Here is a 57,083-nt window from a genome sequence, read left to right on the forward strand (position 1 = left end):
GTCACTTCCTCAAAATATGGTGCATCCGGGAGGATTCGAACCTCCGACCGCTCGGTTCGTAGCCGAGTACTCTATCCAGCTGAGCTACGGATGCAAAATGGCGGTGAGGCGGGGATTCGAACCCCGGATGCAGCTTTTGACCGCATACTCCCTTAGCAGGGGAGCGCCTTCAGCCTCTCGGCCACCTCACCACACGCCTCTTTCGAGTGCTTTGAAGAACTTGTTGAGAGCTCATCGTCGCTGCGTGGCGCACATATTACTTTCTGGGACTTATAAGTCAAACAATTTTTCCCGCCCCTGAATCATTTGCACACTTCGCAGTCAATTAGCCTGTAAAAAGGCCAAAAAGGATGTTTTCTCAGCAGAATTTCCGCCGCTTCGCTGGAGAAAGACAGAAACAAACCTGTCAGGAAAATATGCGTCTGATGCAAAAATATGCGGGGCTGAAATAAAAAGGAAACCTGGAGAGGAGAATATCTGGAGGAGGTGTTGCGTCTCGCCGTGCAACCGCGAGACGCATAATAGAATCAGTAGTTGGACTGCTGTGATTTTTCAGCCTGGATACGCTGGTAGATCTCTTCACGGTGAACAGATACTTCTTTCGGGGCATTAACGCCAATGCGCACCTGGTTACCCTTAACCCCTAAGACAGTCACAGTGACCTCATCCCCAATCATGAGGGTTTCACCAACTCGACGAGTCAGAATCAGCATTCTTTGCTCCTTGAAAGATTAAAAGAGTCGGGTCTCTCTGTATCCCGGCATTATCCATCATATAACGCCAAAAAGTAAGCGATGACAAACACGTAAAGTGTAAGCAGTCACGGCATCACATTCTGTTAAACGTAAGTTTAGCCGATATACACAACTTCAACCTGACTTTCTTGTTATCAATAGCGTAGTGACAACAAGGCCATAATCGGTAAGATTATAGCCTGTGCATTCGCTTTGTAGTTATGACAGTTTTGCGCTTACCCAGTCTTTAACACTGGCAAGAGCAGCAGGAAGCGCAGCCGCGTCGGTACCACCGGCTTGCGCCATGTCCGGACGTCCGCCCCCTTTGCCCCCAACCTGCTGGGCAACCATACCAACCAGATCCCCTGCTTTCACACGGTCAGTCACATCCTTCGAGACTCCCGCAATCAGAGAAACTTTCCCTTCAGCCACAGTAGCAAGAACAATAACAGAAGCACCTAACTGGTTCTTCAGATCATCCACCATGGTACGCAGCATCTTCGGCTCGACGCCTGCCAGTTCGCTGACCAGCAGTTTCACACCGTTAAGGTCAATCGCTTTGCCGAACAGGTTCGCGCTCTCCTGCGCTGCCGCCTGCTCTTTAAGCTGCTGCAACTCTTTTTCCAACTGACGCGTACGATCGACAACGGTACGTACTTTGTCACCGAGGTTCTGGCTATCGCCTTTCAGCAACTGCGCAATATCGTGCAGTTGGTCGCTCTGCGCATGCAGGCTGGCAATCGCACCTTCGCCGGTCACCGCTTCGATACGACGCACGCCAGCGGCCGTGCCGGATTCAGACACAATGCGGAACAGACCAATATCACCGGTGCGGGAAGCGTGCGTACCGCCGCACAGTTCAGTAGAGAAATCGCCCATGCTCAGGACACGCACGCGCTCATCGTATTTCTCGCCAAACAGCGCCATCGCGCCATTCGCTTTTGCGGCTTCCAGATCCATGATGTTGGTTTCGATCGGCAGGTTACGACGAATCTGCGCATTCACCAGATCTTCCACCGCGCGGATCTCAGACGGTTTCATCGCTTCGAAATGAGAGAAGTCAAAGCGCAGTGCTTTGTCATTCACCAGCGAGCCTTTCTGCGCGACATGAGTGCCAAGGACGCTACGCAACGCAGCATGCATCAGGTGTGTGGCGGAGTGGTTCAGGCGTATGCGCTTCCGACACGCTTCGTCGACTTCCGCTTTCACGCCGTCACCCACTTTCAGGGTCCCAGTCGCCAGCTTGCCGATGTGGCCAATCGCCTGACCATATTTCTGCGTATCCTGCACGGTAAACGCAAAATCGTTGCCTTTCAGTTCGCCTTTATCGCCAACCTGACCGCCGGACTCTGCATAGAATGGCGTTTCATCAAGCACGACAACCGCTTCCTGGCCTGCAGCAATTGCGTTTACCGGCTTGCCGTCGACAAACAGCGCAGTCACTTTGCCGTTCAGTTCAAGGTGATCGTAGCCTTTAAATTCCGAGGCGCTATCAACGCGGATCATCGCGTTGTAGTCCGCACCAAATCCGCTGGACTCACGGGCGCGGCGGCGCTGCTCTTCCATGGCGGCTTCAAAACCAGCTTCATCAATTTTCAGGTTACGTTCGCGGCAAACGTCCGCTGTCAAATCCATCGGAAAACCGTAGGTATCGTACAGACGGAAGACCGTTTCGCCGTCAAGCGTATCGCCTTGCAGTTTTGCCAGCTCTTCGTCCAGCAGCGCCAGACCACGCTCCAGAGTACGGGCAAACTGCTCTTCTTCGGTTTTCAGAACCTGTTCAACCTGCGCCTGCTGGCGCTGCAGATCTTCCCCAGCAGAGCCCATCACGGCAATCAGCGGCGCAACCAGTTTATAGAAGAAAGTGTCCTTCGCGCCCAGCATATTACCGTGGCGGATAGCACGACGGATGATACGACGCAGCACGTAGCCGCGGTTTTCGTTCGATGGAATCACGCCGTCAGCAACCAGGAACGCACAGGAGCGAATGTGGTCCGCAATAACGCGCAGGGATTTGTTGCTCAAATCCGTCGCGCCGGTCACTTTCGCTACGGCTTCGATCAGCTTAACGAACAGATCGATTTCATAGTTGGAGTTCACATGTTGCAGTACGGCGGCCACTCGTTCCAGGCCCATACCGGTATCCACTGATGGTTTCGGCAGCGGTTCAATGGTGCCATCGGCCTGGCGGTTAAACTGCATAAAGACGATGTTCCAGATTTCGATGTAACGGTCGCCGTCTTCTTCCGGACTGCCCGGAGGGCCACCCCAGATGTGATCGCCGTGATCATAGAAAATCTCGGTACACGGACCGCACGGACCGGTATCGCCCATCTGCCAGAAGTTGTCAGACGCGTAAGCTGCGCCTTTGTTATCACCGATGCGAATAATACGCTCACGCGGGATACCGACTTCTTTTTCCCAAATTTCGTAGGCTTCATCATCCGTTTCGTACACCGTCACCCACAGACGCTCTTTCGGCAGGTTGAACCAGTTTTCACCGGTCAGCAGTTCCCATGCGTACTGGATAGCATCATGCTTGAAGTAATCGCCGAAGCTGAAGTTGCCCAGCATTTCAAAAAAGGTGTGATGACGTGCAGTGTAACCGACGTTTTCCAGATCATTGTGTTTACCACCGGCACGGACACAACGCTGTGCCGTGGTGGCGCGGGAATAATTACGTTTGTCGAGCCCAAGGAACACATCCTTGAACTGGTTCATCCCTGCGTTGGTAAACAGCAAAGTCGGGTCGTTATTTGGCACAAGGGAGCTGCTGGCAACTACCTGATGTCCTTTGCTATGGAAAAAATCGAGAAACGCCTGACGGATCTCAGCGGTGCTCTTGCTCATAATTATCCTGAAATCAAGCTAACGAAATATGGTAACCAGCCGCCACCATGACATAGCAGACACGCCAGTTACTGGAAAAAGTGGGAATAAGATAAGTTTTCTTTAGTGCGAAGTAAAATCCCGTATGCGCTCAGTCGGCAAAATTTCGCCATATCTCCTGAATATCTTCCTGCAAAAAGCCACGATAGAGTAAAAAACGTTGCACTTTTACTTTTGCGACAAACTCAGTCGGCAGTGGTTCTCCATACTTACGCAGCGCCTGATCGCGGGCGCTGGCGACCCAGTCGATATCGCATTCACGCATCGCCTGCTCCATCGCTTCCCGCGCGATCCCTTTTTGATTCACCTCCTGGCGAATACGAACAGGTCCATAGCCTTTGCGAGCCCGGCTAGCGATAAACTGACGCACGAAACGGGCATCATCGAGAAAATGGTGCTCAAGACACCACTCAACAATCTGCTCCACCTCTTCTTCCGTACAGTCGAATTCCTCTGGACCCTTTTTTCCCATTACCGGTGCCGTCAGTTTACGGCGAAACTCTTTTTCGCTGTGATCGCGCATCGCCAGAATTCGCATCGCCCGATCGCGCAAACGGGGAAGAGCAGCGCGGCGGGGAGTTTCATCAGTCATGGCTTATTCCTGTGGTCGCAGAAAAGCAAAAGGGCTGCATCAGCAGCCCTCGATTGCGGTTCAGATTATCAGAAATCTTCGTTGGTTTCTTCAACGTCTTCGCCGTTGCCATCCACCGAGAATTGCGCAGCGGAATTCTGATTACTGAGCAGAATTTCGCGTACTTTTTTCTCGATCTCTTTCGCCGTCGCCGGGTTCTCTTTCAGCCAGGTTGTTGCATTCGCTTTACCCTGTCCTATTTTTTCACCGTTGTAGCTGTACCAGGCACCCGCTTTTTCGATCAGCTTCTCTTTCACACCGAGGTCAACCAGTTCGCCGTAGAAGTTGATACCTTCACCGTAAAGGATCTGGAATTCAGCCTGTTTGAACGGGGCAGCGATTTTGTTTTTCACCACTTTTACGCGGGTTTCGCTACCGATAACGTTGTCACCCTCTTTTACTGCACCGATGCGACGGATATCCAGACGCACAGAAGCGTAGAACTTCAGCGCGTTACCGCCGGTGGTGGTTTCCGGGTTGCCAAACATCACACCGATTTTCATACGGATCTGGTTGATAAAGATCAGTAGCGTGTTGGACTGTTTCAGGTTACCGGCCAGCTTACGCATCGCCTGGCTCATCATACGTGCCGCGAGGCCCATGTGAGAGTCGCCGATTTCACCTTCAATTTCCGCTTTCGGCGTCAATGCTGCAACGGAGTCAACAACCAGCACGTCAACTGCGCCGGAGCGCGCCAGCGCATCACAGATCTCAAGCGCCTGCTCACCGGTGTCTGGCTGGGAGCACAGCAGGTTATCGATATCCACGCCCAACTTACGGGCATAGATAGGATCCAGTGCGTGCTCCGCATCGATAAACGCACAGGTTTTACCTTCGCGCTGCGCTGCGGCAATCACCTGTAATGTCAGCGTGGTTTTACCGGATGATTCCGGCCCGTAAATTTCGACGATACGCCCCATCGGCAGACCGCCCGCGCCCAGCGCGATGTCCAGCGAGAGCGAACCGGTGGAGATAGTTTCCACATCCATGGAGCGGTCTTCACCCAGACGCATGATGGAGCCTTTACCGAATTGCTTTTCGATCTGACCCAGTGCCGCTGCAAGCGCCTTTTGTTTGTTTTCGTCGATAGCCATTATTACTCCTGTCATGCAGAGTGAAGCGCGTTACGCCCCGCGGTGAATTACTGTTCTGTTGTCGCAATTATACTGTATGGTCATACAGTATCAAGTCTTTTGTAGAAAATGTTGCCAGAGGGTTTGCAGCGCATACGCCGTCGCCTGCCTGCGCACCGATTCGCGATCACCAGCAAAACATTCGCGCCGCGTAATCCCTTCCCCGCTGACGCTGGCAATGCCAAACCAGACGGTGCCGACGGGTTTCTCCTCACTGCCGCCGTCCGGCCCGGCGATACCGCTGATCGAAATAGCATAATCGGCACGCGCGGCTTTCAGCGCACCAATCGCCATTTCCACCACCACCGGCTCGCTCACCGCGCCGTGCGCCTCCAGCGTGTCGGGGTGCACGCCAATCATTTGCGCTTTTGCTTCATTACTGTAGGTAACAAACCCACGTTCAAACCAGGCGGAACTGCCGGCAATGTCGGTGATGACCTTTGCAACCCAACCGCCAGTGCAGGATTCCGCAGTCGTTAGCGTTGCACCACGCGCTTTTAACACCTGCCCGATACGTGCGCTCAGTTGCATTAATTCAGTGTCCGTCATGATGGCTCCCGTACGCAAAAAATCGTGGCGGAAAAGATACCACTTTCCGGGCAAATGTGGGGATGGGTTAATGAATTTACGAGGAGGCTTCCGAAAAAAGCGCGGTAGAGAAAATGGCGGCACGGAGCACAGGCCCGGCCGCCGGTCAGTTCGCCGGATGGTGGCTGCCACCTATCCGGTTACAGAGGTTATTTCATGCTGTTAGCGATGGTGTCAACGTTATGGCGAAACGCTTTCTGATAGGTATCCGCCACGCCGCCTTTCGCGCTTAGCGCTTCCGGATAGAGTTCACCACCCGGCTGCGCGCCGGTCGCACTGGCGATCTGTTTTACCAGACGCGGATCGAGCTGGTTCTCCATAAACCAGACGTGAACGCCATCGGCCTTGATCTGCTTAATCAGCGAGGCCACCTGTGCAGCACTGGCTTCGCTCTCCGAGGAGATCCCTTGCGGCGCCATAAACTCGACGTTGTAGGCACGGCCGAAATAGCCGAAGGCATCGTGGCTGGTCAGCACTTTGCGTTTTGCCTGTGGAATAGCGCTGAAGCGCGCTTTCGCCCAGCTATCCATTTGTTTTAACTCGGCGATATAATGTTGGCCGGAAGCATTGAGCGCGGCTTCATCTGCCGGATCGGCTTTCACCAGCGCGGCCAGAATATTTTGTGCATACAGCACGCCGTTGGCGGCGCTGTTCCAGGCGTGGGGATCGGTCACGGTTTTACCATCCTCTTCCAGCGTATGTGTAGATATGCCGGTTGAAGCCACGACCAGTTTACCTTTAAAACCTGAGGCCTTCACCAACCTGTCGAGCCAGCCTTCCAGCCCTAAACCATTAACCACCACCACATCGGCTTTATTCAGCAACGCGCTGTCTTTCGCCGAGGGTTCAAAGGTGTGCGGATCGCCATCCGGCCCAACCAGCGACGTCACTTTTACATGCTCACCACCTACTTCTTGTGTAATGTCGCCCAGAATCGAAAAACTGGTAACCACATTTAACGTTTTTGCCATCGCGCCCTGCGCCATCAAACCCAGCGCAATCGCCAGCATCACCCCTGTACGTTTCATCAATTTCCCCTTGCTACGTTAAAAGCGCACGCAGGCTTTGAGCCAGCCCGCTGCGCGTGCCAAATAAAATGGAAAAAAAGAACATTGCGCTGGCGGTCAGAACGATAGCTGGGCCAGCAGGCAGGCCCGCCGTCCACGATAAACTTAAGCCTAACCAGGCGCAGAGCGCACCGGTCACCGCCGCCAGTAGCAGCAACGCAGGTAGCGTACGCACCCAACAGCGCGCCGCCACTGCCGGCAACATCATGACACCCACCGCCATCAACGTGCCGAGAACCTGAAACCCGGCCACCAGATTTAATACCAGCAACGCCAGAAACAGCCCATGCAGCAATCCCGGCAAGCGGGATGCATTCACCTGCAAAAATGCACTGTCGAACGCTTCGCTGACCAGCCCGCGATAACCCATCGCTAGCACGATCAGCGTCAGGCTGGCGACACCCGCGACAAACAGCGCCGCATGACTATCCACCGCCAGAATCGAACCAAACAGCAGATGCAACAGATCGACGTTCGAGCCACGTAACGACACCAGCGTGACACCCAGCGCCAGTGAGCCGAGATAAAAACCGGCAAAGCTGGCGTCCTCTTTCAGCGGCGTCCGGCGGCTGACCCAGCCAGCGACCAGCGCCACGGTGATGCCCGCAACGAAGCCACCAATACTCATCGCCAGCAGCGACATGCCGTTCAGTAAGTAACCGACTGCCACACCCGGCAGAATGGCGTGCGAAAGCGCATCGCCCATCAGGCTCATTCGACGCAGCAGCAAAAAGACGCCCAGTGCCGTGGTACTGACCGAAAGCGCCAGGCAAACCACCAACGCACGACGCATAAAACCAAATTCAATAAACGGCTGGAAAAAGAGATGCCAAATCATGCGCTGCACACCTCAGCCGTCCTCTGAGACTGGTCGGATGCGCCCCACTGCGCGGCTTTTTCACCAAGGCGCAGGGTTTGCGGGAAGTAACGCGCTACACGTTCACTATCATGCAGCACCGCCAGAATGGTCTGCCCTTCGTGGTGCATATCAACGATTTGTTCCATCAATATCTGCGAGGTAATTTCATCAATGCCGGTGAAGGGTTCATCCAGCATGACCAGAGGCGCGTTTTGTACCCAGATGCGGGCAAATAACATGCGCTGGAATTGCCCGCCGGAGAGCGTATCAATGGTTTCACACGCCATGGCCGTTAAGCCCACGCGTTCCAGCCCTTGCGCAACCCGCTTACGCGCATCACGATTTATGCCGCGAAACAGAGAAATACGCGGCCAACAGCCCATGCAAACCACATCCTGAACGGTGAGCGGGAACTGCGATTCCAACGCGTGACGTTGCGCCAGCCAGCCAATTGTCGGGCGTGACGGTTGCCAGCGTAGTACGCCGCTCACCGGAGGTAAAAATCCGGCCAGCGTTTTGAGTAATGTCGATTTGCCGCAGCCGTTAGCGCCGACAATAGCGGTCATACTTCCGCGCTCCAGCGTACCGCAGAGCGCAGGGGTAATGGCCAGCCGCTCATATCCCGCCACTAAATGGTCAAGTTCGATCATGGCAACGTGACCGCCCAATCAGTCAGGAGCCAGAGCACCAGCAATAACGCGACGGCCAGCAGCAACCGGGTCGCACCAGAAAGAGAAAACAGAGTTACGGGGATCATCGACACGCCTCAAAAATGTTATAACATAACAATAAACATTCATGGCGTTAATGTAAATGCAGAGGCGAAACGGGAGTGCATCGAAATGTTTCAGATTCTCCTCCTGCGGGCGCTGTCAGAGGCGTAACACAGGACGGATGGGGAAAAGTTTCAAAAAAATCCCCGACGACCACATCAGGGATTTGAGTATAAGAAACAGAAAAAGGAGAGGGAAAAAACGCGCTGTTCACATAAGCTACCGTTCATGTCACGTCACATTCAATCGATAATATTCGTTGCATAACAACCACTTAAATGTGACATCCTCCTCAACGGCCGGAAAACGCCTGCCGGGTTCGAGGAAATGGTTATCGCGCTTATCGTCATTCACCATCGAAATCTCCCAACCGAGCACAAGCGCTTTCTCGGCCCAGAAACGGTGATACAAGCGCGGCGGCAGACACACCCCCTGCCCCGGTTTTAACACCAGCGTCTCGCCGGGCTTAAACGTACGTTTCCGCCCGTCTACGCTCACTTCAACCGTGCGCCGCTCGTCGAACAGCGCCTCATCCTTCACCCAGCCGAGCTGCATACACAAATCGCCACGGCCCCGGTTCAGAATGTCTTTCATCTTATGGGTATGAAAATGCCACGGCGTCTGCTGCTCCTGCTGAATTTGCAGCATCTTTTCGGCGTACGGCTTCGGGTATGCGCTCGAATTCAGTGCGCCGTTACGCAACGTCAGCAGCGTCAGGCCAATCTTGCCGAAATCACCCCGGCCAAAATCGGTGATATCCCAGCCCAACTGCAGATCCAGCACTTCTCTCCACTCCCCCAGCGGCTGCTTTCGCCAGGCATCGGCGGTAAAAAACGCAAACTCCGGCAAGCACACCCGGAACGTCTCGGCGATGGCATGAGCTTTATCAACGGCATAGTTAATCTGTGAACGTTTCATTCTGTTCTCCCGGTTCGAATGGCAAGCCAGGCAGCGCCCCGCATGCCGCTGCTATCGCCGTGATGGGCTTTTACGATGGGGGTAGAGAAATCATCGGTAAAAACGAAGTGAGCCACTTCAGTCCCCAGGTTCGCGGTAAGCAACCCCGCATTCGACAGCCCGCCCCCCATCACAATCACACCAGGGTCGAGTAGGTTCACCACCGTCGCCAGCGTGCGGGCGAGCTGCTGGCGAAACCGTGCTACCTGCAGCACCGCATTGGGTTCACCCTGCTGTGCCAACGCCACAATCGCGTCGACAGACAGGTGTTGCCCGCTCAGCCACTGGTAGCGTTCGCTCATCCCCGTCCCGGAGACAAACGACTCCACGCAGTTGTCTTTACCGCAGTAACAGCGAGCTGGCGGGCCGTCGTGCCGTTCGCTGTAGCCCGGCAGAGTGATGTGCCCGCACTCGGCGGCATTCCCCCACGCGCCAACAAACGACTGACGGTGAATGGCTATTCCACCGCCGCAGCCGGTACCGAGCGTGATGCCAAACACCACCTCATGTTGCTCCCCTGCACCGTCGCAGGCTTCCGACAAGGCAAAACAGTTGCCGTCGTTTGCCATCACCACCGTCTGCCCCAGTAACTGCTGGAGATCCGTCTGCAACGCGCGACCATTAATCACCTGGATATTCGAGTTCTTAATCAGCCCGCTCAGCGGCGAGACGCTGCCCGGCAGGGCAATCCCCGTCATCATCGGTTGTTGTATGTCATGGCTAATCTGGTCGATAAAGGTGACCACCGATTCCACAAACTGCGGATAACTTGCTTTCTGCGTCGGGCAACGGTAACGGGCTATTTCCTGCCCCTGTGCGTCCATCACCACCGCCGCAATTTTCGTGCCGCCGATATCCAGCCCCAGGTAGTACATATCTCTTTCCTTATTGCGAAAGAGGCGGGCGAACCCGCCTCAATGGCCTTAGTAGAGTGACGCTTTCCCGGTTGATCCAAACAGCTTCATTTTGTAGCGGATCACCTCTCGCGCGGCGTTGATCGCATCCGGATAGATCACGTTCGGATCCCACCAGGTTTCGCGGGCGAGGATCTCACGCACTTTCTGGAAGTAGGCGTATTTCATGTCGCTGGAGATATTGATTTTGCCCACTCCCAGGGTCACCGATTCGGCGATTTCTGCATCCGGGTTCGCCGAACCGCCATGCAGCACCAGCGGAATGTCCAGACGTCCGGCAATATCGCGCAGAATGTTCATTTGCAGCTTCGGCTGCATCCCTTTCGGGTAGATACCGTGCGCCGTACCGATCGCCACCGCCAGAGTATCTGCCCCGGTGCGGGCAATAAAATCCTCTGCCTGTGCCGGGTCGGTATAGGTCACTTCCGACACGCCGCCTTCTACAGACGTGCCCGTCTGGCCGATGGTGCCCAGTTCCCCCTCCACCGAAACGCCCACCGCATGCGCCAGACGCACCACTTCTTTGGTCAGTGCCACGTTCTCCTCATAGGGCAACAGCGAGCCATCGATCATCACCGAGGTGAACCCGCACTGGATTGCCCGCAGCACATGCTCGACCGATGCCCCGTGATCCAAGTGCAGGGTGAACGGCACCGGACTGCGCATGGTGATATCGCGGACATAGCCGAAAAAGCTATCCCCGACAAAATCATGTTCGCTGGGGTGGATGGAAATAATCGCAGGCGTGTTGGTGGCTTCCGCTTCTTCCACCACCGCGCGAATGAAGCAACTGTCCGCCACGTTGAACGCACCAATGGCGAAACCGTGTTGGCGGGTGGGTTTCAGTAACTCTTTCATTGAAATTAACATGTTGATTCTCCAGTTTCAGGGTATAGCAAGCCCTGCCGGTGCGTCGTTGCAGAGGCATAGAAGGCGTTACAGAAAAATGAATCAGGCTTTGCCGATAGCGCCGCTGGCCTGCAGATATGGGATAATGGCGTCCTCGCTGGCCTGCTCCATGGCGATCAGCACGTCTACCAGTTCCAGGGAGCTGTCATGACACAGGGTATGCAGCAGCGCGGCTTTGCCGGCTTCGAACACCGCCGCACCGACGTTGATCTTGGCGACGCCAAAGGACGGACAACGCTGCATCTGGTCAAACGGGGTTCCGCTGCCGCCGTGCAATGCCAGGGGCACCGTCGATTTGCGGGCCACCTCTTCCAGGCGCTGAAAATCAATGGCGGGCGTAATGCCGGGAGCGTACATGCCGTGCGCGGTTCCGACTGACACAGCCAGAAGATCAATCCCGGTCTGCTGGATAAACGGCTCGACGTCGGCGGCCTGGGTCATCAGATCCGCATTGGTGGCGTGGTCGTAGCACGGCGCATCGGCAAGATGGCCTAACTCCCCTTCCACACACAGCCCGGCGCTGGCAGCCAGCTCAACCACCGCGCGGGTCTGACGGACGTTCTCCTCCAGCGGGAAGGCGGACGCATCAATCATCAGCCCGCTGAACCCGGCGCGAAACGCCTGGCGAATGCGCACCGGATCTTTCCCGTGGTCCAGCGCCAGCGTGACCGGCACCGTGGCCTCCTCGGCCAGCGCTTTCACCACCGCCACGGCAACCGGTGGCGGGAAATGCGCCAGATGTCCCTGATACAGGTTCAGGATAATCGGCGCGCGGTGTTTCTCGGCAACCCGCACCGCCGCGCGGGCGCTTTCGAGGTTCATGCAGTTGATGGCCAGCAGCGCATAGTGTTCACGCCAGGCTTTGGTCACCATACTTTTCATGTCGGCAAACATACGGTCTCCGTTTATTCCAGGGTGAAAGTGATCTCTTCGTCTTTCAATTTCTTATCGCTGAGCTCGTCAAACTCCTCGTCACGTTCGGTCACCGGTTTCTTCCACAGCGACAGCATCACGCCACAGATAACCGTGCCGATCCCCAGCGCCAGGCAAAACAGCAGCGGATGGGTAAATAGCGGGACCACGAACATGCCACCGTGCGGCACCGGGCTTTCCACGCCCCACACCATGATCAGGCCACCCGCAATCGACGAGGCCACCACACAGGAGCCGACCACGCGCAGCAGGTCACGCGCCGCAATCGGGATAACCCCTTCGGTAATCATGCAGATCCCCATCGGGAAGGCGGCTTTAAGGGCTTCGCGTTCGGCGCGGGTATATTTGTGGCGTGTCAGCAGGAAAGAGAGGGTGATGCCGAACGGCGGAATAATAGAGCCGACAAACTTCACCGCTTCCGGCCCGTACACACCGCTGACCAGCATGCCATCGGCAAATAGCGACATGGTTTTGTTCACCGGCCCGCCGAAGTCGAACGTCGCCATTGCACCGAGGATGGCCCCCATCAGGAAGCGGGAACCGCCCTGCATCGACTCCAGCATGTGGATCAGCGCTTCCTGCAGCCAGGCAATGGGCTTGCCAATCACGGTCATCATCAGCAGGCCGCCGATAATGGTGCTCAGCACCGGCAGAACCATGATGGGCATCAGACCCTGCATCGATTTCGGCAGGCGGATATAGTGTTTAAGCAACAGAACGGTGTAGCCCACCAGGAAGCCGCCCAGCATCCCGCCGATAAACCCGGTATGAATCTGCCCGCAGACAAAGCCAACAATCAGGCCTGGTGCGAATCCGGGACGGTCAGCAATGGAGTAGGCAATAGCGGCGCTGATCAAGGGGACAATCAACCCCATTCCCCAACCGCCAATCTGATTGAGCATCCAGGGGATGGTGCCCGTTTTTTCTCCAACGTTTGTGCCGCCGAGTACCTGGCCGAGGGCAATACAAATACCCGCTGCCACAATTAACGGAATCATCCACGAGATGCCCGTCAAAAGATGTCTTTTTATTTCCTGCGAAACAGGAACTTTATTTTCACTCATGTGACCTCCAGATAAGGATCACGCATTAGCTAATGATTTCTCGACCTTTTCAAGAAACTGAACGGGTGATTTAATGACAATTTCGGTTTTAACTCGCACGATGCGTTTATTAATGAAGCGCTCTTCTCCTTTTATTTTGACATCGACCGCAAGAATAACGACGTCGGCTGCGGAAATATCTTCCGCCAGTAACTCATTTTCAGTACCGATAGTGCCCTGAGTTTCAACTTTAATATTATGCCCAAGCGCTTTCGCACCTTTAATTAACTTCTCGCGGGCAATATACGTATGTGCAATACCCGCCGTACAGGCAGCGACACAAACAATATTCATAACATGCTCCACTTTTATTTAGCAAACATCGGATTCAGCATATTGACTAAACAAGTCAATAATCTTTTGTGGACTACTCTCTTCAAGTAATTGCTCGATGATATCTTCATCCGCCAGTGCCCCCGCCACCTGAGAAAGCAGGCGGATATGCGTCGTGTTTTGATCCTCAAGCCGTACAGCAAATAAAATAATGCAGCGCACGTTACTGCCATCCAGAGTTTCCCAGGGAATATCGTGGCGTGTACGTCCTATCGCCAGAGTGGTATTAATCACCGCAGAAGACTTACCATGGGGTATCGCGATATGATTTTCGAATCCGGTCGACCCTTCTGATTCTCGTTGCCAGACATCCTGAATAAACGTTTCCCGGCAACTAATAGCGCCATCTTTTTGTAAAAGGTCGGTTAATTCCTCAATCGCCTCCGTTTTATTCGTAGCTTTCATATCTAAAATAACGCGATTTGTATTCAGGATTTTTGTTATGTCCATTAAACATACCTCATGGATTCAGATATTAATGTTCGACGACCAGAGACGTCGCACGATGCAATTTTTCCGTAATAACTGTTTCCGTCACGCGCTTAATATCGGCATCATTAAAAAAGGCGGTGACATACACCACCGGTAGCGCAATGGCGGGAAGATTGATTGTCGAGACTACCAGTTCAATATCCTCCGTCAGCATTGACGGCAGGCTCCCTGCGGAGACCACGCCTACGATAGTCCAGTCCGGGAAGGCACGCAGAATGCGGCTTTTCAGCAGGTGCGACGTGCCGATGCCCGTCGAACAGACCAGCAGTACGCGCTTACGGGCAATCTGCCGCTCCATCGCCGCCTGGAAATGCACGGTCAAATAGCCGACTTCATCTTCCGATACCGCCTGCTCGCCCCAGCCGCTGAACACCCGGTTCACCGCACACTGGGTCAGTCGCCAGACGTCCTGTAACTCGCCTTTGATATCGTCCAGCAGTGGGTTACGAATGCGAATCTGATAATTAAGACGGTTAATCAACGGCTTAATGTGAATCAGCAGTCCGTCGTACAGCGCGATGTCCTGGCTAAAATCGCTGTCGACCATATCGGCGAAGGTTGCGATAAGCCGCCAGGTAATCAGCCGGGCTTCATCGCTGGAGTGCATATGGCCAATCACGCTGACGTCGTTATGCTCTTCAATCACCACGCCAGAAGAGATAATGTATTGATAAATAAACCAGACTTCGTCTTCCGGCAGCGGATGGGCAATGCGGGTTTCGATATGCTGAATCATGCGGCTGGCAACGGAAAAGATGTTTTCATCGAAGACGCTGGCATTATCATCCTTTTTCGGCAGCGCATTGCCGCGCGTAATGCGGTACATCATGATCAGGATATGAGTAAAAATATTGACGTAATACGGCTCGCCCAGCGACCAGCAGAGATCGTTTTCCATCTCCTGTAATAATGACTGAACGAATAAAACGTCTTCTTCGCCAAAATAATGAACCAGCGCGTTATAACTGCCCGGATCGAGGCGGGAATAGATCACACTTCCCGGTTCGTTATGGTTAATAACGCCATTGATCAGAGAAGCCATTGCCTGCCGCACGCTACTTTCGCTGCCTTCAATATGCGTCCCACTCTGGCTGCGTATTAACGCCAATCCCAACGGGGCAATCCAGGACTCAATGACTTTCAGATCATTCACAATAGAAGCACTACTGATAAAATAGCGTTCCGATAATTTGCTGATAGACGTTTCATGTGGCGTTTCGCTTAATAATTGCGACGCTATTTTCACGCGCCGGGAATTGTTCATCATGCCATCAGTCTCATCGCCTTCGGTGCCAAGCAACTGATCGAAGTGCAGGAGGTCTGTGATGTTGTCCGCACAGAGCATGACCCCGGCACCGGCACGTTTATTGATGCCAATATTCCATTCTGCCAACCAGGGTTCGAGGATGCGTAAATCCCGCTGAATGGTTTTTTCAGATACATTTAAGTATTCAGCAATTTTTAACAATGTAATAAATTCCCTTCGCGGAAGAAGGAATTTCAATAATCTGTTTTGTCGCGAGGTAATCATTTGCATTATTAACCCTTACACAGATTAAAAATAATGATGAAGCTCTAAAACAGATAAGCTCCGCTTGCAATCCGTGATGATAAATATAAAAGGGCATTGAAATAACAACAATACTAAATCGTGTCCTGCCTTCCGGACAGAGAATAAGACAAGAAGGGGAATCTCAGAGATATTTTCAGCGCAGATCACACTTTTCACGCTAATTAACGTGATAGCGCTCGCAAATATGGAGTGAAGGGATATACAAATAGATTAACGGATAGGGAAAAGCTTCAAAAAAAATCCCCGACGACCACATCAGGGATTTGGGTATAAGAGACAGCCCGCAGAAGGGGAAAGGCTCAGCGAACGCGCGCTAATGCTACAGCCTGGCCGAGCTGCCAGACCGCCATCGCGTAGTGAGTGCTGTGGTTATAGCGGGTGATGGTGTAGAAGTTCGGCAACCCGTACCAGTATTCATAACCCGTACCAATATCCAGGCGCAGCAGGCTGGCCTGTTGATGATCGCCCAGCGGCTGCTGCGGTGTTAAACCGGCTGCCGCCAGCTGTCCAACGCTGTAGTTGGTTTTAAAGCCATTCTCCAGCCCCGGTGCCTGTCCGTTGGCCGGTACAGCCACCAGATCGCCTTTCACCCAGCCGTGCTGTTTGAAGTAGTTCGCCACGCTGCCGATGGCATCGACCGGATCCCACAGGTTGATGTGGCCATCACCATTGAAATCAACGGCAAACTCCTTGTAGGAGGAAGGCATAAACTGGCCATAACCCATTGCACCGGCGAACGAACCTTTCAGATCAAGCGGATCATCGCTCTCATCGCGCGCCATCAGCAGGAAGGTTTCCAGTTCGCTGGCAAAGTACTGCGCGCGGCGCGGATAAGCAAAGGCCAGCGTCGCCAGACCATCCAGAATACGGGTTTTGCCCATCACACGACCCCAGCGCGTTTCCACGCCAATAATGCCGACGATAATTTCCGGTGGTACGCCATAGACCATCCACGCACGGTTGAGTGCATCTTCGTACTGGTTCCAGAACGCCACGCCGTTTTGCACGTTATCAGGGGTAATGAATTGTTTGCGGTAACGCAGCCAGGCGCCATTCGGCCCCGTCGGCCCGGTGTATATCGGCGCCTGTTTATCCATCAGGCGCAGCACGTAGTCCAGACGTTTCGCCTGCGACAGAATTTCGTGCAGTTGCTGGCGGTCAAAACCGTGCTTGCTCACCATCATATCGATGAATTGTTCAGCAGCCGGATTATTAGCGAAGTCGCCGCCAGTCATTAAAACTGAATGCTGCGGCTCCAGCAGAAAACCGCCGGAAGGCTTAGGTGATACGGTTTGAGGGGTTTCGGCAAGCTGGGGTTTACTGCTACAGGCACAGAGCACAACAAACGCAGGCAGCAACGCTGCGTAATAACGCTTCAACATGGGACGTCCATTTTAAACGAATTCAGCCAGGAGCAAGTATGGTAAAGCATCTGGCTACCGACAAGGAAGCAACATCAGGCCTGTACGCACGATCGCACCCCACTTTTTCTCTTCTCATTGCGTGTTCATTTAAAAGCATTCCCTCTTCGCAAAATCTTTCACAATGATCATTTTTTCTTTCATAACGAGATCTAAATAACACATTTCAATCTTTCATCATGATTATGATAGCGCACAGTTAAACAACAAAACGACAACCCTACAGGAGAGAACAATGGAAACCATCACGCATGGTGCCGAATGGTTCATCGGGCTGTTTCAGAAAGGCGGAGAAGTTTTTACCGGCATGGTGACCGGTATTCTGCCGCTGCTGATAAGCCTGCTGGTGATCATGAATGCGCTGATTAACTTTATTGGTCAGCAGCGAATTGAAAAGCTCGCGCAGCGCTGCGCGGGCAATCCGCTGACCCGTTACCTGCTGCTGCCGTGCGTCGGCACTTTTGTCTTCTGCAACCCGATGACATTAAGCCTTGGGCGCTTTATGCCGGAGCGCTACAAACCCAGTTATTACGCTGCGGCGTCTTACAGTTGCCACTCAATGAATGGCCTGTTTCCGCACATTAACCCCGGCGAACTGTTTGTCTATCTCGGCATCGCCAACGGCCTGACCACACTCGGATTACCGTTAGGCCCGCTGGCTGTGAGCTATCTATTGGTTGGCCTGGTCACCAACTTCTTCCGTGGCTGGATTACCGATCTCACGACAACCATTTTCGAGAAAAAAATGGGTATTCAACTTGAACAGGATGTCCAACTCGCCGGAGCAACATCATGAACCGCATTATTATTGAAAAAGGCGCCGGCGGCTGGGGCGGCCCGCTGGAAATCGACGCCAGCGTTGAGAAGAAAATTGTCTATATCACCGCCGGAACGCGTCCGGCCATCGTCGACAAGCTGGCACAACTTACCGGCTGGCAGGCTGTGGATGGTTTTAAAGAGGGCGAACCGCCGGAAACGGAAATCGGCGTAGCGGTGATTGACTGCGGCGGCACGCTGCGCTGCGGCATCTACCCGAAACGGCGCATCCCGACGGTGAACATCCACGCAACGGGGAAATCCGGGCCGCTGGCGCAGTACATCCTCGAAGATATCTATGTCTCTGGTGTGAAAGAGGAAAACATTCATCTGCAAGGCGAAGCGGCCACGGCCAAACCTGCCACCCGGAGGGAGTATGACAGCAGCAAAAAAATCACCGAGCAAAGCGATGGACTGCTGGCAAAAGTCGGTATGGGCATGGGGTCGGCAGTGGCAGTGCTGTTTCAGGCCGGGCGCGACACCATCGATACGGTGCTAAAAACCATCCTGCCGTTTATGGCTTTCGTCTCGGCGTTGATTGGCATCATTATCGCCTCCGGTCTCGGCGACGGAATCGCCCACGGTCTGGCACCACTGGCCAGCCATCCGCTGGGGCTGGTGACGCTGGCACTGATCTGCTCTTTCCCGCTGCTGTCGCCGTTTCTCGGGCCTGGCGCCGTGATTGCACAGGTGATTGGCGTGCTGATCGGCGTACAAATTGGCCAGGGGAATATCCCACCACATCTCGCCCTGCCCGCGCTGTTTGCCATTAACGCACAGGCAGCTTGCGACTTCATCCCGGTCGGTTTGTCGCTGGCGGAAGCCCGCCAGGACACGGTTCGCGTCGGTGTCCCCTCGGTGCTGGTCAGTCGCTTTTTGACCGGCGCGCCAACGGTGCTGATTGCCTGGTTTGTTTCCGGTTTCATTTATCAGTAAGGAGGCGTCATGAGCGTTATTTATCAAACCACCATTACCCGCATTGGTGACAGCGCAGCGGATGCGCTCAGCGACAACATGCTGATTACCTTCAGGGAAGGTGCGCCCGCCGATATCGCCGAGTTCTGTTTTATCCATAACCACGGTGCGCTGAACGGCGCACTGCTACCCGGCGCGCAATTCGAGCTTGGCGAACAACATTATCCGGTCACCGCCGTTGGCGGCGTCGCCGAACAGAATTTGCGCGAGTTGGGCCATATCACCCTGCGTTTCGATGGGCAAACGCAGGCGGAATACCCCGGAACGGTACATGTCGCAGGCCCGGTGCCGGACACTATCGTCCCCGGCTGCATTTTGAAATTTGTCGCTTAAGTCGTAAGGAGAAGAGTATGAAACAGGTTGCCGTCGTCATTGGTGGAGGACAAACCCTCGGGGCGTTCCTGTGCCGTGGGCTTGCCGCAGAAGGATACCGCGTGGCGGTAGTGGATATTCAGAGTGATAAAGCGGCGAATGTCGCCCAGGAGATCAACAGCGAGTTTGGCGAAGGGATGGCCTATGGCTTTGGCGCGGATGCCACCAGCGAGCATAGCGTGCTGGCGCTGGCGCGCGGCGTGGACGAAATTTTTGGCCGTGCGGATCTGCTGGTTTACAGCGCTGGCATCGCCAAGGCCGCGTTCATCAGCGATTTTGCGCTCGGGGATTTTGACCGCTCACTACAGGTCAACCTGGTCGGCTATTTCCTCTGCGCGCGCGAATTCGCCAAATTGATGATTCGCGACGGTATTCAGGGGCGCATTATTCAGATCAACTCAAAGTCCGGTAAAGTGGGCAGCAAACACAATTCCGGCTACAGCGCGGCAAAATTTGGCGGCGTCGGCTTAACCCAGTCGCTGGCGCTGGATCTGGCGGAATATGGCATCACGGTGCATTCGCTGATGCTGGGCAACCTGTTGAAATCACCAATGTTCCAGTCGCTTATCCCGCAATACGCCAGCAAACTGGGCATTGCGGCTGACGAGGTCGAGCAGTTCTACATTGACAAAGTGCCGCTGAAACGCGGCTGCGACTACCAGGACGTGCTGAATGTGCTGATGTTTTACGCCAGTCCGAAAGCGTCTTACTGTACCGGACAGTCGATCAACGTGACCGGCGGCCAGGTGATGTTCTGACAGTACTGCGCCATCACCTGATGGCGCTTTGCTTATCAGGCCTGCGCATACTGTCTGAGGGCGGGCACCGCAGGCCGGACAAGGCGTTGCCATCTGGCAACCGCACTGACCTGGGACCGCAACAAAGGAGAAAAAGATGGTTTCAGCTCTGATCACCGTCGCCGCCATCGCCTGGCTCAGTCAACTGGCGCTTGGCGGCTGGCAAATCCGGCAGTTCAATCGGGCATTCGACGCGCTATGCCAGCGCGGACGCGTCGGCGTCGGCCGTTCCGGCGGGCGCTTTAAACCCCGCGTCGTTCTGGCCGTCGCTTTTGATAAGCAGGACTGTGTTTGCGATACCCTGCTAATGCGCGGCATTACGGTTTTCGCCCGCCCGACAAAAATAGACCATTTAATCGGTGTGAAAAGAGAGGAATTAGAGCCTGATGTGATCTTTCCCCATGATCCGGCCTGTCAGAATGCTCTATCATTAGCGCTTAAAATGAAACATTGATAATTTCGTTGTGAACGCTATTAGCTTGCGAAATTATCATTTCGCAACGTAACGCAGGATATCAGCGCCAATGAAACCACGTCAGCGTCAGGCGGCTATTCTTGAACATCTGCAAAGGCAGGGGAAGTGTTCTGTTGAAGAGCTGGCAGCATATTTTGACACCACAGGGACGACCATACGTAAGGATTTAGTCGCGCTGGAGCATTCCGGCGCGGTGATCCGCACCTATGGCGGCGTGGTGCTAAATAAAGACGAAGCCGATCCCCCTATCGATCACAAGACACTGATCAATACAGTACAAAAGGGGCTGATTGCCGAAAAAGCGGTCACCTATATTCATGACGGCGACTCGATCATTCTTGATGCAGGCAGCACCGTTTTGCAGATGGTGCCGCTGCTCAGCCACTTCAATAACATCACGGTGATGACCAACAGCCTGCACATCGTCAATGCGTTATCGGAACTGGATAACGAGCAGACCATCCTGATGCCCGGCGGCACCTTCCGTAAAAAATCCGCCTCGTTTCACGGACAACTGGCGGAAAACGCTTTTGACCATTTCAGCTTCGACAAGTTGTTTATGGGCACAGACGGCATCGATCTGAACGCGGGCGTTACGACCTTTAACGAAGTGTTTACCGTCAGCAAAGCGATGTGCAACGCCGCGCGGGAAGTGATTCTGATGGCCGACTCATCAAAGTTTGGTCGCAAAAGCCCGAACGTGGTGTGCAGCCTGGAAAGCGTGAATAAATTGATCACCGACGCCGGGATCCCGGCAGACGTTCGCGCAGCGCTGGAAGCCAAAGGCGTCGAGGTGATCATTGCAGGAGAAGGTCATGAGTGAGTCGTTAATTCATGCCGCTCGTCAAACCCTGTTACTGGAACTTCAGGAAGCAAGCCGCCTGCCGGAGAGGCTCGGTGAGGATTTCGTTCGTGCCGCAGAAACAGTACTGAAGTGCGAGGGGAAAGTGATTGTTTCCGGCATCGGTAAATCGGGGCATATCGGCAAAAAAATCGCCGCCACCTTTGCCAGCACCGGTACCCCGGCCTTTTTCGTTCATCCGGCGGAAGCGCTGCACGGCGATTTGGGTATGATTGAAAGCCGCGACGTGATGCTGTTTATCTCCTACTCCGGCTCGGCAAAAGAATTGGATCTGATCCTGCCGCGCCTGGCGGAGAAATCCGTCGCCCTACTGGCGATGACCGGCAAATCGCGCTCACCGCTGGCGCTGGCCGCCCATGCAGTGCTGGATATCTCTGTTGAACGTGAAGCCTGCCCGATGCACCTGGCCCCGACCTCCAGTACCGTTACGACGCTGATGATGGGCGATGCGCTGGCGATGTCGGTGATGCAGGCGCGCGGTTTTGACGAAGAGGATTTTGCCCGCTCCCATCCGGCAGGCGCACTCGGGGCGCGGCTGCTGAATAAAGTGCATCATCTGATGCGCAAAGAGGAGCAGATCCCGCAGGTCCAGCTAACGACCAGCGTGATGGAGGCGATGCTGGAGCTAAGCCGCACCGGTTTAGGCCTGGTTGCCGTTTGCGATGTGCAGCGCCAGGTTAAAGGCGTCTTTACCGACGGCGATCTGCGCCGCTGGCTGGTGGCAGGCGGCGCGTTAACCACCGCCGTCAGCGAAGCGATGACGCGCGGCGGCATCACCTTAGACGCCAACAGCCGCGCAGTGGATGCCAAAGAGCGCCTGATGCAACGCAAAATCGCTGCCGCCCCGGTGGTCGATGACGCAGGAATTCTGGTGGGTGCCATCAACCTGCAAGATTTCTATCAGGCTGGCATTCTTTAACGCTTAAGCCCCAGACGTTTCGCCAGCCGGTGCAGGTTGGCAACGTCGAGTTCCAGCGCCCGGGCGCATGCCGCCCAGCTCCCCCCGCTTTCTTCCAGCGTTCTGGCAATCAACGCCCGCTGAAAATCCTCAGTGGCATTGCGCAGATTCTGCCCTGCAGACAACGCCGAAGCAGTTTGTACCATCAGCGTCTGTTCATCACTGAGGGCAAAATGTCGCGCCTCCAGCACCACATCGTCGCTGTTGCGCGTCCCGCGCGCCAGAATCACCGCGCGGTGAATGGCATGTTCCAGCTCGCGCACATTACCCGGCCAGCTGTAGCTGAGTAAATGCGCTCGCGCGCCGGGGCTGAGTGCCACTCTGCCGAGCCCCAGACGCAGACGGCACTGTTCGCAGAAGTAACCCGCCAGCAGTACCACATCGTCGCCACGTTCACGCAACGGCGGCACCGATAACGGAAACACGCTAAGACGATGATAGAGATCGGCGCGAAAACGCCCGGCCAGTACCTCTTCACGCAAATCGCGGTTCGTCGCCGCCAGCACGCGCACATCCACGCGCAGACTGCGATCGTCGCCGACACGTTGCAGATCGCCATACTGCAATACCCGCAGCAGCTTGGCCTGCAATGAGAGGGTCAATTCACCAATCTCATCGAGAAACAGCGTGCCGTTATCCGCCATCTCAAACTTGCCGCTGCGATTGCTGATGGCCCCGGTAAAGGCACCTTTCACGTGGCCGAACAGTTCACTCTCGGCCACGCTTTCCGGCAGTGCTGCGCAGTTAAGATAAACCAGCGGACTGGCTGCCCGTGCGGAACCTTCATGAATCGCCTTTGCCACCAGCTCTTTCCCTGTGCCGGTTTCGCCGCTGATCAGGACGTTAAGATCCGACGCAGCAACAATATCGATCTCTTTTTTTAGCGCCGCCATGCCCGGCGATAAGCCGATCATTTCGCTGTGCGCCACCGGCTCAAACGCCGCGGGCGCGCCAAGCAGCATATTCTGGCTTTCCAGTTGCTCAATCAGCAGTGCGTTATTGAGTGCCCCCGCCGCCAGCGCCGCGATCAGCCGTAGTTCTTCGTCGCTGAAGGTGTCGAATTGATCCGGTGACATGCCGTCCAACGTCAGCGCACCAATCAGGTTCTGCCCGGCGAACAGCGGCAGCCCGACGCAGGCATGGACTTTCAGGCTCTCCTGACCGGGAATCAAACCATCATAAGGATCGGGCAAACCACTATCGGCCGGAAAGCGCACTACATCACCGGCGCGGGCGATCGCTTCCAGCCTTGGGTGGCCTTCCAGCATAAAACGCCTGCCGAGAACATCCTGTGCCAGCCCGTCGATAGCCAGCGGGATAAACTGCCGCGCCTCATAGCGCAGCAGCGCAGAGGCATCGCACGCCAGCACCTGGCGCAGCGTGGCGATCAGCCGCTGGAAGCGATCCGCATGGCCGATACCGCTCTGCAATTCAATGGCGATTCCCGCCAGCACATTCAGCGAAAAACTCATACTTACCTCACTGTCTTTTTGACAATGCATAGTGTCATATTGACTGTAAACATCATAGTCATAATGACATACCTTTTTTCACTAAAAACAATAAAAATATTTAAAATCAATAATTTAAAAAACTGGCACAGCTTTTGATAATAGCCATACATCGAACTGATAAAGTACAGGACTCTTGATATGGCTATTCATGTAAAAAATAACATCCACTGGGTTGGGCAACGTGACTGGGAAGTGCGCGACTTCCACGGTACTGAATACAAAACGCTGAAAGGCAGCAGCTACAACAGCTATCTGATCCGCGAAGGCAAAAATGTGCTGATCGATACCGTTGATCACAAATTCAGCCGCGAGTTCGTGCAGAACCTGAGTGCGGAAATCGATCTACAACGTATCGACTACATCGTGATTAACCATGCCGAAGAAGATCATGCCGGTGCACTGACCGAGCTGATGTCGCATATCCCGAATACCCCGATTTACTGCACGGCGAATGCGATCGACTCGATCACCGGCCATCACCATCATCCGGAGTGGAACTTTAACGTCGTTAAAACCGGCGACACGCTGGATATCGGCAATGGCAAACAACTTATCTTTGTTGAAACGCCAATGCTGCACTGGCCGGACAGCATGATGACCTACCTGACCAGCGACGCCGTACTGTTCAGCAATGACGCGTTCGGCCAGCACTACTGCGACGAACGCCTGTTTAATGATGAAGTGGATCAGGCAGAGCTGTTCGAACAGTGCCAGCGCTACTATGCGAATATCCTGACGCCGTTCAGCCGCCTGGTGACGCCGAAAATCACCGAAATCCTCGGTTTTAATCTGCCGGTGGAGATGATTGCTACCTCGCACGGCGTGGTGTGGCGCGATAACCCAACGCAAATTGTCGAACTGTACCTGAAATGGGCAGCAGATTATCAGGAAGATCGTATCACCCTTTTCTACGACACCATGTCCAACAACACCCGCATGATGGCTGACGCCATTGCGCAGGGCATTAACGAAGTTGACCCGCGCGTGGCGGTGAAAATCTTTAACGTCGCCCGCAGCGATAAAAACGACATTCTGACCAATGTGTTTCGCTCAAAAGGTGTGCTGGTTGGTACCTCAACCATGAATAACGTCATGATGCCGAAAATCGCCGGACTGGTCGAAGAGATAACCGGTCTGCGTTTTCGCAACAAACGCGCCAGCGCATTTGGCTCCCACGGCTGGAGCGGCGGTGCGGTAGACCGCCTTTCTACCCGCTTGCAGGATGCCGGGTTTGAGATGTCGATGAGTCTTAAAGCCAAATGGCGGCCCGATATCGACGCACTTGAAGTGTGCCGCCAGCACGGGCGCGATATCGCCCGTCAGTGGGCACTGTCACCCTTACCAGAAGCAATAAAACCGGCCGCAACAATAGCTCAGGAAGCCTGCGCCTGTGCCGCCGCAGCCGCTGCGGAACTCGGCCCGCGCATGCAGTGCAGCGTCTGCCAGTGGATCTACGATCCAGAAAAAGGTGAGCCCATGCAGGATGTTGCGCCTGGTACGCCGTGGAGCGAGGTACCGGATAACTTCCTCTGCCCGGAGTGTTCCTTAGGCAAAGAGGTATTTGACGAACTGGCGACGGAGGCAAAATGAGCACAGGCATTGTGATTATCGGTTCGGGCTTCGCCGCCCGGACGCTGGTGAAAAATATCCGCAAACTGGACAGCGCCGTGCCGCTGACGCTGATTGCCGCCGATAGCATCGACGAGTACAACAAACCGGATCTCAGCCATGTCATCAGCGAATCGCAAAGCGCCGATGATTTGCTGCGCCAACCGGCGGGCGAATTTGCCGAGCAGTTTAATCTGCATTTGTTCCCGCACACGGTTATCACCGCCATTGATGCTGAGGCGCAGGTAGTGCAAAGCGTCGATAAACGGTGGCAGTACGACAAACTGGTACTGGCGACAGGAGCAAAAGCCTTCGTTCCGCCGCTTCCGGGGTGTGAGCACATGCTGACACTCAACAGCCTGCAAGAGTATCGCGCTTGCGAAAGCAGGCTGCGCGATGCCGCCAGCGTACTGATTGTTGGTGCCGGGCTGATTGGCTGCGAGCTGGCAATGGATTTTCGCCGCACCGGGAAAACTGTCACCCTGCTGGATAACGCCGCCAGTATCCTGCCTTCATTGATGCCGCCGGAAGTCAGCAGTCGCCTGCAACACAGCCTAACGTCGCTGGGCGTGCGCCTGCTGCTCTCATCCCGTTTGCAACAACTGACCGCCAGCGCTAACGGTGTTTGTGTGCAGCTTGATGACGAACGTTGCATAGAGGCGGATGTGGTGATTGCCGCCACGGGCCTGTCGCCGGAAGTGTCGCTGGCACAAGCCGCCGGAGTGGCAACCCGCCGGGGGATCGTAGTGAACACGGCGCTGCAAACCAGCAACCCGCAGATCTATGCGCTCGGCGACTGTGCCGAGATCAACGGCAGGGTACTGCCTTTCTTGCAACCCGCCCAGCTCAGCGCCATTACGCTTGCGAAAAACCTGCTCGGCAACAATGTGCAACTGGCGTTGCCTGCCATGCTGGTGAAGGTAAAAACGCCATTGATGCCACTGCATCTGGCCGGAGAAACTGCTCGCCGCGACCTGAACTGGCAGATTACGACCCATCCACAGGGCATGGTGGCAAAAGGACTCGATGCCGATGAGAAACTGCGCGCCTTCGTGGTCAGCGAAGAGCGCATGAAAGAGGCTTTCTCGCTGCTTAAAGGGCTGGCGCTATAGTCCGCGCAGCAGCAACCAGCCCCTGGCCGAAGGCAATTCCGCCATCGCCGGCCGGGAGCTGGTGCGGGAAGAGCAAGGTGAAATCAGCAAGCCAGGTTTGCAGGCGCGCCTTCAGCAGACGGTTATGCAGTACGCCGCCGCTGAATACCAGCGTCTGAATACCGCGTCGCTCTGCCTGTTCGCGGGCAAGTCTTGCCAGCCCTTGCGCCAGTGCATCGTGAAACGCCCACGCTCGCTGTGCGGATGATGCCTGCCAGCCCAGCCACTGCCGCCAGAAGGTGGCAAGATCAAGCTGGTTTCCGTGTAGCGGCAGCGTGACGGGGTGATCCACCGCAGAGACGGACGCCGCCAACGCTTCAAGCTGGCAGGCAGCCTCGCCTTCATAACTCAGTTGCAGCGGCGCGCAGCCCAGCGCGCAGGCCACTGCATCAAATAAACGTCCACAGGAAGACGCCCTCGGCGCGTTGATGCCACGCTCAATGGCGCGCGCCAACAGCGGCCAGTTTTGTTGCCGGAGAACAGCCGTTTCCGCATAATCCTGCCAGCCGGGCACAAACGACAGCATCTGCGCCAGCAGGTTGCGCCACGGCTGCCGCGCGGCCAGATCGCCGCCGGGTAACGCCACCGCCGGCAAGCCGCCAAGGTGCTCGCATTCGCGGTAATTGACACGCAAACATTCGCCGCCCCACAGCGCACCGCCCTCTCCCATGCCAATACCGTCCAGCGTCAGCGCAATCACATCGCCACCGTCGATCGGCCAGCGGTGCTCGCCGAGACACGCCGCGGCATGCGCATGGTGATGCAGTACCGTTTGCAGTGGTAATCCGCTGCAATTCGCCCACTGGCTGGTGCGATAGCCAGGATGCGCATCGATGACCAGTTGCTGCGGAGCGAAGTCGTAAATCGTCTGCATCAGGTGCAGCGCGTTGCGCCACTGTGTTTCCACACCTTCATCGGCGAGATCGCCAAAGTGCTGACCCGGCACCGCAGCGTCACCGCGCAGCAGGCAAAAGGTGTTTTTCATATCCGCACCAAGGCATAGCAGCGGCGGTATGGCGTTGAACCCTTCCGGCAGGCTCAGCGCATCCGGCACGTAGCCGCGCGAGCGGCGCAGCATCTCACCGTTTGCCCGCAGCACGGAGTCATCCATACGTTGCACAATATCGCGATTGTGCAGTAAAAACCCGGCGGCAATTCCCGCCAGATCGACCAGCGCCTGTTCATTTGTGAGGGCGGGCGGTTTGCCACTAAGATTACCGGAGGTCATCACCAGCGGGCGCTGCAAACCCTGAACCAGCAGATGCTGCAACGGATTGGACGGTAACATGACGCCCACTTCATCGAGGCCCGGTGCCACGGCATCGCATAAACCGTCAACGGTGGATTTCGCGACCAGCACAATCGGCGCGGCTGGCGTGGCAAGTAAACGCTGCGCATTGACAGGTAATCCTGCGGCATCCGGCAGCATCACCGCCAGCGGTTTCGACGGGCGATTTTTACAGGCGCGCAGGTGCTGCACCGCAGCCTTGTTATGCGCATCACAGGCAAGGTGAAAACCCCCTACGCCTTTGACCGCCACCACGCCGCCGCTTTTCAGCAGTGAAATCGCGGCCTGTAATGCCGCTTCGCCCGTGGTTTGCCAGACATCGCTGCGCCACTCAAGCTGCGGGCCGCACTGCGGGCAGGCAACAGGCTGAGCGTGGAAACGGCGATCGAAGGGGCTGCGATACTCCGCTTCGCAGGCCGCACAGAGCGGGAACGCCGCCATCACCGTGTAAGGCCGGTCGTAAGGCATGGCGTTGATAATGGTAAAGCGTGGCCCACAATGGGTGCAGTTGATAAACGGATAACGGTAGCGGCGCTCGCGAGGATCGTTCATCTCCGCAAGGCAGTCGGGGCACGTCGCCGCATCGGGAACAATTTGCGTATTCATGGCACCACCCGCACTCTGGCGGATGGTGAAATCTTGTGGCGGTGATGACCAGTGGAACGGTGAACTGACGACGCGATCGATGCGCGCCAGCGGCGGGCAGTGTTGCTGCAACAGGGTGACGAAATCACCGGCATCGCCGAGCAGGCGAACTTCGACACCCTGTGCATCATTACAGACATCGCCTTTGCAACGGTGCTGCTGCGCCAGTTGCCAGACAAAGGGGCGAAAACCTACCCCCTGAACTTTACCGTATACGCGTAAGCAAACACCGTTGCTGGTTGTCATCGCATCACTGCATCGCCGCGTTGAGCAAACGATTCTTCATCTGTTGATAAGTGCTCTGAGTGTACTCCTCGGCCCAGCGCTGATCGTTGATCGCACTCACTCGAACAGCGCAGTATTTGGTTTCCGGCGTTTTGGAAATGGGGTCCAGATTATCCTGCGTCAGTTCGTTACAGGCACCAATCCACCACTGATAAGTCATATAAACGCTACCGTTGTTGATGCGTTCGTTGACATCCGCGCGGGTGATGACTTTGCCACGGCGTGATTCTACCCACACCAGTTGCCGGTCTTTCACACCCAGCGCTTCGGCGTCCGCCGGGTTGATCTGCACAAAGCCCGGTTCATCGGCAAGGGTTTGCAACGCCGCACAGTTGCCGGTCATCGAACGGCAAGAGTAGTGACCCACTTCACGCACGGTGCAGAGCACAAGCGGGAATTCATCATCCGGGCGCTCTGCGGGCGCACGCCACGGCGCGGCGAAAAGATGGCCTTTGCCGTCCGGAGTATCGAACTTATTGTTCTGATACAGGTACGGTGTACCAGGATGATCGAGGGTCGGGCACGGCCACTGGACGTGTCCCATGTCGCCCATTTTCTCGTAGGTAACGCCGTAGAACAGCGGGCACAACTCGCGCAGTTCGTCCCAGATTTGCTGGTTGTTGTCATAGTGCATCGGGTAGCCCATCTCGGTGGCGATCAGGCTGATGATCTCCCAGTCACGTTTGACGTTGTACTTCGGTTCAATCGCTTTTTCGAAACGCTGGAAACCGCGATCGGCGCAGGTAAAGACGCCACCGTGTTCGCCCCAGGAGGTGGCGGGCAGCAGCACATCGGCCTGTTCGGCGGTTTTGGTCATAAAGATGTCCTGTACCACCACAAAATCGAGCGCTTCGAAACCTTTACGTACCAGCCCCAAATCGGCTTCGGTCTGCAACGGATCTTCGCCCATGATGTAATAGGCTTTCACCTTGCCTTCCAGCGCCAGGTGCGGCACCTCGGTAATGCGGACGCCCACTTTGTCATCCATCACGGCCGGATCGATGCCCCAGGCTTTGGCAAATTTTGCCCGCACCTCCGGATTCACCACATCCTGATAGCCAGGGAACTGGTTGGGGATCACGCCCATATCGCACGCGCCCTGCACGTTATTCTGGCCGCGCACCGGGCCGACGCCGACATTTTCACGCCCAAGATTCCCGGTCAACAGCGCCAGGCTGGAGAGCCCTTTCACCACATCCACTGCCTGGCCGAACTGTGTCACACCCATACCCCACATAATGGTGGCGGATGGCGCTGCCGCGTAGGTGCGCATCGCCTGGCGAACCTGTTTCGCCGGCACGCCGGTCAGATGTTCCACCGCTTCCGGCGCATAGTCTTTAACCATTTCACGATAAGCATCCAGCCCGGTGGTAAAGCTGGCGACATAATCTTTGTCGTACAGATCTTCTTCCAGCAGCACATAGCCGAAAGCGTTGACCAGCGCCATATTGCAACCGTTTTTGAGCTGCAGATGCTGATCGGCGATACGCGCGGTCTCAATGCGGCGCGGATCGCACACAATAATTTTGGCCCCTTTCTGTTTAGCTTTGATCACCCGTCGCGCAACGATCGGGTGCGAGTCGGCACAGTTATAGCCAAATACCAGCAGGCAACTGGAGTTTTCGATATCGCCGATAGAGTTACTCATCGCACCGTTGCCAAGGGTTTCCTGCAAACCCGCCACCGACGGGCCGTGGCAAACGCGGGCGCAACAGTCGACGTTATTGGTGTTGATCACGCCACGAGCAAATTTCTGCATTACGTAGTTGGTTTCATTACCCGTACCGCGAGATGAACCGGTGGTCATAATGGCACGCGGACCATATTTAGCTTTGATTTCGCTGAGGCGCTTCGCGGTATAACGGATCGCTTCATCCCAGCTGACGGGGGTCAATTTGCCGCCTTTTTCGTAACGGATCATCGGCTGAGTAAGACGCGGCGTCAGCAGTTTGGTGTCGTTAAGAAAATCCCAGCCGTAGTAGCCTTTCAGGCAGAGTTCATTCTGGTTGGTGTGACCGTTGGCGGCTTCTGCGCGAACGATTTTTCCGTCGTCGACAACCAGTTTCAGTTTGCAGCCCGCGCCGCAGTATGGGCATACACTTGTGATTTTTTTCATCAGTAACAGACCTGTTAAAAGTGAAAGTCAGATTGGTTAGAACACCAGAGAAACAGCGCTGTCCAGCGCGGCGCGACGACGTTTCTCCGCGCTCATTTGTTCCAGTAAATTGCGATCGACACAGACCAGCGCTTTCGTCGGACACGCCTGTATACAGGCCGGGCCGCTTTCGCTGTGGTGGCACAAATCGCATTTGTTGGCTTCAGCTTTTTCTGCGCGAACATTCAGCCCTGCGCCGCTATGGCGAATCACCGGACGCACAACCACTTCCATCGCGCCGTACGGGCAGGCCACGACACAGGTTTTGCAGCCAATGCAGCGTTCCTGCATCACATGCACGAACCCTTCGTCACGGCTAATGGCACCGTTCGGACAGACATTGGCGCACGGCGCGTCTTCGCACTGACGACAGAGTGTCGCGGTCGAGACATTCACACCTTTGACGACATGGATACGCGGTAAAAAGCTCTCAGGAGTCAGCGCTGCGCAGTCCTGGTTTTCCTGATGAGACACCACACAGGCGACCTCACAGGTGCGGCAGCCAATGCATTTTGCAGCGTCCGCCATGATAAATCGGTTCATTATCTTCTCCGGCAATGTGCTTTATCCCGCCGGAATATTCATAAAACGTGCCAATTCTTAACTTTCTGTTATTTAAGGAAATATAAAGAAGCGTTCGTTCAGAATGGCTGTCATCGACACTTCTGTCGATGACAGATGTCGAGGTCAGGGGTGCGGGCCGGAAATCAGTGAGTCACGTAACATTAATTCACCGGGAAAGGTTTGCTGAGAAGTAAAGTCGCCACCATCAAGCATAAAAATTAAGCGGTTAATCGTCTCTTTGATCATTTCGGTGACCGGTATTTTTACACTGGTAAGCGCCGGAACGGTAAATGGCGCCATCGCAATATCATCAAAGCCAATCACCGAAACCTGCTGCGGCACACTTATTTTACTGTCATGTAACTGTTTAATTGCGCCAATCGCCATGTCGTCATTACTGGCCACCAGCGCACTGAATTCAACGTTCCGGGATAAGAGTGTCTGTACCCCCTGCGCGCCGCTAACGGGCGTCCATTTCCCTTCAACAATCAATTCATTACGCAGCGCAATACCCTGCTGTGTCAGCGCATCTTTATAACCGGATAAACGTTCAATACCAGTAGGAGAATCGAGCGAACCGGTAATAAAAGCAATATCACGATGACCACGAGAAATTAATTGCGACACCGCGTTAAAACTTGAGGCTTTTTGATCGGAATAAACGCAGTGGCTGCTGTTTTTACGTAAACGGCGGTTAAGCACCATTATTGGCTGCGAATGACTGTCGATAATGTTATCCATTTCATCGACGCTCAAAAAACGCGGATAAATAATGATCGCATCACAGCGTAAATCGAGCAGATATTGAATCGCCTGGCGCTCCTCTTCCGCGCTGTGCTTTCCGTCGGCCAGCAATAACTGGCGGCCTTTGTCTTCGGTCATCCGGGCGGCGTGGAACAGCAATTCGCTAAAATAGACGCCGTGGTAAAGGGTATTGGTTACCACCAACCCCAGCGTCTGGGTTTTACTGCTCGCCAGGCTACGGGCCAGTAAATTCGGGCGATAGCCGCTCTCGGCAATGGCCTGAAATACGCGGTCTTTCGTCTCTTCGCTAACATATCCTTTGCCCGTCAGGACACGGGAAACCGTCGCTTTCGACACGCCTGCCCGCTTCGCCACTTCCAGCATTGTCGCCATCTTTTCCCCCTGAAAATATGATGAGCCGAAGTGTACTTCAGGCGTTGCGTTTAATGGAACTCTTTACACCACACAACGCTTTCACAGCCTGCCCTTTCTAAGTGATCGTTGTCACGATTTCAAAATTTGGCATTTTTTAGCACTTGTTTACCACAAATAAACTATTCATGATTTTGTGGAACCGGTTACCTATTTCAGGTTTCACCGCCGCAGTGGTGGCTGTGAGCCAGTACCTTATTAATAAAACAGGATAATAACTCCATGGCTAAGAATTATGCGGCGCTGGCCCACTCGGTGGTCGAGGCGCTGGGCGGCGCGGAAAATATCGCGGCCGTCACGCACTGCATGACGCGCCTGCGCTTTGTGGTGAAAGATGAGACGCACATCGACAGCCCAACGCTGAAAAACATCAGTGGTGTCATGGGCGTGGTGCGTAACGACAAACAGTGCCAGGTGATTATCGGTAATACTGTCTCCCAGGCCTTCCGCGAAGTGGTCAACCTGCTGCCGCAAAACATGCAGCCAGTTGAAGAGCCCAACAAGCAAAAACTGACGCTGAAGCGGATTGGCGCGGGCATTCTCGATGCGCTGATCGGTACCATGTCGCCACTGATCCCGGCGATCATCGGCGGCTCAATGGTGAAACTGCTGGCCATGGTGCTGGAGATGACCGGTGCGTTGCCGAAAGGCTCCTCCACGCTGACCATTTTGACGGTGATCGGCGACGGCGCCTTTTTCTTCCTGCCGCTGATGGTTGCGGCCTCGGCAGCAGTGAAATTCAAAACGAATATGTCGCTGGCAATTGCCATTGCGGGCGTGCTGGTGCATCCGAGCTTTATTGAGCTGATGGCGAAAGCCGCACAGGGCGATCACGTTGAATTCGCACTGGTACCGGTAACGGCAGTGAAATACACCTACACGGTGATCCCGGCGCTGGTGATGACCTGGTGCCTGTCGTATATCGAGCGCTGGGTTGATCGCATCACCCCGGCGGTAACGAAAAACTTCCTTAAACCGATGCTGATTGTACTGATTGCCGCGCCGCTGGCGATTGTGCTGATTGGTCCGCTGGGCATCTGGATCGGTAGTGCTATCTCTTCGCTGGTGTATACCATTCACGGTTACCTGGGCTGGCTCTCCGTCGCCATCATGGGCGCACTGTGGCCGCTGCTGGTCATGACCGGGATGCACCGCGTCTTTACGCCGACCATCATTCAGACCATTGCCGAAACCGGCAAAGAGGGCATGGTGATGCCGTCTGAAATTGGCGCGAACCTGTCGCTTGGCGGCTCTTCACTCGCCGTGGCGTGGAAAACGAAAAACCCGGAACTGCGCCAGACGGCAATGGCGGCAGCAGCTTCCGCCATTCTGGCGGGGATTTCCGAACCGGCGCTGTACGGTGTGGCCCTTCGCCTTAAACGTCCGCTGATCGCCAGCCTGATTAGTGGTTTTGTCTGCGGCGCGGTCGCTGGCATTGCCGGGCTGGCCAGCCACTCGATGGCCGCGCCGGGCTTATTTACCAGCGTGCAGTTCTTCGACCCGGCCAATCCGATGTCCATCGTCTGGGTATTTGGTGTGATGGCGCTGGCCGTAGTGCTGTCGTTTGTACTGACTTTACTGTTGGGATTTGAAGATATTCCAGTGGAAACCGCAAGCAAACCGCAGGCAGCACAGCCGGTCAATGTTGAAGAAGCACGCGCCTGATTAACGAAAAAGAGGTTACGCATGTCAGTATTTCCGCAAGGATTTTTATGGGGCGGCGCACTTGCCGCTAACCAGTCGGAAGGGGGTTATCTGGAGGGCGGTAAGGGGCTAACCACCGTCGATATGATCCCGCACGGCGTCAACCGCCTGCCAGTGAAACTGGGCCAGGAAAAGCGCTTTCAACTGCGTGACGATGAGTATTACCCGAGCCATCAGGCGATCGATTTTTACCATCGTTATAAAGAAGATATCGCGCTGATGGCAGAAATGGGCTTTACGGTATTCCGCACCTCTATCGCATGGAGTCGTTTATACCCAAAAGGCGATGAGCTGACGCCGAACCCGGAAGGTATCGCCTTCTATCGCGCGGTATTTGAAGAGTGCAAGAAGTACAATATCGAGCCGCTGGTGACGCTTTGCCACTTTGATGTACCGATGCATCTGGTGATTGAGTACGGCTCCTGGCGCAACCGTAAAATGGTGGAGTTTTTCACCCGCTACGCGCGCACCTGCTTTGAGGCGTTCGATGGACTGGTGAAATACTGGCTGACCTTCAACGAAATCAACATTATGCTGCATAGCCCGTTCTCCGGCGCGGGTCTGGTGTTCGAAGAGGGTGAAAATCAGGATCAAGTGAAGTACCAGGCCGCGCATCATGAGCTGATTGCCAGTGCGCTGGCGACCAAAATTGCTCATGAAGTGAATCCGCAAAACCAGGTAGGCTGCATGCTGGCAGGCGGTAATTTCTACCCCTACTCCTGCAAACCGGCCGATGTATGGACCGCGCTGGAAAAAGATCGCGAAAACCTGTTTTTTATTGATGTACAGGCGCGCGGCAGCTACCCAGCCTACTCTGCGCGCGTGTTCCGCGAAAAAGGCGTCAGCATTGTCAAAGAAGCAGGCGATGACGAAATCCTGAAGAATACTGTCGATTTTGTCTCCTTCAGCTACTACGCCTCACGCTGCGCTTCGGCGGATATGAACGCTAACAACACCAGCGCCGCCAATATCGTGAAATCCCTGCGTAACCCGCATATTGAAGTGAGCGAATGGGGCTGGGGCATCGACCCGCTGGGTCTGCGTATCACCATGAACATGATGTACGACCGTTACCAGAAGCCCCTGTTCCTGGTAGAAAACGGCCTCGGCGCGAAAGATGAGTTCAATGCCGATGGCGAAATCGCCGACGATTACCGCATCAGCTATCTTCGCGAGCATATCCGCGCCATGGGCGACGCCATTGAAGACGGCATTCCGGTTATCGGTTACACCACCTGGGGTTGTATCGATCTGGTGGCGGCGTCCACCGGTGAGATGAGCAAGCGCTACGGTTTTGTCTATGTCGATCGTGACGATACAGGCAACGGCACGCTGGCGCGCAGCCGGAAAAAATCGTTCTGGTGGTATAAAAAAGTGATCGCCAGCAACGGCGAAGATCTTGATTAAAGGTATGGCACTGACCAGGCCCACGTGGGGTAACGTTTTATAGGCCAGTATAAGGCGGCGTAGCCGCCATCCGGCAAAACCGCCGGTCTGGCGTATGTTGAAGGGTTCCGTTCACCAGACATTTGGCGGACACGCACATGAACGGGGGGCTGCCGCGCCCCCCTTCTCAATCCCCGCGCTGCAAGCCTGGCGTTACCAAAAGCTCTCTCATGGCTGAACTTCCTCATATCCCTGCGATGACGTCTCATGGGCGATCAGCCACGCTTTTCGCGCAATGCCGCCGCCGTAGCCCGTCATTGAACCATCCTTACCAATGACCCGGTGACAAGGGATCACGATCGCTACCCGGTTCGCACCATTGGCCGCCGCGACGGCACGTAACGCACCCGGTCTATCGATTTGTTCCGCCAGCGCCTGGTAATACGTGGTCTCACCATAGGGTACAGCCTGCAAACCTTGCCAGACATGCCGTTGAAAATCAGTGCCCGGCAGATCCAGCGCCAACGAAAACTGCCGACGCTGCCCGGCAAAGTATTCGCTGATCTCTTTTTCCGCCTGCCGCGTATGCGCATTTTCGCCGGTGATAATCCGCGCTTTCAGCAAACGCTGTAAATCGCGGAATTCGGTCTCGAGCATGCGCCGATCGACAAACTCCAGCAGGCAGACGCCACGCCCGGTGGCACAGACAAACATTGGGCCTATCGGCGTGGTGAAACGGTGGATCATAATCACTTGCTGTCCGGCGCTCGGCGAGGCGCCAGTCAGTTTTTTACAGGTATAGCCAAAGCCGCTTAATGACTCATAACCGCTGTCGAACGCGACATCGGTGGCGCTGCGTCCGCCTTTTAACCCCTGTAATGCCACATTCACCCGCAGCATGCGCTGAAAAGCCTGAAAGGTGATGCCGTGATGTTGCAAAAACCAGCGCCGCACGCGCTCCGGACTGATATTACGCTCACGCAGTTGCATGTCGCTGATGCGCGTTTTCAGATTGCCGCGAACCAATGAGACCGCTTGTTCGATAAAATCAGGAGCAGAACAGGCATTTTCCGTGGGACGACAAACTTTACAGGGGCGAAAACCGGCATCCAGCGCCGATTTGAAGTCGCGGTAAAACGCCACATTTTCCCGTTTCGGTTTGCGCGCCCGGCAGACAGAAATACAAAACACGCCCGTGGTTTTTACGCCGACATAAAACAGGCCGGTGTAACCGGAATCACGATCGAGCAGCGCCTGATACCAGATGTCGCATTGGGCATTGTCAGTCACGTTCGACACGGAAAACACCTCCAAAAGATTGTTGCGTCTGCACAGCCAACAGTAAATGGTTTAGCCGGGTTTGTAATGCAGCATGGATAACATTGCCCATCGAAATGCGTCGCACGCCCAGTTGCGCCAGATCGGCAAACGCCGCAAGTTCCGGCATACACATGACATTAAGAGGTAACGGAACGTGCCTGGCGATAGCCGCAATATCCGCGCTACTCACCACGCAGGGCACAAACAGCCCCTTCGCCCCCTGTTCGGCGTATAACTGCCCGCGATACAGCGTTTCCGCCAGCGCGTTTTCCACTTTCAGTAAGAACGTATCGGTGCGGATATTCAGAAACAACGCGTCGGGAACATTGGCACGGATAGCCCTCAGCCGTTCAGCAAATAGCCGGGCATCCAGTAATTGCCGTTCCCCTTTCACCACGCGACTGTCTTCCAGATTGACACCAACGACACCAAGCTGCGCCAGTTGCTGAAGGTTCTCGGTAATCTGCTGCGCTGTTTCACCGTATCCCGCTTCCATATCGACGCTGAGCGGCAGATCGCAAGCGGCGCGAATGCGCTTAACCACGAACAGCAGTTCGGCAAAGGTCATCTGCTCGCCATCGTCATAGCCGAGCATAGCCGCAATCGCGGCGCTGGAGGTGCCAAGTGCTTGATATCCGGCTTGCTGCGCTGCCCGCGAACTGGCAGCATCCCAGACATTGCCCAGTAATAGCGGGGTGGATTGATGATGAAGTGTGGTGAAATCCATGGTCGTCTCCGGTTGTGTTGTACGATGAGTGTGGCGTTTGCCGCCTCTCCCTCACAACCGAAAATCGGACGACTATTTTTTACAGGTTTACAGGCAAAGTCTGCACTACAGCCCGACCGCAAATAATCGTAAAAACGCCGCCTTGCCTTCCCCGGTAATGGTCACTTCACGGTAGCCGGACGTTCTGCGCAGCCAGCCTTGCTGTTCGAAGGCGATAAGCAGCGCGGCGCCCGCATCGCCGCCAAGATGGAAACACCTTTCGCTCCAGTCGAGGCATGCGCAACAAGGCTTGCGGCGAGTATGCGGATCGAGCGTCACGCCGATCTTTTCCAGTTGCCGTTTACCGACATTCGTTACCGCGCTGCCATCGTCAGTGATCCAGCCTTCACGCTGCATAAACGCGTAGATGCCCACCGCAATTTCACCGGCAAGATGATCGTAACAGGTGCGTGCCTGCCGCAGCTCCGGCGGCGTGCGGCTGGTCAGCGTGCGCCCTGCTCGCATCGACACACCCATCATATTTTCCAGCAGCGCCGCGACATCGCGGCCCGCCAGCCGGTAGTAGCGGTGTCGCCCCTGTGAAACGCAGACCAGAAGACCATGATTTAACAGCCGGTTCAGGTGAGCGCTGGCGGTCGAAGGGGCAATATCCGCCACGGTGCTCAGTTCCGTCGCCGTCCACGCTCGTCCGTCCATCAGCGCGCAAAGCATCCGCGAGCGCGAAGGGTCCGCCATCGCACTGGCAATACCGGCAAGCGACTCTTCCAGCGCCAGCGTATTAACCTGTGCTACTGGTAAACCAGGTAAACTCATGTCGCTACCTTCCAGGGTTGCGTGACCTCGAAGGTCAGCGGATCGTTGTCGGTCAACAGAATCAGGCGATTATCATGATCGCTGTACTGCACGAGAATATTGATACCGTATTGCGCGATCGTACGGGCAATAGCGCCTAACTCACCGGGTTTTTCCTGCTTCAGTTTGCGGATTACCGGCTTTGCTACATTGCGCACGGTAAACCCGGCAGCCTCCAGAACCTGGCGGGCGCGTTCGCCGTCGGCCACCAGAAAATGGGCATGGCATTCACTGCCAGTGCTGAAAACACCACCGCCTTCCAGACCCACACCGTTTTTACCCAGCGTTTCACCCAATGCTGCCAACCCGCCGGGCGCATTGTTAAGCATAACGTGAATATCATACATGGTCGGTCTTCCCTGCTGCGGATGAATAATCGCGAAAAACCTGTGCAACACGAATACGGTAATACGAGAAAATCGCGCGCCGCCCTTCCGTCTGCGCCGCCTGATGCAGGACATTGCCCTTCCATGCCAGCACTGCCTCTTCATCCCGCCACCAGGATAATGACAAAATCTTCCCTTCCGTGCTCAGGCTCTGAAAGCGTTCAATGGTGATAAAACCCTCAATGTCTGCCAGTTGCGGCTTGAGTTCCGCGGCTAATTGCAGGTAACGATCCTGCTTGCCAGCGGCGATATCGGCTTCAAATAGTACAGCGATCATAAGCACTCTCCATCAGTGAATGTCTCGCCAGTTTACGCAGCCCGACACACCATGCTTCGGTCCGTAACGAAATATGCATGGCGGGTGAGGAACGGATCTGCACGAAACGCTGACGAGCGTCGCGAAGGTCACCACATTAATTGACACGCATCACGCTATCGGCCTGATATGGGGTAATGGCGCAGAATTACTGATCCATGTAAGTTTGAATACCGTTAATCTTCAGGGTTAATACGTTACGCCGCGGATGTCGCTGGAGACAGGCACGCAGCCAACATAATAACAAGAGTGAGGTCGACAAATGGTAACGATACTGGATGTCGCCAGGCTTGCTGGCGTGTCGAAAGCGACGGTATCGCGCGCGCTAAATGGCAAAGTTGTTGTCCGTGAGGAAGTAAAGGCGCGCATTTTGCAGGCCATTGCTGAGACGGGCTATCGCCCCAACCAGCTGGCGCGCAATCTTGCCAATAATAAGACCAACTCGGTGGGGCTGGTGGTCACCAACGGGTTGTATAACGGCCCGTTTTTCGCCAGCCTGACTTACCACGCGGCAACCAACAGTGAAATGCATGGCCGACAACTGGTGCTGGCAGACGGTAAACACAGTGCGCAGGAAGAGCGCGACGCCATCGATCTGCTGATGTCGTTGCGCTGTGAAGCGATCATGATTTATCCCAAATACCTGACGGTCGATGAACTGGACACGATTATCGATAACAGCCAGACGCCCATTGTCGTCATCAACCGTGAACTCCCCCGCCACCGCAACCAGTGCGTGTTCGTCGATCATCAACAAAGCAGTGAAACCATGATGGCCCACCTGTTAGCGCAAGGGCACACGCGTATTGCTTTTGTGACCGGCGCTGAAGGTTCGCCAACCGGCGAAAAACGCCTGGCGGGCTACCAGCAGGCGCTGCGCCGCGCTGGTATTGAGCCAGACCCGCAACTGCTGGTACATGGCGCCTGGTCTACCGACAGCGGTTATGCCGCAGGGCGTGAGCTGTTAGCGCGCCAGGTGCCGTTTACCTGCATCCTCGCTGGCAATGATGATATGGCAATTGGCGTAGCAAAAGCCTGTCTGGAGGCGGGGCTGCGCCTGCCGCAGGATGTGTCGCTAGCCGGGTTTGACGATTCCGTGCTCGGCAAGTATTACCACCCGTCGCTCACCACCATTCATGTGCCGATGGAGGCGATGATCTGCCACGCCATCGACACGCTGTTGATGCCAGGCGAGCACGCGGTCTGTTCACACGAAGGTGAACTGGTGCGCCGCGAGTCGGTGGCGCCGCCCAAATAATGGCACTGTGCTAGCTGATTGCCGGATGGCATGATTGCCTTATCCGGCCGACAAACCGGCGCGTTCCCACAGGCTCGATCAGCGCAGCGCCATCAGGCAGCCCACCCGGCGCAGAAGTTACACGCCAATGCCGTTGAGTTTTGCCAGCGCTTCCGGCGGCAGCTCAAGGTTCGCGCTCGCCATGTTTTCCTGTAAATGCTGCGGTGACGACGTGCCGGGGATCAGCAGGATATTCGGCGAACGCTGCAATAGCCACGCCAGCGCCACCTGCATCGGCGTGGCATTAAGCGACTGCGCCACCTCGTTCAACTCGCCAGATTGCAACGGCGTGAAACCGCCCAGCGGGAAGAACGGCACGAACGCAATGCCCTGTGCGTTCAGGCTATCCACCAGCGCATCATCGTGACGGTTAGCGACGTTATACAGATTCTGTACGCAGACAATGGGCGTCATTTTCTGCGCGTCGGCCACCTGTTTCGCCGTGACGTTGCTCAGCCCGATATGGCGGATCAGCCCGCGCTCTTTCAGTTTGATCAACGCCTCCAACGGCGCTTCCAGCGGCCCCTCTTCCGGCCCATGTACGCCAAACATAGCGCGCAGGTTGACCACCTCTATCGTCTCCAGACCGAGATGACGCAGGTTATCTTCCACCGCACGGGTCAGCTCTTCGGCGCTGAATGCGGGTAGCCAGTTGGCTTTATCATCACGACGCGCACCCACTTTGGTGACGATGCATAAGTCGTGCGGATAAGGATGCAGCGCCTGTTTAATCAATTTATTGGTGACATGCGGACCATAAAAATCACTGGTATCGATATGATTCACCCCGGCAGCAATAGCATCGCGCAATACCGCCAGCGCTTTTGCTTCGTCCGCAGGCGGACCAAACACGCCAGGGCCAGCCAGTTGCATCGCACCGTAACCCAGACGACCAACCTGACGATCGCCAAGACGATAAGTAAGCGTGGATTGAGACATGAAAAACCTCCTGTGCATTAAGTAAGCTGATTGTAGGAGCTGTACGGCTGTGCAACAATCCAGCAAAATTAATACACCGTGTACGGTTAACCGAACAATGAAGCTGGATTTCTCCCTGTTACATGCCATTGTCGCAGTCGCCAATGCCGGAGGTTTCCGTGAGGCCGCCCGCGTGACCGGCTCAAACCCCTCCCGCTTGAGCGACGCGGTGCGCCGCGCCGAGCAGCAACTCGGTGTGCGGTTGTTTAACCGCACTACCCGCACCGTGGCGCTGACCGAGGCAGGCAGAGCGCTGATGGAGCGCCTGCAACCGGCAATGAGTGAAGTGGATGCCGCGCTGGACGCTATCAACCGCTATCGCACCACGCCGAGCGGCACGCTGCGTTTGAATGTCCCGGTCAGTGCAGCGCGGCTGGTTCTGCCTGCCATTGTCCCCCCTTTTCTGGCGCAATACCCGGACATTCGGCTGGAGATCATCGCCGAGAGCAACGTACAGGATGTGTTTCGCGACAATTGCGATGCGGGGATCCGTTACGACGAAAGTCTGGAACAGGATATGATCGCATTGCCCATCGGCCCGCGCCGTCAGCGTTTTGCCGCAGCGGCGGCACCGGCTTATTTGCAGCGTTACGGACTGCCGCAGCATCCGCGCGATCTGATTAGCCACAACTGCATTCGCGGGCGCTATGCCAGTGGCGTAATGCCGGAGTGGGAATTTACCCGCGAGGGCGAAACTCTGCGCATTCAGGTGAATGGTTCACTGGTGGTGAGCGTCGGCAGCGCGATGGATCTGGTCGTGCAGGCGGCGATTGCCGGTAGCGGCATCATCTATCTGTTTGAAGAGTGGCTGCGCCCGTCGTTAGAAAGTGGCGCGCTGACGCCGTTGCTGGAACCCTGGTGGCAATCATTTAGCGGCCCATGGCTCTATTACAATTCCCGACGTTTAATCCCCGCGCCGTTACAGGCGTTTATCGATTTTATCCGTGCGCAGGGGCAAGCCACGGATATATAACGCAATGATGGGAAGATCTGTCTACACTTTAGAAAACAGAAAAAATCGAGGTGCCCTATGATCTTCCCGGCTATGCCAGTTAACGAAAACGAGCGGCTTAAGTCCCTGTACATGATGGACCTTTTGGACAAAAAGGATGATGAACGTTTTGACCGGCTCACTCGGGTGGCGAAGGCCACCTTTGATGTCCCCATCGTGGTGATAAGCCTGCTCGATCGCGATCGTCAGTGGTTTCTGTCGCGTAGCGGCATCGATGCTCAGGAAACGCCGCGCAATCTATCGTTCTGTGCGCACGCAATCCTCGAGGAGGGCATGTTTATTGTCAAAGATACCCTCGCCGATCCGCGCTTTGCCGACAACCCGTTTGTCACTGGCGAGCCGTGGGTGCGCTTTTACGCGGGTTGCCCGGTGCGGCTACCGGACGGCGCCATTGCCGGAACCCTCTGTATCATTGACACTTATCCGCGCCCGTTTTCCAGTGCGGAGATCAACACCCTGCTCGATTTCGGCGCCATTGTGGAAGATGAGTTTCTGATCCTCAGTATGGCAATGAGCGATTTGCTGACTGGCATGCCCAACAGCCGTGGCTTTTACCGCTCCGGTGAGAAACGTTTTGCCTGGCTCAAAGAGCATAAAAAAGATCTCACCCTGCTCTATTTCAGCATCGATAACCTGAAATCGATCAATGAATTGCTGGGGAATAAAGAGGGCGAAGAAGTGGTAAAAACCTTCGCCAGCAATCTGACAAAATGCCTGAAAGATCAGGATATCGCCGCCCGGCTTGGCGGCGGTGAGTTTGCGGTGTTGTTGGCGAACACGCCGGATCACAGCGCTGATGCATTTCTCTTCGATCTGCAATCACGGATCGATGCCGTCGACCGTCTTTCCGGCAAGAATTATCACATCAACTACTCGCACGGCATTATTGAAAACGGCGGCGATAAGTACACCACGCTGCGCGGTATGCTGGAAGATTGCGATAAGGTGATGTACTCGGAAAAACGCCGTCGTTAATGCAGCGCCGGAACGCCGGTGCTGCTTACAGTGGATCGAATCCGCCGTTGCCTTCCCAGCCTGCCAGCCGCTGGTAAATGGTTTCTACCGCAGCCTTGACCGGCGGCGTCATCGGGTAGTAAAAACCGACGATATCTGGCTGAATGCCGAGAAAGATCACCTCGCCAACATCTTCTTTCAACTGATCAATCAGATAGTTGAGCGGCATATTGTGGGTAGTCATCAGGAACATTTCCGCAATATCATCCGGATCGACAATACGGATCTCGCCGGGGTTCAACCCCATATCGGTAGCATCCACAATCAGCAACCGCGTCGGGTGCAACTCGCGGATCGCCACAACGTCATTTTCCGGTGCGCTGCCACCGTCGATCACACGCCAGTTTCCCTGCGGATTTTCCGCACACATCTGCGCCAGCAACGGGCCTGCACCATCATCGCCCATCATGCTGTTACCCACACACAGCAGTACGTCAGTCACGTAATCTCCTTACCATCAAATAGATAGCGCTTTCCTGGTGGATGTCGTGCAACATCGACAGCAGCGTCCTGCTCCAGGCCTGCTGCTGTTCATTCTGCCCGGCCAGCGCCCGGTCAAACGCGTTAGCCAGCATCATTACGTGCGTGCTGTCGATAACAATCTCGCCGTAACGCGGCACACCTTCCATTTTTCGCCGCGCTTCACTGCTGCTCTCCAGCGTGGCAATCCACGCAAGATAAGCCTCCCACGGACAGGAAAGCGCCGTTTCCAGGCAGTCGATCACACCAAGATGGTGACCAATCGCCAGAGAGTAATAGACCACCTGCTGCGCCTGCGGCGGCGTGGCATCGTTCTCATCGACAAATTTCCGCCGCAACTGGCTAAAGGCCACCGTCTCACTCATCAGATTTTCGCCTCCTGCACCACCTGACTAAGGTGGCTGACAATTTCAGTCAGACGCGGATCATTCTCCTGCGCTAACCAACGCACCACTTCATGTTCGCCGATGCTGCGCAAACGCAGGTAATCATCGGCGATCTGACGGCCATAGCGGTACCCCGCGAGGCGACGCGCGGTACGATCCACTTTTACCCGCAGCGGTTGCACCATGGCCGGATGCAATATCTCTGCCGGTTGATCGTCCTGTTCGCCGGGCAGGCGGGCGTGAATTTTCTGCTCCAGCAGCCCCAGCGCCATGGCAAAACCGTACAGTGTGGCGGCAGGCGTCGGCGGGCAGCCAGGAATATACACATCCACCGGAACGATTTTATCCGTGCCGCCCCAGACACAGTACAGGTCGTGGAAGATACCACCGCTGTTACCGCACGCACCGTAGGAGATACAGATTTTGGGATCCGGCGCAGATTGCCAGGCGCGCAGCGCTGGTGAACGCATCGCGCGGGTGACGGCGCCGGTAAACAGCAGAATATCGGCGTGGCGCGGTGAAGGCACGACTTTAATGCCGAAGCGTTCAGCATCGAACAGTGGTGAAAGCGTAGCGAAAATCTCGATTTCACAGCCGTTGCAGCCGCCACAATCCACACGATAAACGTAAGCGGAGCGTTTGATTTTATTCAGCAGCGAGGCTTTCATGCTGGCGATGGATTCCTCCACCGTCATCGGCACTGGAATACCGTCCGCATCACGCGGACCTACTAACTGGCTCATTAGCTGGCCTCTCTCATATGACGGGTCAATTCGACGCGTTCGGACGACACCAGACATTTCTGGCGCTTGCAATCCGGGCAGGTCTCAAAGCTGGCACGGTGCTGCTCGGCGCGGGTATCACCGTTATGTGCCAGCAGCGCAATGGCGTAATCGATCTCTTTCTGCACCGCGAAAGGCCGTGCGCACTCGCGACACTGGCACAGCGCGTAGCGTGACTGTTGCAGGAAATCGGCTTTGCTCCACACCGCCAGTTCATACTCCTGAGAGAGCGTAATCGCCGCCGTCGGGCATACTTCTTCGCAACGGGCGCAGAAAATGCAGCGCCCGAGATTAAACTGCCAGGCCAGTTCGCCAGTCGCGAGATCGGTTTCCACCGTTAGCGCGTTCGACGGGCAAGCATTGACGCACGCCGCGCAGCCAATGCACTGCTGCGGATTGTGCTGCGGTTTGCCGCGGAAGTTTTTATCCACCGGCATCGGCGCAAGCGGATACGCGCTGGTTGGCGTCCCGGTTTTGATCACTTTTTTAATAAAGGTAAACATCGCTCGCGTTCTCCCACTATTTCAACGGCGAGTTTTTACGCTCGATCCCGTAGCGCTCCAGCTCTTTGTACGGCACGACCTTGCTCTTTTTCTTGCGCACATCCACTACCGTCATGCGGTCAGTGCAGGAGTAGCAAGGATCAAGGCTGCCAATAATCAGCGGTGCATCGGAAACGGTATTGCCGCGCAGCATATAGCGCAGCGTTGGCCAGTTGGCGTAGGTGGCCGCACGGCAACGCCAGCGATAGAGCTTCTGGTTGTCGCCGGTCATACTCCAGTGAATATCATCTCCGCGCGGCGCTTCGGCAAAGCCAAGGGCAAAGCGGTGCGGAATGTAGGTAAAGCCTTCAACCATCAATGGGCCACCGGGCAGGTTGTCCAGACCAAAATCGATCATGTTCAGTGCGGTCAGCACTTCGTTGATACGCACTTTCAGGCGGGAAATCACATCACAGCCCTGCTCGCTGTGCACAGTCATCGGTAACAGGCCGTAACCGGCAAACGGATGATCGGTGCGGGTATCACGGGCGTGGCCGCTGGCGCGCACCATCGGGCCGACGTTGCTGAAATCGCGGGCGATTTGCGGATCAAGACGACCAATACCGACGGTACGCTGCTCGATATTCGGCGTGCTCATCAGCACATCGACCAGTTCCATCACGTCGCGGCGCATCTGCTGCGCCAGCGCCCGCGTCTGCACCATATCGTCTTTCAGCATGTCGCGACGAATGCCGCCAATCAGGTTCATACCGTATGTTTTACGCGCACCCGTGAGGATTTCCGCCATTTTCATCGACGCTTCACGCACGCGGAAAAACTGCATAAACCCGGAATCAAAACCGACAAAGTGGCAAGCCAGACCGAGGTTTAACAGGTGAGAGTGCAGGCGCTCCACCTCCAGCAGAATGGCGCGGATCATCTGCGCGCGTTCCGGCACCACAATGCCCATCGCGTTCTCTACCGAGCTGGTGTAGGCAGTACTGTGGGCAAACCCACAAATGCCGCACACGCGATCCGAGAGGAAGGTAACTTCGTTGTAACCCATGCGGGTTTCCGCCAGTTTCTCCATCCCACGATGCACATAGAACATGCGGTAGTCGGCATCGACAATGTTCTCGCCATCGACAAACAGGCGAAAATGGCCCGGTTCATCCGACGTAACGTGCAGCGGGCCAATCGGCACCACGTTGTTTTTCTTATCACCGAGTTCGTTGATGAACTCGTAGGTTTCCGCATCGGTGGTCGGCGCGGGGCGCTGGCGATAATCCATACTGTCTTTACGCAGCGGATAGAGTTCATCCGGCCAGTCATCTGGCAGCACCAGGCGGCGCTCATCCGGCAAACCGACCGGCACCAGGCCATACATATCGCGCACTTCGCGCTCGCCCCATACGGCCGCAGGTACGCGCGGCGTCACAGACGGATACTCCGGTTTCAGCGCATCGACTTCAACACGCACCGTGATCCAGCATTTAACGCCCTGCTCCATCGACAGCACGTAGTAAACGGCAAAGTGGCCGTTCAGCTTGCGTTCGTCGTTACCAAACAGCACCGACAGCCAACCACCGTGCTGATAGTAGAGAAATTCCACCACTTCCGGCAGGTAGTTCACTTTCACGGTAATCGTGATTTGGTCTTTGGTCTGCCATGCTTCATCCAGCACCACGCCGGGAAATTTCTCGTGCAGGGCAGCCAGATAGTGTTGACCGATTTTTTCTTCAGACATGCATAAACTCTCTTAATACGTCGCCAGTAAGGAGACGAACGCTAAAAAGGCAACGCCGAACCCGGCCCAGGTGACGCGTGATGTGGCGGCAAAACGCAGGCGCGCCATGCTGTTTTCAAACAGGGCAATCACCAGTACGCCGACGATTAATTTCACCACTGCTACCACCAACGCCAGCAGCAGACCAGCATCGCTAAAGCTGCTCATCTCTCCCCACGGCAGAAAGACGCCGACAAACATTTGCAGCACCACCAGTTGTTTTAAACTGATCCCCCACTTCAGCAGCGCAAAGCCGCTGCCGCTGTACTCCGACAGCGGCCCTTCCTGCAACTCCTGCTCCGCTTCGGCAAGATCAAACGGCAGTTTGCCCATCTCGATAAATGTGGCGAACGCGCAGGCGCAGAGCGCCAGAAACAGGGGGATTGAGGCCGCACGCGGCCAGTTGTAAACGGTGTCGGTGATATGACTGATATGGGTAGAACCCGCAACCAGCGCCGCGACCCATAAACCGAGCAGCAAAATCGGCTCGACCAGCACACCCAGCATTGCTTCGCGGCTGGCACCGATACCGGTAAACGGGCTACCGGTATCCAGCCCGGCAATGGCAAAGAAGAAGCGGGCAATGGCGAACAGATAGATCAGAGTAATCACATCCCCCAGCAGTGGCAGCGGCGAATTCACCGTGACCACCGGCAAGGCCGTTGCAATGGTCAGCATCACGCCTGACATCACAAACGGCATCAGGCGAAACACCCAGCCGGACGCCGCAGGCGCAATACTCTGGCGACCCAGTAATTTGAACAGATCACGGTACTCTTGCAGCACACCAGGCCCACGGCGATTGTGCAGCCGGGCGCGCGCTACGCGACTGATACCGGACAACAGTGGCGCAAAGGCAAACAGCACCAGCGCCTGCAATAACGCATACAGAAAACTCATCATCAGGCTCCTCGGGAAATCACCACCACCACCAACACCGCCAGCTCAATCAGCGCCAGCCGACGAAACAGCAGTGGTGCCGCGTCGGTACGCCAGCCGGGCAGAATCAGCGTGGGTTCCAGCCATTTACGCAGCTTCAACACCGGGGCAAATGCGGCTTTTACCGGCATGGCAAAGCCGTGGGCGGTTATCACCATTGCGTCTTCATGGTCATAGCCGCAAACCCAGGCACTTCCACGGCGGCGGGACGGCAGACGATCGCCTTTAAACAGCACCATCAACAGCAACGGCAGTACCGGCATGGCAATCAGCAGCAACGTGATCATCGGTTGCGATACCACCGTGTCCGCCGTGTGCAGCGGCAGCGGTACGGCGGCATACAGACGCGGTAACAACCACGGTGCAGCAACACCACCGACCACGCAGCAGAGCGCCAGTGCGGCCACGCTCGCGGTCATCAGCCAGGGAAGGGGGTGGGGGTTTTCCGCCTGCGAGGTTCGCGGCGCGCCAAGGAAGGTGACGCCATAGACTTTCGCCATACACATCACCGCCAGCGCACCGGTTATCGCCAGGCCTACCGCCAGCAACGGCCCTATCAGTTGCAGGACAAAGTGACCGCTAGCACTCAGGCTAAAGAAGGATTGATAAATTACCCACTCACCGGCAAAACCATTGAGCGGCGGCAGCGCCGCCATGGCCATCAGCCCTACCAGCATCGCCAGCGAGATAAGCGGCATTTTTTTGCCGATGCCGCCCAGTTTTTCGATATCGCGATAGCCGGTACCAAACCACAGCGCACCCGCGCCAAGGAACAGCGTGCTCTTAAACAGACTGTGGTTGAAAAGGTGATACAGACCACCAACCAGCCCCAGTGCCATCAGTGCCGGTTGCTGCAACGCCAGCCCGGTTACGCCCGCGCCAAGGCCGAGCAAAATAATGCCGATGTTTTCCAGTGTGTGATAAGCCAGCAGGCGCTGAATATTGTGCTCCATCAGCGCATACAAACCGCCAACAAAGGCGGTGATCATGCCGAAGACTAGCAGCACAACGCCCCACCACAGCGGCGGCTGGCCGCCCAGCAGAGAGAAACTGAGAATGCCGAACAGCCCGACTTTCATCACTACGGTAGAGAAGAGCGCAGCGGCTGGCGCTTGTGCAGTGGCGTGCGCCTGCGGTGCCCAGGCGTGCAACGGAATAATCCCCGCCAGCAAACCAAAACCAACCACCCCCAGCAGCCAGATGCCACTGCTCAGCGGTTGTCCGCTAAGCTGAACAAAATCGAGCGTGTGATAACGCTGCCGGATAAACCAGCAGGCCAGCGCCAGCAGCACCGTGCCAAGACGTCCCATGGCGAACCACAGTTTGCCGGAGGCGCTGCAACCGGTGAGAAACACCGCGCTCAGCGCCATGATTTCGCTCATGACTACCAGCTCGCCCAGGCTCGCGGCGCAGACGGCGCAGAGCGCGGCAGCCAGCAGTAAATTGATCAATAAGCCGTTGGCTTTCACCGCGTCATGGCGGTGCCAGTGGATGTTATAGAGGCTGATAAACAGGCCGCAGAGACCGAAAGTAATCACCCATACGGCACGCAGCGGCGTAATCAGCAACGGGTACTGCAACAGCGTCAGATTGCCGGAAACGGCATCTGCACCCAGCAGCGATAACAACCCGGCAGCGGTCGCCATGACACTGCCGATTGCGCCACCAAGACCGGCCAGCCAGCCGCTGAGAATTTTCGCCCGCGTAAAAAGGTACGCCAGCGCAGCCGCGCAGGTAAACACCGCCACTGCGCCGTTGAGCAACGAGAGGATCGTCATTTTGCACTCCGGTTAAGCTGGGTAAACAGCGACAAATCGCCGTAATCCGTATTCAGGGTCTGCTCGCGTTTGCGACGGCTGGCGCGGGCGATGTCGAGGTTATTGACCAGATGCAGCGCCTTGGTCGGGCACATCCGCACACAGGCCGGGCCTTGTTCATCGAAATGGCAGAGATCGCACTTCACAGCGATAGCCCGCACGCCAGGCACCCAGTCCAGCAGCGTACTGACGCGCGCAGGCGCAGGCGGCGCGGCAGGTGCGAGCGGCGAGTTAACGTTGGCCGGAATGTCCAGTGGACGGCTACCGGCAAATTCAATAGCGCCAAACGGGCAGGCAATCGCGCACAATTTGCAGCTTACGCACAGGCTTTCATTTAGCTGCACCGCGCCATCGACACGATTAATGGCGTTTACCGGGCATACGCCCGCACAGGGCGCATCTTCACAGTGGTGGCACTGCTGCGGCGCGGATTCATGTTCATTACGCATCACGCGCAGCCGCGGCATCGACTGCAAGCCATGCTCGCGATGCGTCTCCGCGCAGGCCGCCTCGCAGGTATGGCAGCCAATACAGAGCGCCGGGTCGGCAATTACAAAACGGTTCACCAGCTAATCCTCAGGTGATTCACCCAGTCCGGGCGGTCATTTTTGACGAAATCAGTCGTACGACGTGTCACTTCGACACATCTCGACACCCAAACTCAGGCCAGCGCAGACGCGTGTGCGTTGCTGGCAAGAAGAGAGAGATTGATGGGGGTATCGTTTTCCAGCGCCGCGTACAGGCTGTCGTAAACCGTGGCGATTTTTTCCAGATAGTGCTCCAGCACTTTTTCGCGATCGTGGGTGCTGATAACACGGTCCACTTTCCCGTCGCTGGTAAGTTGCGCCTGAGCAATCAAGCGCTTGTCGCTGCCATCTTTATTGGCAATCGCGTATTCGATGGTATGGCCGTTAAAGCCGCCAGTCAGAGAGACGGTCACCGTAAAGTGGCCGAATAACTCAAAACAGAGCTGCTGCTCCGGTGCACAACCTATGGCATGGTGCAGGCGCGCTTTTGACAGCGTAATCCCCTGAACCAGCGCGTTACAGTAACTGCGCCACTCCTCCTGCAGGAGATGGTGTCGCCCGGCAATGTAATCTGCCTTTTCGCTAATTTCCCAAATCGTCATGTCTGCTTACCTGAATAATTGAAACAACGGCGGTAAAGCATCATCCATGCCAACATTTAATATATTGATTATTAAATGAATAAATCAAAATATTTGTTAATTTCGACGTGTCATATCGACAGGTTCGACATCGTCACGGTGTCAAAATCACTCATGGCACTCTTATTGCATTAACGCGACAACTCATAAGGAGGGATTATGCATGAGATCACTTTGTGCCAGCGGGCGCTGGAAATTATTGAACAACAGGCCACAGCGAACGGCGCTCGTCGGGTCACCGGCGTCTGGTTAAAAGTGGGCGCATTTTCCTGTGTCGAAACCGAAGCTTTAACGTTTTGTTTTGATCTGGTGTGCCGTGGCAGCCTGGCGGAAGGTTGTACACTGCACATCGAACAACAGCAAGCGGAGTGCTGGTGCGAGTCTTGTCGGCAGTACGTCACGCTGCTCACCCAGCGAGTTCGCCGCTGCCCACAATGCCACAGCGACCAGTTGCAGATCGTTGCCGACGATGGAATGCAAATTCAGCGCCTGGAAATTGAGGAGTAAACAATGTGTACAACATGTGGTTGTCAGGACGGTAATCTTTATATAGAGGGTGACGAACATAACCCGCACTCTGCGTTTCGCAGCGCACCGTTCGCCCCTGCTGCGCGCCCTGCACTAATGATAACTCGCGTCAATACCCGCGAGTTCACCCCAACCCAATCGGGTAACGGCGATTTGCATTACGGTCACGGCGAAGCCGGTACCCATGCGCCGGGCATGAGCCAGCGCCGGATGCTGGAAGTGGAGATCGACGTACTGGATAAAAATAACCAGATCGCTGCCCGTAACCGCGCCCGTTTTGCCGCCCGCCAGCAACTGGTGCTGAACCTGGTCTCCAGTCCTGGATCCGGCAAAACCACCCTGCTCACTGAAACCTTGCAGCGCCTGAATGCGCGCATATCCTGCGCGGTTATCGAAGGCGATCAGCAAACCGTTAATGACGCCGCGCGTATTCGCGCCACCGGTACGCCGGCAATTCAGGTGAACACCGGCAAGGGTTGCCACCTGGATGCGCAAATGATTGCCGACGCCGCGCCGCGTCTGCCCCTCGACGATCGCGGAATTCTGTTTATTGAAAACGTCGGTAACCTGGTGTGCCCGGCGGGCTTTGATCTGGGCGAACGCCATAAAGTGGCGGTATTGTCGGTAACCGAAGGGGAAGACAAACCGCTGAAATATCCACACATGTTCGCCGCCGCCTCGCTGATGCTACTGAATAAAGTGGATCTGTTGCCGTATCTCAATTTTGATGTCGAACGCTGCATCGCTTATGCTCGTGAAGTGAACCCGCAGATTGAGATCCTGCTGGTTTCCGCCACCAAAGGAGACGGGATGGACGCCTGGCTCGACTGGCTGGAGACGCAACGATGTGCATAGGCGTACCGGGGCAAATTTGCGCCATTGATGGCCTGCAAGCCAAAGTGGACGTTTGTGGCATTCAGCGCGAGGTCGATTTAACCCTGGTCGGCAGCCACGATAAACACGGTCAGCCGCGTCTCGGCCAGTGGGTGCTGGTGCATGTCGGTTTTGCCATGAGCGTGATTAACGAAGCCGAAGCACTCGATACTCTGGCGGCGCTGCAAAATATGTTCGATGTCGAGCCAGATGTCGGCGCGCTGCTCTACGGCGAGGAGAAATAATGCGTTTTGTCGACGAATATCGTGCCCCGGAACAGGTGATGCAGCTTATTGCCCATCTGCGCGAACGGGCGTCTCATCTTAGCTATACCGCCGCGCGTCCGCTGCGCATTATGGAAGTGTGTGGCGGCCATACGCACGCCATCTTTAAATTCGGCCTTGATCAACTGCTGCCGGAAAACATTGAGTTTATCCACGGGCCGGGCTGCCCGGTGTGTGTATTACCGATGGGGCGCATCGATACCTGCGTGGAGATTGCCAGCCATCCGGACGTGATCTTCTGCACTTTCGGCGACGCCATTCGCGTGCCGGGGAAAAAAGGCTCGCTGTTACAGGCGAAAGCGCGTGGTGCCGATGTGCGTATCGTCTATTCACCGATGGATGCGCTGGCGCTGGCGGAAAAAAATCCGCAGCGCAAAGTGGTGTTCTTTGGCCTCGGTTTCGAAACCACCATGCCCGCCACGGCCATTACACTTCAGCAGGCCAAAATCCGTAATATCAGTAACTTCTGGTTTTTCTGCCAGCACATTACGCTGATCCCAACGCTGCGTAGCCTGCTGGAACAACCGGACAACGGTATTGATGCCTTTCTTGCGCCCGGCCATGTCAGCATGGTGATCGGTACCGACGCGTATACTTTTATTGCCGAAGAATTTCGTCGCCCGCTGGTGGTTGCCGGGTTTGAACCGCTGGATCTGTTACAGGGCGTGGTAATGCTGGTAGAACAGAAAATCGCCGCGCAAAGCCGGGTGGAAAATCAGTACCGCCGCGTCGTGCCGGATGAAGGCAACAGACGGGCGCAGGCCGCGATTGCCGATGTGTTTGCCGTCAGCGGCGACAGCGAGTGGCGCGGGCTGGGGGTGATTGGCGAATCCGGCGTACATCTGACGCAGGCTTATCAGCCGTTCGATGCTGAAGCGCACTTTCGCCCGGCCGTACAGCAGGTATATGACGATCCGCGCGCCCGCTGCGGCGATGTGCTGACTGGTCGCTGCAAACCGCACCAGTGTCCGCTGTTTGGCAACACCTGTAATCCGCAAAGCGCCTTTGGCGCGCTGATGGTCTCCTCTGAAGGTGCCTGTGCGGCCTGGTATCAGTATCGCGCTCAGGAGTGTGAAGTATGAATGAAGTCCAACTCGCCCACGGCAGCGGCGGCCAGGCGATGCAGCAGCTTATCAGCCAGCTCTTTATGGAGGCGTTTGCTAACCCATGGCTGGCGGAACAGGAAGATCAGGCGCGGCTGGATCTGACCGCGCTGGCCGCCAGCGGCGACAGGCTGGCGTTCTCCACTGACAGCTATGTGATCGATCCGCTGTTCTTTCCCGGCGGCAATATTGGCAAACTTGCGGTGTGCGGCACCGCCAACGACATCGCCGTTAGTGGCGCGACTCCGCGCTACCTCTCCTGCGGGTTTATCCTTGAAGAAGGCCTGCCGATGGCAACGCTGAAAACCGTCGTTGACAGCATGGCCGCCACCGCCCGTGCGGCCGATATCGCGATTGTGACCGGTGATACCAAAGTGGTGCAGCGCGGCGCGGCAGATAAGCTTTTTATCAATACCGCCGGGATTGGCGCGATTCCGCGGTCGATTCACTGGGCGGCACAGTCTCTGCAACCGGGCGACGTACTGCTGGCAAGCGGCACGCTGGGCGATCATGGCGCAACGATTCTTAATTTGCGTGAAGGGCTGGGGCTGGACGGAGAGTTGTCCAGTGATTGCGCAGTACTGACGCCGTTAATCGCCACCCTGCACGATCTTCCCGGCGTGAAAGCGCTGCGCGATGCCACGCGCGGCGGCGTGAATGCGGTGGTGCATGAGTTTGCCGCTGCCTGTGGCTTCGGTATCGAACTTAACGAAGCCTCATTACCGGTGAAACCGGCGGTGCGCGGCGTCTGCGAGTTACTGGGGCTGGAAGCGCTGAATTTTGCCAACGAAGGCAAATTGGTGATTGCCGTACAGCGCGAGGCCGCAGAGCAGGCACTGTCACGTTTACGCACTCACCCGCTTGGCGCAGAGGCTACAATCATTGGTGAAGTGGTTGAACGTCAGGGTGTACGTCTGGCGGGACTGTACGGCGTTAAACGCCTGTTAGATTTACCCCACGCGGAACCGTTGCCGCGTATTTGCTAATTTTTTGTTTTTATTTTTTCACACCTGCGAGTGTGTTCCTGGATGAGCAATATGTCGTATACACCGATGAGCGATCTCGGACAACAGGGGTTGTTCGATATCACCCGTGTTTTGTTACAACAGCCGGATATGGCGTCACTCAGCGAAACGCTGGCCCGGCTGACCCGCCAGGCGGCACTCGCGGATAGCGCGGCGATTGTACTGTGGCATGCAGACAGCCACAGCGCAAGCCGCTACGCCGTCACCGCCCCTGCAAGCAATGCAACTTATGAAGATCATTTACTGCTGGCGGGTGGGCCTGTCAGGCACATTCTTTCCCACCCGCAGGCGCTCTATTGCAGCGAGACGACTTTTGCGGAAACCTGGCCTGCGCTGACGCAGAACCGGCTTTATCCGCCGTTTGCGCACTACTGCCTGCTGCCGCTGGCGGCGGAGGGGCAAATTTTCGGCGGCTGCGAATTTTTTCGCCGCGACGGGCAACCGTGGAGCGATAAAGAGAGCGAACGCTTGCACACCCTGGCGCAAATCGTCGCCGTAGTCACCGAGCAACTCCAGAGCCGCGACAACCAGACGCCAGATTACCAGTTATTATGCCAGGAGCGGGACGACTTTCGCGTTCTGGTAGCCATCACCAATGCGGTGCTCTCGCGGCTGCACATGGACGAACTGGTCAGTGAGGTGGCGAAAGAGATCCACTACTATTTCAGCATCGACGCCATCAGTCTGGTGCTACGCGGTAGCCGCAAAGGTAAGCTGACTATCTATTCGACGCACTACAAAGATGAACTGAATCCGAAGCATGAGATTCAGGAAGCTGACGAAGAGGGAACGCTGACCGAACGGGTGTTCCAAAGCAAAGAAATGCTGCTGCTGAATCTGCATGAGCGTGACAAACTCGCGCCCTACGAGCGGATGCTGTTTGAAACCTGGGGCAATCAGATCCAGACGCTGTGCCTGTTACCGCTGATGTCCGGCAAAAATCTGCTGGGTGTGCTGAAACTGGCGCAGTGCCAGAAAGAGGTGTTTACTCAGGCGAATCTCAAGCTGCTGCGTCAGATTGCCGAACGTATCGCCATCGCCGTAGATAACGCACTGGCTTACCAGGAAATTCACCGCCTGAAAGAGCGGCTGGTGGATGAAAACCTGGCGCTGACCGAACAGCTAAATAATGTCGATAGCGAGTTTGGCGAGATCATCGGCCGCAGCCAGGCGATGTTCAGCGTGCTGAAACAGGTTGAGATGGTGGCGCAAAGCAACAGCACGGTGCTGATCCTCGGCGAAACCGGCACCGGCAAAGAGCTGATTGCTCGTGCGATCCATAACCTCAGCGATCGCAACAGCCGACGAATGGTGAAGATGAACTGCGCCGCCATGCCCGCCGGGCTGCTGGAAAGCGATCTCTTTGGCCATGAGCGCGGCGCGTTTACCGGGGCCAGTACCCAGCGGATTGGCCGCTTCGAGCTGGCGGATAAAAGCTCGCTGTTTCTCGACGAAGTGGGCGATATGCCGCTGGAGCTACAACCAAAG

Annotated in this window: 58 protein-coding genes and 2 tRNA genes (1 of these 60 cut by a window edge); 21 read left to right on the plus strand and 39 right to left on the minus strand. The window is 55.8% G+C overall.

The features are described from left to right. Positions 1-17: 17 nt before the first annotated feature. The 19 genes from BM427_RS08560 to mltB all read right to left on the minus strand — a co-directional run bounded on the left by BM427_RS08560 (position 18) and on the right by mltB (position 17,270). Positions 18-94: transfer RNA gene (locus BM427_RS08560), tRNA-Arg, on the minus strand. A gap of 4 nt (positions 95-98) precedes the next feature. Continuing rightward, positions 99-191: transfer RNA gene (locus BM427_RS08565), tRNA-Ser, on the minus strand. Positions 192-527: 336 nt separating this feature from the next. After that, on the minus strand, positions 528-713 hold the full coding sequence (gene csrA, locus BM427_RS08570; protein WP_007370562.1) for a carbon storage regulator CsrA: 186 nt from the start codon (positions 711-713) through the stop codon (positions 528-530). Between the two features lie 240 nt (positions 714-953). Continuing rightward, entirely contained in the window at positions 954-3,584 is a 2,631-nt protein-coding gene (gene alaS / locus BM427_RS08575; RefSeq protein ID WP_090120880.1) for an alanine--tRNA ligase, read from the minus strand. A 130-nt stretch (positions 3,585-3,714) separates the two neighbouring features. Next, a complete protein-coding gene (recX, locus tag BM427_RS08580) occupies positions 3,715-4,215 on the minus strand; it encodes a recombination regulator RecX (protein WP_090120881.1) in 501 nt (166 codons plus the stop codon). Between the two features lie 68 nt (positions 4,216-4,283). After that, entirely contained in the window at positions 4,284-5,348 is a 1,065-nt protein-coding gene (gene recA, locus BM427_RS08585; RefSeq protein WP_090120882.1) for a recombinase RecA, read from the minus strand. Positions 5,349-5,438: 90 nt separating this feature from the next. Next, positions 5,439-5,936, minus strand: a complete 498-nt coding sequence (gene pncC / locus BM427_RS08590; RefSeq protein ID WP_090120884.1) for a nicotinamide-nucleotide amidase — start codon at positions 5,934-5,936, stop codon at positions 5,439-5,441. A gap of 188 nt (positions 5,937-6,124) precedes the next feature. Continuing rightward, complete coding sequence (locus BM427_RS08595) at positions 6,125-7,003, minus strand: metal ABC transporter substrate-binding protein (protein ID WP_090120886.1); 879 nt, start codon at positions 7,001-7,003, stop codon at positions 6,125-6,127. A 13-nt stretch (positions 7,004-7,016) separates the two neighbouring features. Then, positions 7,017-7,880 carry a metal ABC transporter permease gene (locus tag BM427_RS08600; protein ID WP_090120888.1) on the minus strand — a complete coding sequence of 288 codons (864 nt, stop codon included), beginning with the start codon at positions 7,878-7,880 and terminating at the stop codon, positions 7,017-7,019. Beyond that, positions 7,877-8,551, minus strand: coding sequence for a metal ABC transporter ATP-binding protein (locus BM427_RS08605; RefSeq protein ID WP_090120889.1), 675 nt, complete (start codon positions 8,549-8,551; stop codon positions 7,877-7,879). The genes BM427_RS08600 and BM427_RS08605 overlap by 4 nt, the downstream gene beginning before the upstream one ends. A 354-nt stretch (positions 8,552-8,905) precedes the next feature. Next, positions 8,906-9,592 carry a D-lyxose/D-mannose family sugar isomerase gene (locus BM427_RS08615; protein WP_090120892.1) on the minus strand — a complete coding sequence of 229 codons (687 nt, stop codon included), beginning with the start codon at positions 9,590-9,592 and terminating at the stop codon, positions 8,906-8,908. Continuing rightward, entirely contained in the window at positions 9,589-10,506 is a 918-nt protein-coding gene (locus BM427_RS08620) for an ROK family protein (protein ID WP_139234397.1), read from the minus strand. Before BM427_RS08620 ends, BM427_RS08615 begins: the two co-directional genes overlap by 4 nt. Before the next feature lie 48 nt (positions 10,507-10,554). Continuing rightward, positions 10,555-11,415: a ketose-bisphosphate aldolase gene (locus BM427_RS08625; protein WP_039080099.1), complete on the minus strand. Its 861-nt coding sequence runs from the start codon at positions 11,413-11,415 to the stop codon at positions 10,555-10,557. A gap of 81 nt (positions 11,416-11,496) precedes the next feature. Further along, positions 11,497-12,348, minus strand: a complete 852-nt coding sequence (locus BM427_RS08630) for a class II fructose-bisphosphate aldolase (protein ID WP_090120894.1) — start codon at positions 12,346-12,348, stop codon at positions 11,497-11,499. 11 nt (positions 12,349-12,359) lie between these two features. Further along, complete coding sequence (locus BM427_RS08635; RefSeq protein ID WP_090120895.1) at positions 12,360-13,451, minus strand: PTS fructose transporter subunit IIC; 1,092 nt, start codon at positions 13,449-13,451, stop codon at positions 12,360-12,362. 18 nt (positions 13,452-13,469) lie between these two features. Beyond that, the gene (locus BM427_RS08640; protein WP_039080096.1) at positions 13,470-13,784 is read right to left on the minus strand and encodes a PTS fructose transporter subunit IIB; all 315 of its coding nucleotides are present in this window, start codon (positions 13,782-13,784) and stop codon (positions 13,470-13,472) included. A gap of 18 nt (positions 13,785-13,802) precedes the next feature. Next, positions 13,803-14,273, minus strand: a complete 471-nt coding sequence (locus BM427_RS08645; RefSeq protein ID WP_090120897.1) for a PTS sugar transporter subunit IIA — start codon at positions 14,271-14,273, stop codon at positions 13,803-13,805. 25 nt (positions 14,274-14,298) lie between these two features. Beyond that, on the minus strand, positions 14,299-15,852 hold the full coding sequence (locus BM427_RS08650; protein WP_090120898.1) for a BglG family transcription antiterminator: 1,554 nt from the start codon (positions 15,850-15,852) through the stop codon (positions 14,299-14,301). Positions 15,853-16,187: 335 nt separating this feature from the next. After that, positions 16,188-17,270, minus strand: coding sequence for a lytic murein transglycosylase B (mltB, locus tag BM427_RS08655; RefSeq protein WP_090120900.1), 1,083 nt, complete (start codon positions 17,268-17,270; stop codon positions 16,188-16,190). A gap of 274 nt (positions 17,271-17,544) precedes the next feature. On the opposite strand from mltB, the gene srlA reads away from it, so the two are divergent. From srlA to gutQ, 7 genes are all read left to right on the plus strand, one after another. After that, complete coding sequence (srlA, locus tag BM427_RS08660; RefSeq protein WP_090120901.1) at positions 17,545-18,105, plus strand: PTS glucitol/sorbitol transporter subunit IIC; 561 nt, start codon at positions 17,545-17,547, stop codon at positions 18,103-18,105. Next, positions 18,102-19,061: a PTS glucitol/sorbitol transporter subunit IIB gene (srlE, locus tag BM427_RS08665; RefSeq protein ID WP_090120902.1), complete on the plus strand. Its 960-nt coding sequence runs from the start codon at positions 18,102-18,104 to the stop codon at positions 19,059-19,061. Before srlA ends, srlE begins: the two co-directional genes overlap by 4 nt. 9 nt (positions 19,062-19,070) lie before the next feature. Continuing rightward, positions 19,071-19,433 (plus strand): PTS glucitol/sorbitol transporter subunit IIA, encoded by a 363-nt coding sequence (gene srlB, locus BM427_RS08670; RefSeq protein ID WP_090120904.1) that lies wholly within the window; start codon positions 19,071-19,073, stop codon positions 19,431-19,433. 17 nt (positions 19,434-19,450) lie between these two features. Further along, positions 19,451-20,230, plus strand: a complete 780-nt coding sequence (srlD, locus tag BM427_RS08675) for a sorbitol-6-phosphate dehydrogenase (protein ID WP_090120905.1) — start codon at positions 19,451-19,453, stop codon at positions 20,228-20,230. A gap of 136 nt (positions 20,231-20,366) precedes the next feature. Continuing rightward, complete coding sequence (gene gutM, locus BM427_RS08680; protein WP_090120906.1) at positions 20,367-20,723, plus strand: transcriptional regulator GutM; 357 nt, start codon at positions 20,367-20,369, stop codon at positions 20,721-20,723. Between the two features lie 70 nt (positions 20,724-20,793). Further along, positions 20,794-21,567 (plus strand): glucitol operon DNA-binding transcriptional repressor SrlR, encoded by a 774-nt coding sequence (gene srlR, locus BM427_RS08685; RefSeq protein WP_090120908.1) that lies wholly within the window; start codon positions 20,794-20,796, stop codon positions 21,565-21,567. Continuing rightward, positions 21,560-22,525, plus strand: coding sequence for an arabinose-5-phosphate isomerase GutQ (gutQ, locus tag BM427_RS08690; RefSeq protein ID WP_090120909.1), 966 nt, complete (start codon positions 21,560-21,562; stop codon positions 22,523-22,525). Before srlR ends, gutQ begins: the two co-directional genes overlap by 8 nt. On the opposite strand, the gene norR is transcribed toward gutQ, so the two are convergent. Next, on the minus strand, positions 22,522-24,036 hold the full coding sequence (gene norR, locus BM427_RS08695; protein WP_090120910.1) for a nitric oxide reductase transcriptional regulator NorR: 1,515 nt from the start codon (positions 24,034-24,036) through the stop codon (positions 22,522-22,524). The genes gutQ and norR overlap by 4 nt on opposite strands. 180 nt (positions 24,037-24,216) lie before the next feature. Here norR and norV point away from each other — a divergent pair, with 180 nt between their 5' ends. Beyond that, positions 24,217-25,668 (plus strand): anaerobic nitric oxide reductase flavorubredoxin, encoded by a 1,452-nt coding sequence (gene norV, locus BM427_RS08700; RefSeq protein ID WP_090120912.1) that lies wholly within the window; start codon positions 24,217-24,219, stop codon positions 25,666-25,668. Further along, on the plus strand, positions 25,665-26,798 hold the full coding sequence (norW, locus tag BM427_RS08705; protein ID WP_090120913.1) for an NADH:flavorubredoxin reductase NorW: 1,134 nt from the start codon (positions 25,665-25,667) through the stop codon (positions 26,796-26,798). Before norV ends, norW begins: the two co-directional genes overlap by 4 nt. On the opposite strand, the gene hypF is transcribed toward norW, so the two are convergent. The 4 genes from hypF to BM427_RS08725 all read right to left on the minus strand — a co-directional run bounded on the left by hypF (position 26,779) and on the right by BM427_RS08725 (position 32,911). Further along, complete coding sequence (gene hypF, locus BM427_RS08710; RefSeq protein ID WP_090120914.1) at positions 26,779-29,016, minus strand: carbamoyltransferase HypF; 2,238 nt, start codon at positions 29,014-29,016, stop codon at positions 26,779-26,781. The two genes, norW and hypF, sit on opposite strands and share 20 nt — an antisense overlap. A gap of 4 nt (positions 29,017-29,020) precedes the next feature. After that, the gene (gene fdhF / locus BM427_RS08715) at positions 29,021-31,171 is read right to left on the minus strand and encodes a formate dehydrogenase subunit alpha (RefSeq protein ID WP_090120916.1); all 2,151 of its coding nucleotides are present in this window, start codon (positions 31,169-31,171) and stop codon (positions 29,021-29,023) included. A gap of 36 nt (positions 31,172-31,207) precedes the next feature. Beyond that, entirely contained in the window at positions 31,208-31,753 is a 546-nt protein-coding gene (gene hydN / locus BM427_RS08720; protein ID WP_074773443.1) for an electron transport protein HydN, read from the minus strand. Between the two features lie 144 nt (positions 31,754-31,897). Then, complete coding sequence (locus tag BM427_RS08725; protein WP_090120917.1) at positions 31,898-32,911, minus strand: LacI family DNA-binding transcriptional regulator; 1,014 nt, start codon at positions 32,909-32,911, stop codon at positions 31,898-31,900. 261 nt (positions 32,912-33,172) lie between these two features. On the opposite strand from BM427_RS08725, the gene ascF reads away from it, so the two are divergent. Further along, positions 33,173-34,615: a PTS cellobiose/arbutin/salicin transporter subunit IIBC gene (gene ascF / locus BM427_RS08730; protein WP_090120918.1), complete on the plus strand. Its 1,443-nt coding sequence runs from the start codon at positions 33,173-33,175 to the stop codon at positions 34,613-34,615. 21 nt (positions 34,616-34,636) lie between these two features. Beyond that, positions 34,637-36,061, plus strand: coding sequence for a 6-phospho-beta-glucosidase (locus tag BM427_RS08735; RefSeq protein WP_074773435.1), 1,425 nt, complete (start codon positions 34,637-34,639; stop codon positions 36,059-36,061). A gap of 207 nt (positions 36,062-36,268) precedes the next feature. On the opposite strand, the gene BM427_RS08740 is transcribed toward BM427_RS08735, so the two are convergent. The 5 genes from BM427_RS08740 to BM427_RS08760 form a co-directional block, all read right to left on the minus strand. Then, entirely contained in the window at positions 36,269-37,330 is a 1,062-nt protein-coding gene (locus BM427_RS08740) for a bifunctional transcriptional activator/DNA repair enzyme AdaA (RefSeq protein WP_090121714.1), read from the minus strand. Then, positions 37,323-38,087, minus strand: a complete 765-nt coding sequence (locus BM427_RS08745; protein ID WP_090120920.1) for an isocitrate lyase/PEP mutase family protein — start codon at positions 38,085-38,087, stop codon at positions 37,323-37,325. Before BM427_RS08745 ends, BM427_RS08740 begins: the two co-directional genes overlap by 8 nt. A gap of 105 nt (positions 38,088-38,192) precedes the next feature. After that, positions 38,193-38,900 carry an ArsR/SmtB family transcription factor gene (locus BM427_RS08750; protein WP_090120922.1) on the minus strand — a complete coding sequence of 236 codons (708 nt, stop codon included), beginning with the start codon at positions 38,898-38,900 and terminating at the stop codon, positions 38,193-38,195. Then, a complete protein-coding gene (locus tag BM427_RS08755; RefSeq protein WP_090120924.1) occupies positions 38,897-39,286 on the minus strand; it encodes an amino acid-binding protein in 390 nt (129 codons plus the stop codon). The genes BM427_RS08750 and BM427_RS08755 overlap by 4 nt, the downstream gene beginning before the upstream one ends. Next, on the minus strand, positions 39,279-39,602 hold the full coding sequence (locus BM427_RS08760; RefSeq protein ID WP_090120926.1) for an antibiotic biosynthesis monooxygenase family protein: 324 nt from the start codon (positions 39,600-39,602) through the stop codon (positions 39,279-39,281). The genes BM427_RS08755 and BM427_RS08760 overlap by 8 nt, the downstream gene beginning before the upstream one ends. A gap of 109 nt (positions 39,603-39,711) precedes the next feature. Between BM427_RS08760 and BM427_RS26235 the strand changes: the two genes are divergently transcribed. Beyond that, positions 39,712-39,834 carry a PTS glucose transporter subunit IIA gene (locus tag BM427_RS26235; protein ID WP_280116130.1) on the plus strand — a complete coding sequence of 41 codons (123 nt, stop codon included), beginning with the start codon at positions 39,712-39,714 and terminating at the stop codon, positions 39,832-39,834. Positions 39,835-39,903: 69 nt separating this feature from the next. Next, positions 39,904-40,899, plus strand: a complete 996-nt coding sequence (locus tag BM427_RS08770) for a LacI family DNA-binding transcriptional regulator (RefSeq protein ID WP_090120928.1) — start codon at positions 39,904-39,906, stop codon at positions 40,897-40,899. A 117-nt stretch (positions 40,900-41,016) separates the two neighbouring features. Here BM427_RS08770 and BM427_RS08775 read toward each other — a convergent pair whose 3' ends face one another. Next, positions 41,017-41,877, minus strand: coding sequence for an aldo/keto reductase family oxidoreductase (locus BM427_RS08775; protein ID WP_090120931.1), 861 nt, complete (start codon positions 41,875-41,877; stop codon positions 41,017-41,019). 97 nt (positions 41,878-41,974) lie between these two features. Between BM427_RS08775 and BM427_RS08780 the strand changes: the two genes are divergently transcribed. Both BM427_RS08780 and BM427_RS08785 read left to right on the plus strand, forming a co-directional pair. Continuing rightward, entirely contained in the window at positions 41,975-42,889 is a 915-nt protein-coding gene (locus BM427_RS08780) for a LysR substrate-binding domain-containing protein (protein ID WP_090120933.1), read from the plus strand. Positions 42,890-42,946: 57 nt separating this feature from the next. Then, positions 42,947-43,903, plus strand: coding sequence for a GGDEF domain-containing protein (locus tag BM427_RS08785; protein WP_090120934.1), 957 nt, complete (start codon positions 42,947-42,949; stop codon positions 43,901-43,903). A gap of 25 nt (positions 43,904-43,928) precedes the next feature. On the opposite strand, the gene hycI is transcribed toward BM427_RS08785, so the two are convergent. The 9 genes from hycI to hycA form a co-directional block, all read right to left on the minus strand. Beyond that, on the minus strand, positions 43,929-44,384 hold the full coding sequence (gene hycI, locus BM427_RS08790) for a hydrogenase maturation peptidase HycI (protein ID WP_090120935.1): 456 nt from the start codon (positions 44,382-44,384) through the stop codon (positions 43,929-43,931). Beyond that, positions 44,377-44,787, minus strand: coding sequence for a formate hydrogenlyase maturation HycH family protein (locus BM427_RS08795; protein ID WP_090120937.1), 411 nt, complete (start codon positions 44,785-44,787; stop codon positions 44,377-44,379). The genes hycI and BM427_RS08795 overlap by 8 nt, the downstream gene beginning before the upstream one ends. Beyond that, entirely contained in the window at positions 44,787-45,551 is a 765-nt protein-coding gene (locus BM427_RS08800) for an NADH-quinone oxidoreductase subunit B family protein (protein ID WP_090120938.1), read from the minus strand. Before BM427_RS08800 ends, BM427_RS08795 begins: the two co-directional genes overlap by 1 nt. Further along, positions 45,551-46,093 (minus strand): formate hydrogenlyase complex iron-sulfur subunit, encoded by a 543-nt coding sequence (locus tag BM427_RS08805; RefSeq protein WP_090120940.1) that lies wholly within the window; start codon positions 46,091-46,093, stop codon positions 45,551-45,553. Before BM427_RS08805 ends, BM427_RS08800 begins: the two co-directional genes overlap by 1 nt. A gap of 16 nt (positions 46,094-46,109) precedes the next feature. Continuing rightward, positions 46,110-47,819, minus strand: coding sequence for a formate hydrogenlyase subunit HycE (gene hycE, locus BM427_RS08810; RefSeq protein ID WP_090120941.1), 1,710 nt, complete (start codon positions 47,817-47,819; stop codon positions 46,110-46,112). A gap of 12 nt (positions 47,820-47,831) precedes the next feature. Then, on the minus strand, positions 47,832-48,758 hold the full coding sequence (locus BM427_RS08815) for a respiratory chain complex I subunit 1 family protein (protein WP_090120942.1): 927 nt from the start codon (positions 48,756-48,758) through the stop codon (positions 47,832-47,834). Positions 48,759-48,760: 2 nt separating this feature from the next. Continuing rightward, complete coding sequence (gene hycC / locus BM427_RS08820; protein WP_090120944.1) at positions 48,761-50,575, minus strand: formate hydrogenlyase subunit 3; 1,815 nt, start codon at positions 50,573-50,575, stop codon at positions 48,761-48,763. Further along, the gene (locus BM427_RS08825; RefSeq protein ID WP_090120946.1) at positions 50,572-51,180 is read right to left on the minus strand and encodes a 4Fe-4S dicluster domain-containing protein; all 609 of its coding nucleotides are present in this window, start codon (positions 51,178-51,180) and stop codon (positions 50,572-50,574) included. The genes hycC and BM427_RS08825 overlap by 4 nt, the downstream gene beginning before the upstream one ends. Before the next feature lie 95 nt (positions 51,181-51,275). Then, on the minus strand, positions 51,276-51,743 hold the full coding sequence (gene hycA, locus BM427_RS08830) for a formate hydrogenlyase regulator HycA (protein ID WP_090120949.1): 468 nt from the start codon (positions 51,741-51,743) through the stop codon (positions 51,276-51,278). Between the two features lie 198 nt (positions 51,744-51,941). Here hycA and hypA point away from each other — a divergent pair, with 198 nt between their 5' ends. The 6 genes in view from hypA to flhA are tightly spaced (at most 51 nt apart) and all read left to right on the plus strand, a layout consistent with a single transcriptional unit that may run on beyond the window. Continuing rightward, positions 51,942-52,289, plus strand: a complete 348-nt coding sequence (gene hypA / locus BM427_RS08835) for a hydrogenase maturation nickel metallochaperone HypA (RefSeq protein WP_043952466.1) — start codon at positions 51,942-51,944, stop codon at positions 52,287-52,289. Between the two features lie 3 nt (positions 52,290-52,292). Then, the gene (gene hypB / locus BM427_RS08840) at positions 52,293-53,165 is read left to right on the plus strand and encodes a hydrogenase nickel incorporation protein HypB (protein WP_090120950.1); all 873 of its coding nucleotides are present in this window, start codon (positions 52,293-52,295) and stop codon (positions 53,163-53,165) included. Next, positions 53,156-53,428 carry a HypC/HybG/HupF family hydrogenase formation chaperone gene (locus BM427_RS08845; protein ID WP_090120952.1) on the plus strand — a complete coding sequence of 91 codons (273 nt, stop codon included), beginning with the start codon at positions 53,156-53,158 and terminating at the stop codon, positions 53,426-53,428. Before hypB ends, BM427_RS08845 begins: the two co-directional genes overlap by 10 nt. Further along, complete coding sequence (gene hypD / locus BM427_RS08850; RefSeq protein WP_090120953.1) at positions 53,428-54,549, plus strand: hydrogenase formation protein HypD; 1,122 nt, start codon at positions 53,428-53,430, stop codon at positions 54,547-54,549. Before BM427_RS08845 ends, hypD begins: the two co-directional genes overlap by 1 nt. After that, entirely contained in the window at positions 54,546-55,556 is a 1,011-nt protein-coding gene (hypE, locus tag BM427_RS08855) for a hydrogenase expression/formation protein HypE (protein ID WP_090120955.1), read from the plus strand. Before hypD ends, hypE begins: the two co-directional genes overlap by 4 nt. A 51-nt stretch (positions 55,557-55,607) precedes the next feature. Then, positions 55,608-57,083, plus strand: the 5' portion of a protein-coding gene (flhA, locus tag BM427_RS08860; protein ID WP_090120956.1) for a formate hydrogenlyase transcriptional activator FlhA. Its footprint extends 600 nt past the window's final position; 1,476 of the gene's 2,076 nt are visible here — the first part of the coding sequence; its start codon is at positions 55,608-55,610; the stop codon falls past the right edge of the window.

The sequence above is a fragment of the Kosakonia arachidis genome, assembly GCF_900116535.1.
GTDB classification, from domain to species: Bacteria; Pseudomonadota; Gammaproteobacteria; order Enterobacterales; family Enterobacteriaceae; genus Kosakonia; species Kosakonia arachidis.

Bases quoted from the DNA above. Each gene is read 5' to 3' on its own strand.
- csrA (WP_007370562.1), bottom strand. From the start codon at position 713: ATGCTGATTCTGACTCGTCGAGTTGGTGAAACCCTCATGATTGGGGAT.
- alaS (WP_090120880.1), bottom strand. From the start codon at position 3,584: ATGAGCAAGAGCACCGCTGAGATCCGTCAGGCGTTTCTCGATTTTTTC.
- recX (WP_090120881.1), bottom strand. From the start codon at position 4,215: ATGACTGATGAAACTCCCCGCCGCGCTGCTCTTCCCCGTTTGCGCGAT.
- recA (WP_090120882.1), bottom strand. From the start codon at position 5,348: ATGGCTATCGACGAAAACAAACAAAAGGCGCTTGCAGCGGCACTGGGT.
- pncC (WP_090120884.1), bottom strand. From the start codon at position 5,936: ATGACGGACACTGAATTAATGCAACTGAGCGCACGTATCGGGCAGGTG.
- BM427_RS08595 (WP_090120886.1), bottom strand. From the start codon at position 7,003: ATGAAACGTACAGGGGTGATGCTGGCGATTGCGCTGGGTTTGATGGCG.
- BM427_RS08600 (WP_090120888.1), bottom strand. From the start codon at position 7,880: ATGATTTGGCATCTCTTTTTCCAGCCGTTTATTGAATTTGGTTTTATG.
- BM427_RS08605 (WP_090120889.1), bottom strand. From the start codon at position 8,551: ATGATCGAACTTGACCATTTAGTGGCGGGATATGAGCGGCTGGCCATT.
- BM427_RS08615 (WP_090120892.1), bottom strand. From the start codon at position 9,592: ATGAAACGTTCACAGATTAACTATGCCGTTGATAAAGCTCATGCCATC.
- BM427_RS08620 (WP_139234397.1), bottom strand. From the start codon at position 10,506: ATGTACTACCTGGGGCTGGATATCGGCGGCACGAAAATTGCGGCGGTG.
- BM427_RS08625 (WP_039080099.1), bottom strand. From the start codon at position 11,415: ATGTTAATTTCAATGAAAGAGTTACTGAAACCCACCCGCCAACACGGT.
- BM427_RS08630 (WP_090120894.1), bottom strand. From the start codon at position 12,348: ATGTTTGCCGACATGAAAAGTATGGTGACCAAAGCCTGGCGTGAACAC.
- BM427_RS08635 (WP_090120895.1), bottom strand. From the start codon at position 13,451: ATGAGTGAAAATAAAGTTCCTGTTTCGCAGGAAATAAAAAGACATCTT.
- BM427_RS08640 (WP_039080096.1), bottom strand. From the start codon at position 13,784: ATGAATATTGTTTGTGTCGCTGCCTGTACGGCGGGTATTGCACATACG.
- BM427_RS08645 (WP_090120897.1), bottom strand. From the start codon at position 14,273: ATGGACATAACAAAAATCCTGAATACAAATCGCGTTATTTTAGATATG.
- BM427_RS08650 (WP_090120898.1), bottom strand. From the start codon at position 15,852: ATGCAAATGATTACCTCGCGACAAAACAGATTATTGAAATTCCTTCTT.
- mltB (WP_090120900.1), bottom strand. From the start codon at position 17,270: ATGTTGAAGCGTTATTACGCAGCGTTGCTGCCTGCGTTTGTTGTGCTC.
- srlA (WP_090120901.1), top strand. From the start codon at position 17,545: ATGGAAACCATCACGCATGGTGCCGAATGGTTCATCGGGCTGTTTCAG.
- srlE (WP_090120902.1), top strand. From the start codon at position 18,102: ATGAACCGCATTATTATTGAAAAAGGCGCCGGCGGCTGGGGCGGCCCG.
- srlB (WP_090120904.1), top strand. From the start codon at position 19,071: ATGAGCGTTATTTATCAAACCACCATTACCCGCATTGGTGACAGCGCA.
- srlD (WP_090120905.1), top strand. From the start codon at position 19,451: ATGAAACAGGTTGCCGTCGTCATTGGTGGAGGACAAACCCTCGGGGCG.
- gutM (WP_090120906.1), top strand. From the start codon at position 20,367: ATGGTTTCAGCTCTGATCACCGTCGCCGCCATCGCCTGGCTCAGTCAA.
- srlR (WP_090120908.1), top strand. From the start codon at position 20,794: ATGAAACCACGTCAGCGTCAGGCGGCTATTCTTGAACATCTGCAAAGG.
- gutQ (WP_090120909.1), top strand. From the start codon at position 21,560: ATGAGTGAGTCGTTAATTCATGCCGCTCGTCAAACCCTGTTACTGGAA.
- norR (WP_090120910.1), bottom strand. From the start codon at position 24,036: ATGAGTTTTTCGCTGAATGTGCTGGCGGGAATCGCCATTGAATTGCAG.
- norV (WP_090120912.1), top strand. From the start codon at position 24,217: ATGGCTATTCATGTAAAAAATAACATCCACTGGGTTGGGCAACGTGAC.
- norW (WP_090120913.1), top strand. From the start codon at position 25,665: ATGAGCACAGGCATTGTGATTATCGGTTCGGGCTTCGCCGCCCGGACG.
- hypF (WP_090120914.1), bottom strand. From the start codon at position 29,016: ATGACAACCAGCAACGGTGTTTGCTTACGCGTATACGGTAAAGTTCAG.
- fdhF (WP_090120916.1), bottom strand. From the start codon at position 31,171: ATGAAAAAAATCACAAGTGTATGCCCATACTGCGGCGCGGGCTGCAAA.
- hydN (WP_074773443.1), bottom strand. From the start codon at position 31,753: ATGAACCGATTTATCATGGCGGACGCTGCAAAATGCATTGGCTGCCGC.
- BM427_RS08725 (WP_090120917.1), bottom strand. From the start codon at position 32,911: ATGGCGACAATGCTGGAAGTGGCGAAGCGGGCAGGCGTGTCGAAAGCG.
- ascF (WP_090120918.1), top strand. From the start codon at position 33,173: ATGGCTAAGAATTATGCGGCGCTGGCCCACTCGGTGGTCGAGGCGCTG.
- BM427_RS08735 (WP_074773435.1), top strand. From the start codon at position 34,637: ATGTCAGTATTTCCGCAAGGATTTTTATGGGGCGGCGCACTTGCCGCT.
- BM427_RS08745 (WP_090120920.1), bottom strand. From the start codon at position 38,087: ATGGATTTCACCACACTTCATCATCAATCCACCCCGCTATTACTGGGC.
- BM427_RS08750 (WP_090120922.1), bottom strand. From the start codon at position 38,900: ATGAGTTTACCTGGTTTACCAGTAGCACAGGTTAATACGCTGGCGCTG.
- BM427_RS08755 (WP_090120924.1), bottom strand. From the start codon at position 39,286: ATGTATGATATTCACGTTATGCTTAACAATGCGCCCGGCGGGTTGGCA.
- BM427_RS08760 (WP_090120926.1), bottom strand. From the start codon at position 39,602: ATGATCGCTGTACTATTTGAAGCCGATATCGCCGCTGGCAAGCAGGAT.
- BM427_RS08770 (WP_090120928.1), top strand. From the start codon at position 39,904: ATGGTAACGATACTGGATGTCGCCAGGCTTGCTGGCGTGTCGAAAGCG.
- BM427_RS08775 (WP_090120931.1), bottom strand. From the start codon at position 41,877: ATGTCTCAATCCACGCTTACTTATCGTCTTGGCGATCGTCAGGTTGGT.
- BM427_RS08780 (WP_090120933.1), top strand. From the start codon at position 41,975: ATGAAGCTGGATTTCTCCCTGTTACATGCCATTGTCGCAGTCGCCAAT.
- BM427_RS08785 (WP_090120934.1), top strand. From the start codon at position 42,947: ATGATCTTCCCGGCTATGCCAGTTAACGAAAACGAGCGGCTTAAGTCC.
- BM427_RS08795 (WP_090120937.1), bottom strand. From the start codon at position 44,787: ATGAGTGAGACGGTGGCCTTTAGCCAGTTGCGGCGGAAATTTGTCGAT.
- BM427_RS08800 (WP_090120938.1), bottom strand. From the start codon at position 45,551: ATGAGCCAGTTAGTAGGTCCGCGTGATGCGGACGGTATTCCAGTGCCG.
- BM427_RS08805 (WP_090120940.1), bottom strand. From the start codon at position 46,093: ATGTTTACCTTTATTAAAAAAGTGATCAAAACCGGGACGCCAACCAGC.
- hycE (WP_090120941.1), bottom strand. From the start codon at position 47,819: ATGTCTGAAGAAAAAATCGGTCAACACTATCTGGCTGCCCTGCACGAG.
- BM427_RS08815 (WP_090120942.1), bottom strand. From the start codon at position 48,758: ATGAGTTTTCTGTATGCGTTATTGCAGGCGCTGGTGCTGTTTGCCTTT.
- hycC (WP_090120944.1), bottom strand. From the start codon at position 50,575: ATGACGATCCTCTCGTTGCTCAACGGCGCAGTGGCGGTGTTTACCTGC.
- hycA (WP_090120949.1), bottom strand. From the start codon at position 51,743: ATGACGATTTGGGAAATTAGCGAAAAGGCAGATTACATTGCCGGGCGA.
- hypA (WP_043952466.1), top strand. From the start codon at position 51,942: ATGCATGAGATCACTTTGTGCCAGCGGGCGCTGGAAATTATTGAACAA.
- hypB (WP_090120950.1), top strand. From the start codon at position 52,293: ATGTGTACAACATGTGGTTGTCAGGACGGTAATCTTTATATAGAGGGT.
- BM427_RS08845 (WP_090120952.1), top strand. From the start codon at position 53,156: ATGTGCATAGGCGTACCGGGGCAAATTTGCGCCATTGATGGCCTGCAA.
- hypD (WP_090120953.1), top strand. From the start codon at position 53,428: ATGCGTTTTGTCGACGAATATCGTGCCCCGGAACAGGTGATGCAGCTT.
- hypE (WP_090120955.1), top strand. From the start codon at position 54,546: ATGAATGAAGTCCAACTCGCCCACGGCAGCGGCGGCCAGGCGATGCAG.